Raw genomic sequence first — 53,452 nt, 5'->3', positions numbered from 1 at the left:
CGGTACCCAGAACGAGTTCATTGAACCTTGAGACGTCAATTCAAAGCGAACTGGACGATCTTCTGGAATGTTTACATAGTTAACTGTTTCAATGTTTTCTTCCGGATAACTGAAAATCCATTTCCAGTTTGCTGAAGTAACATGAATTGTTAACGGTTCTTCAATTTTTGTTTGCTCATTTTTCGGTGGTTCTTCAAGAGCATAAATTGATTTTACAGTTGGGATTGCTAAAAGAATTAAGATAATAATCGGGAACGCAGTCCAGATAATCTCCATCTTTAAGTTACCCTCTTGTTCTGGTGGCTCATAGTCCATGTTGTCAGGTCTTTCACGAAATTTAATAAGTACGTAAGCAAAGATTGCAAATACTACTACGACCACAATCGCCATCATCCAAAGCGACCAAACAATAAGGTCAGCTTGTTCTTTAGCGACAGGACCTTGAGGATTCAAAACGGCTAATTCTGAACAGCCGCTCAAGAAAAATACTGAAAGTGCAGAGAATAAACCTGCTAGCTTCCAAAATCCTTTTTTTGGTTTCACTAAAAACTCTCCTTTCTAACAACTCATGATGCGAAGCCTCTAAATTAGATCATCTCTAAAACTTTCTATCTAGTTAACTATAGAAAGCTTTAATACAAAATCTCTTTAAACTCATGTTATACATCAACCATTACTATTGTAATACAAAGTGACAATTTTTTCGTCACTTTTTGTCGATTTTCTTATTTTGAAAATATTCTAAGATAGTGTAAAAACATGAGGTCAAAGAACACTTCAATCCTTGCGATATTTTAGCATATATTCGACAAGGAATAAATGTAAATAAAAGGATGAATGTTGCATTTTCTTACCGAAACTTACCTTTTTAAAGGTAATTCATGTAATGTAACCGCAATCACCCTTGATACAAAAGGGGTTTCATCTATTATTGAATATTTTGTGACAAAATCTATACAGAATTGTGTCAATCAATATTCAAGTTTGGTAGGTTCGATTACCGCCCATTTACAGTATATTACACATTAAATGCTTTTGTTATATACTTCACAAAAAGTTCAAAAATTGACATGTATGTTGTCTACATACTAAAAGAAGCTGCGTGTTATTCACGCAGCTCTTGATCCATATATTCCTTAACAGTGATGTCATCTCCTGAATTATTCAATAAAATAAGATCCGCTGGAAATGGCTTTTCAACATATTTTGGCACAGGTTGATATGAAATAAAATATTCTCCTTTGGGAACTTTAATATCAAACGTATAATTGTCATTTACAAGTGAGGCCTTCACTCGATGTATTTGTTTACTTGGGTTCTTTCCTAAAAACAGCGCATACGTCCCTTTATTAGTATGTATATCATCATACTCAACAAGATTGTTCATCTTTGTCATTACTTCAATCCGTAACCTTTTGCTCCATCCTTCTTTTAAAATCGCCATTCCTTCTCCACTACCAGGAATAGTGAATAACGCAACATATGTGTCCGAACTGCTAATTTTTTGGATTTCTCGAATGTCAAGCTTTTTGGAACCGTTAATGTCCCCCATCCCTTTCCATTTTCTTATATGCTCTTCAACATCCTTAGCGTTGCTGTGAATTGGATATCGAAGAAATTCAATACCTCCCACAATAGCACCTATAAGAATGATTAGAACTAAGAGTCGCTTAAACTTTCGAATTGGTATTCACGCTCCTTTCCATTTAGTGAGTGACGTTAAAAAATAATATGTACGAATTATGCATGAAAATCAAAAAAAAAGCTATCAGACTTTCGTCAGATAACTTTTCTACTCATCGACTCTTTACTAATAAGGCAATTGCTTCTTCTACGACTTTTGCAGTCTCTTCTCCAGCTTGTTGTCTTTCAACAATACATTGTTCTAAGTTTAGCGCAACAATCTGAGCAATGGTTCGGTCGACTGCGCTTCGAACAGCTGATAATTGCGTTACAACGTCTTTACAGTCTTTATCTTCTTCCATCATACGCAGTACGCCTCGCACTTGACCTTCTACTCGCTTTAACCGATTTTTTGTCTGATCAGTATAATTCACGCAGTATCCCTCCTATATTTTGTGCGTTACTAATGACTTATCCTTCACATGCACAGCAATATCCCTTTACTTGATAGCCATACTTTTGCAGCTTACGAATGCTTAAGTTTCTTGCAATTGTATCCGGTGCAATAACTACTACTTGTTTTGACGGAATTTCAACATGTTGTCTTTCCAAGTACGGCAGCGGAATGTGTATAGCTTTTTGACAAGGTTTATGTTTCATTTCATGAAAATGTCGAACATCTACGACTGCAATTTCCGTAGTCTCACAGTCAAGCGTAGAAAGCTTCTTAATTCCATGAACGGGCACATGGCGATTATATAAACTAAACATAATGGCACAACAAAATAAGATTACACCAATATAAAGTAGTATCATTGTATCCTCCCTGACGTAACTTCATACCCATATTAGTATCATCATAGCTGTCATCTAGAACGTACGTCAACAAAAAAGTTTCTTCATAATATAGTTTCAAATGGAAAAAAGCGTGCAGAAAAAATAAATTGGCTTTTCTTTAAATAGCCCTTTGTTACAATCAAGATTTTTTAGAGAGCACCGGCTAACATTCCTATAAAAGCTAACACAATACCTCCAATATAACTAAACGCCAAATAAGGAAATAGAACCGTATGCATTTTCTTTTCATGAAGGTGGATATTTTCCAGCTTAAACGTCGAAAATGTCGTAAATGCCCCCATAAAACCCACTCCTAAAAAAGAATACACCCCAGATGTCATTCCATTCCCAACCAGGATTCCTAGTAGAAATGAGCCTACTAAATTGACGCATAAAGTGCCAATTGGAAACCCTGTAGTTGATTTTTGATTCATCCACGTACTTAGCACATACCTGGCTATGGCACCTAAAAACCCACCCAGTGCAATGAGTAAAGCTGTCATAATAGCTGTTCTCCTTTCTTTTTCAGCTTATTGGCTGAACGATCCCCTACTCGGTAACCAGACCAAGACATCAGTAAACCACCAAATAAACTAAGTGCTACATAAAGAAAAGCTAACAGACTGGTATCGTTTTTGATTAAAGTAACGGTTTCGACACTAAAGGTAGAAAACGTCGTGAAAGAACCTACGAACCCTGTACCGATGCCAGCTAAAACAGCAGAAGGAAACACATTCATTTTAATCATTCGATATGTAAACCAACCTAAAATAAAGCAGCCCATCAAGTTCGTTATTAACGTTCCTAATGGAAAGCTGTATGCCCACCATGAATGTGTAAACACACCGAGATAGTAGCGAAGCAAGCTTCCAAGAATACCTCCTATACCTACTAGTAAATACGTCATCTTCTTCACCTCTTTCTTAATTATGAACAAAAAAATAGACTCCTACCCTGTATATGGGTAGGAGTCATTAGCTCTGCAGCAGTTTTGGCGAACTCCATCGCCGTATATTTTGTTTCCTACATTCATTTTACATAATCCATTCCATTTATCAAGAGCTAATCGTGGAAAATCCAGGAAAATAATGAAGTGAAAGATATTATTATTCTTTTGGTTACTCTCTCTTTTTTACATCTCTCGTACCCAAAAATTAATTTTTCTCGTTAGTTGCTCCGCTACCTCTTCACTGACTTTAGAAGCTAACGATGTCCGTAGTCGATCTTTACACTCTTGAATTTCTTCTTCGTAAGGGATAATGGTTGACCATTCCAAATCTGGAATTGCAATTAGCGTTTGTTCATCCTTTTTATTTTCATGAACAAATACATTTTCAATGACTTTTTCGTCTATGCGAATATATGCTTTACGAATTTTCATCTACTTATCACCTCTATATAAGCTTTATGTGTATCATCATATGATACACATAAAGAAATATCAATGCGCATTAGCTTCTTTTGCCATGTTAAAGGGTTTAAAAATAGGGTATAGAATACTAGTTAAAAAGAAAGTAATGCTTCATTTTTTAAATCTTTGTGAATATCTTGCAATGTTTATTGTATATATGCAATTTTTTGGTATGATGAGTATATTAAGATGTACCTAACTAAATGGAGGTTGAGGTAAACAATGGATCATTCCCCAAAAGAAAAACGTCAAAAGCGCAAACAGTTTGTTGAGCGTTTAAAACTAAAAGGGATAAAAATTGAGCTTACAAAGCCTCGTTCTCATTTTTCAACCCTTTCGCTATTAAAGCCTTAAACCGTAACGGTAACGAATATCACTACATACGCTCTTTGTCTTCCCTTTTTTAGTTACCTTAACATAGAGAGCGGTAACATTTATGAATAAAGACAGCTCATTTCTTTTCTGTTAAATAAGAAGTGAGCTGTCTTTTTTGATATATTAACACTCAATCTAAAAGTTATAATTTACCATATAAAAACTTTAATATCTAGTATTGTAAAAATATTACTCATAACTTATAATCTTCTAGACTACATAAAAAGGAGAATGAGAGATGAAAAAAGGGGTTTCAATTTTACTTGCTTTACTACTGATGATTAGTTGCTTTCCTGCTGTGTCATTTGCTGCTCAGTCCAAAACATTTGAAGCAGACTTGACGAAGTATTTAACAACTGTCAGTACTACTCGTGGGTTTGATGTTTCAAAAGATGATATTGAGTTTTCACTTTCACTTTACGATGAGGAATTATCAAACTTTGATACTGTGGAAGAATTAAAAGAATTTTTGGGTGACGTCATCAAAAGCGACTTAAGCAATTTAAGCTCTATCTATGAAGGCTATGACTTAAATCAAAAATCTCTTCAATCATTATTAGAAGAAAATGGTGAAGATTTAAATGATTATGTATTTGTTGATGATTTAGACCAAACAGTTTTTTTCTATTTAGAAGATGAGTTTGACTATGCCGATGATGAAGAGTATGCGGACGAGATTAGTACTGATGATTTTGAATCTGCTTTAAAAATGTTGGAAGATGAGTTTGGACTAACGCGTGAAGAGTTAGAGCGCATTAACGATCACTTAATGTCAATTGAAGATGAGCTTGCGGATGAAGAAACGTTAAATCGCTTAACGGCACTTGCCGAGCGTCTAGCAGCTTTTGAAGACTTTGATACAACAACTGAACTAACTTCTGATCAAATTGCGGAACTAATGTCAATTTATAACGAAATGCTTTCTATCTTTAAAATGAAAGCAACATATACGTTGATTCAAGCCGGAACCGAAAAGACATTATCTTTATTTGATTTAATGAATATGAAAGAATTAAAAAATGCTAGCTTAAAAATTAACCTATATACAGCTGACGGCAAATTTTTAGCTGATATGATTATCACAGGTGAAATGGTTAATTCGGATACGGTTGCAAACACAGGAACGAGCATTGAAAAATCTGCTCAAAACGTAAATAACATTGTAAAACAAGCACCTGTTAAAGAAAAAGTTCAAAAAATAGAAGTAAAAAAAGCTGAAGTAAAGAAGACTGTTAAAGGAGCTCGCTTACCAAATACGGCTTCAGACTATTTATTAAACACTTTAATTGGATCAGCCCTTGTTTTGTTAGCATTTGCTGCATATCGTAAAGTGAGACGAGCATGATATGGAACCAAGAAGTTCAAAAGGAAAAATCAGTCGCAAAAAGCGATTGATTTTTCTTTCGATTATTGTAGGGGTTCTTTGTTTCGGCCTATGGTTTACCACTACTAATGCTTATAAGTTTGCTAAAGGATATTTTGCTTATAAAACAGGTGCTGTTGAACCACAGGTAACAGCACCTGCTGAAGCAAAAGCAGGACAGCCTATAGAGAAAGAAAACAGCAGTTCTTTAAAGGAAATCAAAAAGAAAGATGCATCTTATCCTTCACAGCCTAAAATAGGAGACTTAATGGGTGAACTAGAAATTCCAAAGCTGAAGGCTACGCTTCCAATTTATCATGGTACTAACGAAGATGAGCTTGAAAAAGGCGTTGGTCATTTTGCAGACAGCGTGTTGCCTGGAGAAAGCGACAATTCTGTGCTATCCGGTCATCGTGATACAGTCTTTCGAAAACTAGGGGAAGTTGGAGAAGGAGACTTGTTATTAGTTCATACAGAAGCGGGATCATTTACGTATCGAGTTAATAAAGTGCGAATTGTCGATGCCGATGATCGAACCGTAATTGTTCCTAAACCAAGAGCTACTCTAACAGTCAGTACTTGTTACCCTTTTAACTTTATAGGTTCTGCGCCAGAACGCTACATCCTAGTGGCACATCTTGTTTCTTCAAAAACAACATAAAAAAGATAGCGTTTAAATCACGCTATCTTTTTTATTTAATGGAAAGAGATTGACTTTTTTAGTAAATCAAACCAGATTTTTAACGAAGTCGCGGTAATAACAACAGCTAAAACAACTTGAAGGGAACTCACTTTTGTCTTTTGACCAACAAATGCTCCAATTGGCGCTGCTAGTAAGCTTGCACCGATAATCATCAGCGCAGGTAGCACTAACACTTGTCCAGTAGCCACTTTTCCGAAGGTTGTTCCAATTGAAGATAAAAAGGTCACTGCTAGTGAGCTAGCAATTGTCACTCTTACCGGTATTTTTAATATGGTAATCATAATTGGAACAAGCAAAAAAGCACCACCTGCTCCCACAATCCCTCCACATATACCTACGGCTAAAGAAAGCGGAACAGCTAGCTTTTTTGAAAACCAGACCTCCATTTTGTTCTCATCTTGTGTAGGCTTCTTAGGTGTAAACATAAGAATTGCAGCAATTGTAGCCATTACTCCATAGATTAAATTAATGGTATCTTCTGAAAACGAATTAGACAGAGTTGAACCAACGAGACTTCCAAGCAACACGCTCGTTCCCATATAAATGATAAGTGATTTATGTAAAAAGCCGCCTTTTTTATAGGCAAGCGTTCCAGAAATTGATGCAAATAAAGACTGTACCGCTCCGATTCCCGCTACTTCATGCGCTGTAAATGCCCCTACTCCAATAAGAGGTGGTACAAAAAGTAAAACTGGATATAAAATAACCGAGCCTCCAATACCAAGCATACCCGCTAAAAATGAGCCTAAAAATCCCAACGCAAATACTGTCAGTAATAACTGTACGTCCATCTTGTCACCTTCTAAATTACAACATGTAGCCTTAGTAGTAGTTCATCCTTTCTCATTATAGCACTGTCTTGTTTTCATGTAAGATAATTCTTACCATTTATTTGGCTTTTTATGATTCTAAAACCATTCTGAACTATAGAAAAATTCGAAAAAACAGTTTATAAATATGCTATGATAAAGGTATATTTAATGCTTATTCTTATTAATTTCGGAGGTTGTTTTATGTTTGAGTATAAAATTGATAAAGAGATTAGTTTACAGTTAATTGAGCCAAGTGATGCATTTCCACTTTTATCTCTTGTAAATGAATCACGACCTTATCTGCGGGAGTGGTTGCCGTGGGTTGACAGTATGAGAAGCATCTCCGATTACGATGATTTAATCCCCGAATGGCGAACTCAATATTATAACAATCAAGGTTTTCAAGCAATTATTCGCTACTATGATGAAATTGCTGGCATGGTTGGATTTCATACAATTAACTGGGGGAATAAAAGCACTAGCCTTGGCTATTGGATTGGGGAGCAGTTTCAAGGAAAAGGTATTATGACCAGAGCTGTACACGGTTGCCTTACTTACGCATTTGATACGCTGAAACTTCACCGAGTAGAAATTCGCTGTGGGGTTGATAACCACAAAAGCCGTGCCGTTCCCACACGATTAGGCTTTACTGAAGAAGGAATTTGTCGTGACGGAGAATATTTATATGACCATTACCATGACCTTGTGATTTATGGAATTCTCCAACATGAATGGAAGAAGCTAAATTCAAAAGAAACAGCATTATAAAAAGCCACGCTAGCGCTGTCATGCGCTAATGTGGCTTTTTCACGTAAATTAAACCATGCCTTATTCAGAATGTTTACTCTTGAAAATCGTATATATATTAGTAGGCTAACATCATAGGAGTGAGTTCAATGATTTCTTTACATGCATGGAGCTTATTAGTGGTTGTCTTATTTTTTGTCTATCTACTAATTAAAAACTTATGTCCTTTATATCCATTTAACGATCTTCAAAAGAAAACGTCTGTCCATCGCAAAAGTGAGCTGTTGTATCAATATATTCCCCTTTTAACTATTGGTTGCTGTATGTACATTAATTTACCTTTTACTACTAAGGTAGCTTTTGTTATCACTATTATCTTATTCATTTCTCACATCTTCACTTGGTGGTTTCCGTATTTTTTAGGTGCTCACCGAGTGACAAAACATGAATATGAACAGCTTTATAGCAGAACAAGTAAAATACTCCCCTCCATTAGAACAAACCTTGTTCCTGATAACCAACACCTCATTGTGACTCTCTTCTTTCTATTATTACTTATTCATGAATTTATCATCATTTTCTAAAAGAGGGTGGGACATAACAAAACAAATTTCCAAAAAGATGAACACTCCCTTTTCTCACCTCTTTACGTTACCTGAACACGTTCGTTCCATTGCGCTACGGCCACTCGCTTTCCGCGGAGAGGAATCCGAGCTTCCTCGCTGCGCTGCGGGATCTCATTTTTTCCTCTCTTTCTCGCAGGAGTCGAGTGTCCTACGCTCCATTCCACCCTGTTTCCAACATTGTTTTCACAATCATCAAAAAACCTGAACGATCAAAAAATGAGGAGCTCTCAATCGTTCAGGTTTATCATTGACTGAATTACTTATGTCCCAGCTTCTTTTTATCGTTTGTTACAAGCTTTAATAATTCATCGGGTAAAGGAAACTTCACGTGATTAATCTCAAACTCATTTGCTTCTTCTTGTTCATCGTCTACAAGCTTTAAGTAATTGATTTCTTCATGAAGCTTTTCCATTTTGCGATCTAATTCGGCTGCTGTAACCGCCGCTTCCTTTAATTCATCTATCAACTGCTTTGGAACCTTTTTATTATATTTATAGTAAATTTTATGTTCAAGGCTGGCCCAGAAGTCCATAGCAATGGATCGGATTTGAAGCTCGATAAACACATTTTCTTGCCTATCAGACATAAAGACCGGGATCTCAATAATAAGATGTAAGCTTTGATATCCATTTAAAGCAAACTTATAAGCCATCATAAATCTTGTTAATGTTTGCTTCATTGCCTTTAATTGTTTTACATCAACGGAATGATTCATCTTCATGCTGCCTCTTTTCTTTTTTTGGCTAATCTACTACGCTTTTATTTTACCAACTAAGAAACGCTCTTCACAAATTTCTGCTCGCCTTTTCCACTTTCTAAATATACATTTTATATTCATTTTAAAACTACAGAAATAAACAGAAAAATTAAACTAATTTAAATTATATTACTTTTTTTAATTGTGTTAGATTCTCTTACAATTATAGATACAAAGAATTTTTTTTGTAGTACAATAGGATTTGTGATATCAGAAAAAGAGAATTTATATACAAAAAAATTAATTCATATACAAAGGGGTATTAAAAATGAACAGGGTGAAACAATGGATATGGATTACAATTGGATGCCTTTTCGTAGCAACTGGCATTCAATTTTTAACTGCTTCAAGCCTGGTTATCGGCGGGACAGCAGGATTAGGGATTGTACTTGAACAATTAAGCAACATTTCATTTGGCATGCTTTTCTTTATTATTAACCTACCGTTTTATTTCATGGCTATTACTCAAATTGGCTTGCAGTTTACAATTCGAAGCTTCATAAGCGTTAGCTTAATGTCTATTATGTCAGATGTTCTTGTAGGAATGCTTACCTTGCAACTGCCTCATCCACTGCTTTCTGCAATTACAGCAGGCATCATCATTGGGATTGGGCTTATTATCTTATTTCGAAACGGCTCTTCACTCGGTGGCATTAATATGCTTTGCGTTTTTTTAGACAAAAGGTTTGGAGTGAATCCTGGAAAAACGATGCTTATTACAGATCTTTTCATTGTTGGGTCAGCAACTGCCGTATTTGGGGTCATTCAAGTGCTTTATTCTCTGTTAGCAATTTTTATTATGACAGGATTACTTGGTCGTTACCATAAACGCTCGGCTATTGAGCGTAACCACAAGCAAGAAAATACAGAGGAACAGCAAACCGCATCTGTCCTTTAAAGAAAACCCAGCTTTTATACAAAGTTGGGTTTTTTAATATAAGCTTTTACTCGGCTACTTTTACAAGCTGCTTTCCTAGGTTTGCGCCACTGAATAAGCCTAAAAATGCTTCAGGAACATTTTCAAATCCTTCTACAACATTTTCACGGTATTTAATCTTTCCTTGCTGCACCCATTCACCTAATTGTTTAATCTCCTCTTGAAAGCGTTCTGCATAATCAGCCACAATGAATCCTTTCATTCGACAAATAAAGGGATTTGAACAACTACCTCTCCTTCTTTTGCTTCTGGCATTGCAATTTTTTCAAATCGAAATGTGTCTGTCTCTGGCATTCCAACTGGTCTTTTAGCAAAGATAATTTGTTCATTCATTTGTCTCGGTCCTTTTCACTCTAATTCTTTTTTAAAATATGCTAAAATAACCTTGCTCCTCTTAATTGTAAAGAGGGTGCAAGCTATACCGCAAAGAATATGCTATACATATGCACAAAGGAGAAACAATTTCATGGAACTTATTCGTTGTAAACAAGACGTGGTTAAAAAACTAAATGATTATGTAGAAGTACACCCTCCGGTTATTTTGTTTAAAGAAGGCCATTTTTACTCTATTAAAATGGACATTAATTATAACTGGTTAGCACTAGATGAGGAAGGAAAAGAGCATATCCTTGCTTCTAATACGCGTAACATCCAAGACGATTATTGGTTTAGTTATCACTTTGAGCTTTGCTAAGCTACGAGATAACGTTTAGGCTTCTTGTCTTAGTTTGGATGCTCACGCCGCTTGTTGACCGAGTAAAGAACCGAAGCGTCACCGTATACGTATTGGTTTCTTGCACAGCATTTTGATCTACCCACAAAAAAGGGATGGTATTATTTTGGATAAACCCTAGCGTTAGTACCGCAGCTGCTCCTTGACGTAAGTTTTTGCTCATTAGCTGTTGACTATTCCGATACAAGCGCATCGTCACACCATATTCATAGCTTGTTAGTCCAAGTGGGATATTTGCTTCCCCCCTACAATTCCATCAATCTTTTTTTGCTGCTGAGCAATGTTTGTAGGTAAATCTAGCGTTAAAATTGTTGTTTCACTGTTAAATGGAATTGATAAAGAGCTCGTAGTTTGAGTAGAAGACATTTGAATTCGGCTTTTAAATAAACCTATCATGGCGGTCACCCCTTTACATTCAATTCGTCAATGAAGAAGAGATATTATTGAATATATAAGAGAGGTCATTATGTCCTATACGTAATTCTTACATTTTATGTAAAAATAAAGGATTGCATCTTTTTTTAGCTATTTTCCATTGTCTCATTGTATGTTAAAATCACGATAAGCTTCACTTTATCCCATTACATACGAGGTGGATTATGCAAGGTCAAATCGTTTATAAAGAAGGATTTTCAGTAGTTGGTGTTGCTCAAAAAAGGTCTAAGCTCAATAAAAGAGACGAGGACATAGTAAAGGCTCTTTGGGAGCAAATGGAACAGAATTATAGTACCATTCCTCATCGAAAGCATGATCATATCATGACAGGGATTTGTCTCCCTCCATTTGAAAATGACTACTTTTATATCACTGGTGTAGAAGTAAACGATCCAACCACCATCCCCAAAGGAATGAATGTTCACACGTTTCCCGCTTATACATATATACAATATGAGCACAAAGGTACGTTTGAAAGTCTTCATAAAACTTACGAGATGATTCAAAAAAATTGGCTTTCCAAATCTGGACATCAAGCAATTCCTGGCCCTACATTGGAAATTGTTGATACCTCTACACACTTTAACGTAGATAACGATATTGTAATAAAGATTCACATTCCGATAAAGATTGGTCAGTAAAAAGCGAGGAGCAAGTCCTCGCTTTTAATATAACCACTCAATAAATTCAGTTAGCTTGCTTCGATCTGTTAGATGATCATTACACCATTCACTATCTTGGCAAATATAGTTTCCACGCTTTATAAACGTACCGTCTGAACTTGCTTTTTTCTGGTTCATAAATAGCCCTACGTCCGAAATACGATGACAAATTGTACATACTCCTTTATCTTGAATACGGTTAAATTCACCTGCAACGCCAATTAACTTTCCGTGATGCTCTACGATAAGATACTTTTTACTGGCACCGTAATCATTCCACCCAATATACGAGCAGTGAAGCGTTTCTTCTTTAATGTTAGCCGGTACCTTTAATTTTTTCACCTTTTTAAATAACTTTTTAATTCCGGCTTCGCTTATTTGTGGAAAAGGAATGATAACCGATTCTAAGCTATTCAAAAACACCTCGGCTTCCTTGCTGTCTGACAGCATTGAAATAGGTGACAAAATATCTTTTTGCAACGGTGTTAGCTCTTCAAATTGATTAAATACTCGTTCAGCAGCCAAGGCTTTAATAGCACTTGTTACATCGTGGCTATTAGATTTCGCATAACTGTCAGAGATTAACTTCACTTGCTCTCGTATAAGATTGTATTGATGATGATTAATAAATGCTTCCATATTAAATCAAGCCTTTCTTTTATTCTACTTCTTATTATATGCTCAGGACATTTTGCTAACATGGCAAAAACAGTTCTAAAAAAAGATATACATTAAGGCACCCATCTTTTGATGAGTGCCTTAATAATTACTTTTTATAAACAATTTTTTTAATTGTTTCAACAGCTAAAAAGTATTGTTCTGCTAGTTCATATATTGTTCGGCCTTCTTGAAAAGCTTTTTTAATGTCACAGTTTCGCTTTTTCGTCCATTCTCGGGTACCCGAGCACGCGCCCCATTCTTTTCGGGTTGTACTTGGCACGTAAATAGTTTCTCCTTGGACATATTTCTGAAGTTCTTTAACTAGCTCAGTAGGTAAAACAGTCGTTGCGTTCACATATTTCATTTCTGCTCGCTCCTTATTCTTTACTATAAATAAGGTGGCAAAGCCTATTAAATGAAGTGAACTAAGCAATGGGCGACTTAATCAAGCGTTTATCCCCATGCAAAGTATCGCCTTTCCATTTGTAGGCTTTGCATGAGTACGAACAGAAGCAGGTAAACAGCTGTTTACCATTCTCGATCACCTCCCAAAACGAGATATTCACCTAATTATACCATTTTTCATCCATACTCATGAAAAAAACCGAGAAAATATTCTCAGCTTTCCTTCATCTCTCTGTCTTTAATATATAATTAATTAATTATTTTATGTTCAACTACAAGCTATTTTTCAAGCTTAGTTACGGTTCTTAAATTGTAAAAAGTCTCGATAAAGAGTGAATCGAAAGTGCGGATAGCGTTCTTTATGCTCACGATATCCATAAGGAAGCATTAACGCAAACTTCCCTTTTTCAATTCCCATTAAAAATTTGCTAGAGTCGAGGGAATATTCACGAACAACCCAGCGAGCTTTTTCAATATTTCTAACTACGACTTCTCCTAAATAAATGCCTAGACAACGTTCAAATTCTTCTTTAGTCAGATTAAAAAATGAAAAAGACTGCTGATCTTCTACATCATAATATAGAAGTTCAATTATCTTTAAACTGTCTGGTGAAAAGTCAAATTCAAATTCATCAACTAACTTGCTAATTTCTTTTAACTTTTGTAAGCATTGCCCTCTCATTTCATGGTAATAATAGCTTGCTTCAAATTGATTTTCACATACTATTAAATCTGCTCCATAGCTTGTTGCGATGTCAGGGTACATGTTCATTACTTGAATCCCTCCACTTTTTATCTTAACAGCTAGAACAAGTATAACATGCTCATAAATGCAAAAAGCTCTTTTCCTTTATTTTACTAACACATCGATATTTCTCCACTTTTCAAGTTGATTCATTTTCCCGTTGTTCTAACTCGTAAGGTAATTTTTGAATCGACGTTACAACCATATCAAGCTTCGCTTCAATCCGATGCAGCAAATATAAAGTCACTACAATTGGAAAGCCAACATCTGAAACGAAAGAAAGCCAATCCGTCATTTTTCTTCTCCTCCTTTAATGCTCTATCGCTTTATATATAGGCTTTTTACTTTTCAAAAGGGACGAAAAACAAAAAAAGTTCACATAATGTTCACTTACGAAGCGTTTTTTAAATCTCTATACTTAACAAAGAATTCAAAAGGAGGATTACGATACGCCAACAACAAAAAAACAGGAATTTTATTTTGGAATGATAATGTGCTTAGGCATGGTATTCGTTATGACAACGTATAACTTCATGCTTAATGGAATGTTCAACGTACTAACACCGCTGCAAATGGTAAAAGAAATGATAATGGTCTTCATTATTGCTCTTGCACTTGAATTAGTAATAGTAGGGCCTATAGCTCACAAAGTTGTCTTTTTACTACCTTTTAAGAAAGAGAAGAAGTTTTATATGATCTTAACTTTATCTACGTGTATGGTGATAGGAATGGTGTTTTTCATGTCAATCTATGGACTTATTCATGCATCTATAGCTGGATCTTTGACAAACCAACATGTACTAATTAGTTTCTTTACAATTTTTGCAAAAAACATAATTGTCGCCTACCCAACACAGATTCTTATTATAGGGCCAGCTGTTCGATTTCTCTTTTCAAAATTTATTTCAATAAAACAAGCTCCTTCTTTATAAGAACATCATTTTTAGTTGATGTAATATGTATTTATTTAGAACATAGTTTATTCAAAAATAACAGAAGGACTCCAAGTTTTTAGCTTAGAGTCCTTCTGTTATTTTTGTCTTTTTAACATTACCATTAAGAATGTAATCATTGTAAACGCAATGAATGCTAAAAATGGAATTGTGATAAAGCCAAGCCAGTTAATGTACTGACCTGAGCAAGGTATACCGCTTGTACATGTTTCAAACGCTTGTAATGCAGGTATTTTTTGTAGTGCATAGTGATAGCCCGATACAAGCATACCTACGACTGAGAACGGCAGTACGTATTTATAAATTCTGTCATTCTGTTCATACACAGCTATGCCTAAAATGATCACGAGCGGATACATTAGAATTCGCTGATACCAACAAAATGTGCATGGAATAAAATTAAACAATTCACTAAAAGATAAGCTGCCCAGAGTTGCAACAATTGTAACAATCCAGCTCCCTACTAATGTTTTCTTCATTCTTGTCCCTTCTTCTCAGCTGCTTCTTTAACCATCTTATCAAAGTCTTCAGCAGTTGATCCTTCAAATGGCTTTCCATCTACAAAAAGAGCCGGTGTTCCAGAAACATTTAGTTTCTTGGCATAAGACATGTCTTGGCGGAACGCTTCTTTAAACTCTTCGTTTTCATAAGCTTTCACTACTTTTTGCACATCTTCCTCATTGGCTATTTCGCCGAGGGTATCTTGTAAAAATTGGTCTGTAAAAATATCCTGTGTTTCAGCACCGGCTGAATCAGGTTGTTTCTCATAAAGCAGCTTATGGAACTTCCAAAATGTATCATTTCCTAGCTCTTTGTAAACCGTTTCAGCAAACTGAGCCGAGCGAGTTGAATCTACGTTAATAAAAGCATAGTTCATAAAGTAAAACTTCACTTTGCCTGTTTGAATGTATTCTTGGTCAATCAATTGAAAAAATGTATTGTTGAACTCTTTACAATGAGGACATTTATAATCACCAAATTCAATCACTTCAACTGGTGCATCCTCTTCACCCAAGAACGGTTGATTTTCATAGCTGATATCAGCTTGTTCGCTACCTTTATTGATATTACCAAAGATAATAAACGCTAAAACAACCACGCTCACAATTCCAATTGTCCAAAACAGCCATTTAGAATTTGTAGACTGCTTTTTTTGAACTCCTGTTTTTCCTTTTTTCTTTGACTTTGCCATTTTGTTTGCTGCAACTTAAATAGAAGCAGCTTTCACCTCTCCCTCAATATGTTTTATTCGTTCCTTAATAAGCAAATACTGACCAAAGCAGCACAAACACAGCCACTGACTTTACCATCATAAGTTTTGGAATATTCCATGTGATGGTCATCTTTGGATTTACCAAACACTTTATGCGATAATTGACTGCTGTCTCGGCAAAAGGCGCATATGCATAAGAAGTTTGCTGCTTTTGGTACTTAATCAGTTTTAAAAGCGCACTTCCAATTGGAAGTGTCGAGTCTAGCGAATCAATCGCAGCACGGTCAGCTAACAGTTCACTTATTAATTTGTAACGTTCATTGCTCCACTTCAGCACAGGAAGATACCACAGTGCAGATGCACACAATGATAACAGAAAAATTTTCAGTGGGTCTTTATTACGCCCATGAAATTGCTCATGATATAACACTGCTTCAAGTTCTTTTTTATTTAACAGATTAACTAAATTTGTTGAAACAACAATTTGAGGCTTCACAAATCCTTTCGTTAAAGCAAATGGACGGGTAGAATTAACAACAACGACCCCTTGATAAATATCTTCATCCTTGCCTATGTAACGAGTTAAGCTTGATACTTTACTGACTTTAATTTGATGATAAAATTGGTACAAAAGCCAAAACTGTCTAATTAGCTTCCAGAAAACAAGCAAGAGGGTATAAACCACAAACCCATATAAAACATACTGTGCCCACTTCCAACCAATATGTTCTACAGCGTGATAGCATAGAGTAAACACATTTAAATGATGATGTGGGTCTATGAGATAAACCGTCATTTGTACAAGCAGGCTAATGGCTACTAGTATGGATGCGTAAAAAAGAACAACAGATTGCTTTTTATTCATATTTCTTCGCTCGCTTTTAACTTTTTAATTTTCTGTTCTAAAAGCAGCAGCAGCTCTTCATCTGCTTCTTCTACTGCATCTAACATATGACTCACAGCCAAGAGTCCAAATTCATCAATTAATTCAGACGTTAATTCCTTAGATTGCCCTTCTAAAAATTCCTGCTGTGACAGCACAGGTTGATAAACAGAAACTCTCCCTTTTACATACTTGTCCAACAGCCCTTTTTCTACAAGACGATTCATAACGGTCATAACCGTATTGAAGTTGACTATCTTATCTTTTTCAAGAGCAATTTGAACATCTTTAATTGTCATTTGTTTTCCATGCCATATACATTCCATTACCTTTGCTTCTAGAGGTCCAAAAAAACGATTCAAGCCACTTTCTTTAAACTTAAACTGTTGAATCTTCATAAAAAAACCACCTCACACTACTCATTGTAGTGCGGAGGTGGTTTTTGGTCAAGGCAAACCATGTTTAGATTTCAAATTCCGTTACGTTACGCTCAATGATCTGTGCACCCTTTTTTGATGTAAGTGTTCCACCATTTGATGTGAACACATTGCTTGCTAAAATCTGATCCATAGCTGCGCTGATTTCAGAAGCTTCAAGCCCTTCTTTCGGCTGCTCAATTGAAATACCCACTGTTTTTTGTTCTAAGTTCAAAAACTGCATTGTTAATGTTTTCATTTAGCTCCCCCCTTTATTATTCACTTACAAGCGTATATGTTACGACTTCTGCGACTTCAACAAGTGGAAGTAACTGTAGACTCGCAATGGCTTCACTTGCTGTTAGCAACGCATCAGGTGAAGAAGCTATTGCAATATTTGGGTATAGTTTGGATTTTAAAATCATCGTTCCATCCTCCTTATCACCGTTGTGAAATGTCATGCGAAGCTGGCTTTTTTCCTGAATTTTTTCTGCCATCCTTCATTCCCCCTTTCGCCTTATATATAGAAATCTAAATAGGACGGAGGGATGATAGATACAAAAAAAAATCTCCTTTATAATAAAAGAAGATTGTGATAGAGAAAGAGGATTTTAACTATGAAAAGATGGATTTCACTGCTTATTTTTTTACTCGCCTTTCCCATTGCTTCACACGTCTCAGCAAGTAACCATCACGTTGATGAACAAAAACTCGGGCCGTTTTATTACACAGTATACAATGATACATCCTCTCAAAAGTGGGACATCGGCGTATTAAACCATGAAGAAAAAACAAATATTTCTGAAACAAAGCTTAACAACGAAGGGCTACTTTTATTTAAAGAAACCATTGATGAATTAGCAAAGCTCTCTATCCAACTTGGTATTGCTTGTATTGTGTTAATTGGGATCATGCTTTTCTTTATTTATCGGCTGTTAAAGAGAAAGCGTTTATTTTTGCGTATTTCCCTTTTAGCCTCTAGTGTTGCTTTTATCTTTTTGCTTGTTACAACCATAGAAATTTTCAAAAAGACGGAGCAGGCAAAAACCTTATTTTATTTAGTATGAGTTATGTATGTACGACAAGCTATCGTTAAAAAGCACGCTTTTCAGAAAAGCGTGCTTTTTTAGTGCTGTATTTTTTGAGAACGTATTTCAGAAATTGCTGTTTGAATAATGTTTGCTGAATATTCCAGCTTACGATGTTCTTCTAGTGATAAATGAAGAGGAATTCGTTTCTCAATTCCTCCTTTTCCAATAACAGATGGAATACTGATAGCTACGTCATGTAAGCCATACTCTCCCTGCAATATCGTAGAAACTGGAAAAACAGCTCGTTCGTTACTGACAATGGCTTTGGTTAGCTGTGCAATCGCGTTTCCAATACCAAATTCCGTATTTCCTTTCAGCCAATAGATTTCAAAACCTAGTTTGATCACTTCTTTTTCAATTTTTTCTTTATCTAAAATAGACTGCTCATGTTGGTAGTAATCTTCTAGTTTTTGTCCAAAAATTGTTGAATGTGACCATAGTGCAAACTGCGAATCGCCATGTTCACCAAGCATATACGCATGAACGTCATGTGGCTTTACCTTGAGTTCATTTGCAACAACTCGCCGAAGACGTGAACTATCTAATAAAGTTCCTGTTCCAATTACACGCTCTCTTGGCAATCCAGACAAACTCCATACATGGTATGTAATAACATCACATGGATTTGTGGCTACAACGTAACAGCCTGAGAAACCAAGCTCTTTTAGAGTTGTAACTACTTCCATAATAATAGGTGCAGTTGCTTTTAGTTCATCAAGCCGCGTTTCACCTTTTTGAGGTCTTGGACCGGCAACGCTTATAATAATCACATCTGCATCTTTAATATCGACCAATCCACCTGCATATACGTTTGTAAACCCAGACGCTGTGACAGTTGCATCCTGTAAATCAAGCGCGTCACCTTCCGCTTTTTCCTTTAAACAATCCACAAGTACCAATTCTTCTATTGCTTGCTGATTAACTAATGAAAAAGCTGTCGCTGAGCCAACATTGCCACATCCAATAATTCCAACTTTCCTTCCCATGAGCAACCTACCTCTCTTACCCTTCTCTTTTTAATCTCTTAGCTAGCTGGCTACCAAACGATTGAATCAACTGTACCATAATAATTAATACGAGAATAGTTGTGTACATCACTGTTGGTTCAAAGCGTAAATGCCCATATTGAAAGGCGATATCTCCAAGCCCACCAGCACCAACAAGGCCTGCCATTGCAGTAGCACCGATGAGACCAATTGTTGCAATAGTTAATCCTAAGATAATACCAGAACGCGCTTCTCTTACAACAACGTACCAAATAATTTTTGACGTTGAAATCCCCATTGATTGATATGCTTCCACTATTCCTTTATCAACTTCTAACAGCGCAGACTCCATTAATCTTGCAATATAAGGTGCGGTATAAACCACAAGGGGAACAATTACGCCTTGTACACCAATGGTTGTTCCAGCAATAAGCTTAGTAAATGGTAGAATGAAGAATAATAGAATAATAAATGGAATCGAACGAATAATGTTGATGATCCAGTTCAGAACTTGGTATAACCATCTGTTTTCTGACTGTCCACCCTGTCTAGTTACAACAAGTAAAATCCCAAGCGGTAAACCAATCAAGATGGCAATAACTAATGAGATACTTGTCATGGTTAACGTTTGAAGGAAGCCTTCCCAAATAACGTCTCCCCACTCTACAAAAAATTCAGCCATCTTATTTCCACTCCTCTACAATAACGCCTTCACTTTCTAAATATCCGATTGCTTCTTCATAAGCTTCCTTATCTCCTCTTAAATGAACAAGCAGCTTTCCAAGCGTTTCATTTTTTAACTGTTCAATTCCACCGGCTAAAATACTTGGTAATACATCAAATTTGCGTGAAACCATCGCAAGCGCCGGTTCATTGGACTTTTCACTTCCTTTAAAATAAAGTGATACAAGCTTACCAGTTTTACGATATTCTGTTTTTAAAGCTTCTGGAAGATTAAATGCAGATTCTGAACCAATAAAACGCTTAGTTGTTGGATGCTGTGGATGAGTAAATATATCCACTACTTTTCCTTCTTCTACGACTCTTCCATTTTCCATCACTGCTACGCGATCACAAATACGTTGAACAACGTTTAATTCGTGCGTAATTAGAAAAATTGTTAAGCCTAATTCTCGGTTAATTTTTAATAGTAACTCCAAGATAGCTTCCGTTGTTTCTGGATCTAAGGCACTTGTGGCCTCATCGCTTAATAAAATTTCAGGCTCATGCGCTAACGCTCGTGCAATGGCAACACGCTGCTTTTGACCGCCAGATAGCTGAGACGGGTAGTGATTAACTTTATCAGACAACCCGACAATTTCTAAATACTTCTCTGCGCGCTTTTGAATGGTTTCTTTATCAATGCCTTCTAGTTTTAGAGGAATTGCAATGTTTTCATATACAGTTGCTGTTTTTAATAAATTATACCCCTGGAAAATCATCCCGATTTTCCGGCGTGTCTTTTGAAAATCCTGCTTTGAAAGAGTCGTTAGGCTTACACCATTAATGAATACTTCTCCAGACGTTGGTTTTTCAAGTAGATTAACACAGCGAATCAGCGTACTTTTCCCCGCACCGCTATATCCAATTACTCCGAACACCTCTCCTTTTTCAATAGTCAAGGACACGTCTTTCACAGCCTCCACTTTCTTGCCGTTGACTTCATATGTTTTGGAAGTCTGCTTTAATTCAATCACGTTCACCACTCCTTAAAATGCTGGGACAACTGAGCCGTTAAACTCTTCTTCAATAAATTGACGAATTTCATCTGAATGGAAGTATTTCTCTAGCTGTTTTACAACTTCATCATCTTTATTTTCCGTACGTACAACAACGTAGTTTGGATATGGATTGTTTTCAATTTCTTCATGGAAAATGGCATCATCATTAATTGTTAAACCTGCACCCATCGCAAAGTTTGTGTTAATTGCAGCAGCTGCTACTTCACCTAATTGAGATGGAATTTGTGAAGCTTCTAGCTCAACGATTTCAAGATCCAGTTTATTTTCAGCTACGTCTTTTTTCGTTGCTTTTTCTTCAACGCCTTCTTTTAATTTAATAACTCCAGCCGCTTCAAATAGCTTTAACGCACGATATTCATTACTTGGATCATTTGGCACAGCAATTTTGTCACCTTTTTTCAGTTCTTTTATATCTTTAATGCCGTCTGCATAAATACCCATTGGAAACGCAACCGTTTTAAACGCATCCTCAATTTTATAGCCTTTATCTTTTACCTGTTGTTCTAAAAACGGTAATGTTTGATAATTATTTAAATCTAAATCACGTTCATCAAGCGCTGTGTTCGGTGTATTATAGTCGTTAAACGTTTTAATGGTAATCTCTAATCCATCTTTTTCTGCTAACTTCTTCACTTCTTCGTTAATTTGTTGATGAGGACCACCAGTTACTCCGATTGTAATTTTTTCTGTGCTCAAAGTCTTTGCTTCTTCTTTTCCGCACGCAGCCGTTACAATTAGTAGTGCTGACGCCAGTGTTAAACCTAGTACTTTTGTTGTTTTTTTCATTATGTCAATCGCTCCCTTTTCTTTTTTTCCATAAAAAAAACGCCTCTTGCAGATAAAGAGAAGCGATTTTAACCAATCCGCTTCTCTTATCTTTCAGTGTATAAAGATACACCGCAGGATTTAGCACCGTTACAGCACGATTGCTGATAGGTTGCCGGGTTTCATAGGGCCAGTCCCTCCACCACTCTCGATAAGAGTTGCTTTTTTATTCACTTTGTTATGATGGCTATTCTACGGGTAGTTTGTATATAGTGTCAATATTTTTTTAATTTTATTTTATAAAATTTTTTAGATTAGTTTTAATTTAAAGAAAAGAAGCATACAAAAGTCTCCTTTTGTATGCTTCTTTTCTTTATTAATTCCAACAAACGCATCCTACAATAACAAGAAGAATAAACAGAACTAAGATTAAGGCAAACCCACTGCCGCCTTTATTATAGCCGTATCCTCCACAATAACCGCCGTAAAAACACATAACATACACCATCCTTTCTGTCTCAGTGTATGCACGCATCATCCTTTTGCTTGTCTAAACGCCCATTTTCTAAAAATATGTACCCTTAACTCAATATTTGTCGCAGTCGAATCATATCACGACATTGAATACCATTTTCATAGATTTCTTCTTCATAATTATGAACAAAGTGATCCATTTCAATTCCTGTAATACGAAATCCACATTTTTGATACAACGCCAACTGCTCAATACTTGAATTACCTGTTGCAATTTCTACGCTTTTATATCCATAGTGCTTTGAAAGCTTTAAAGCTTCTTCCACCAATTGCTTTCCGTATCCTTGATTTCGCATGTTTTTCTTTACTACAATATTGACAATTTCCACCGTATTCGGCCTTGTTGGTAGCAGTACAACAAGCCCCACTAACTCACCATCTGCTCTTCCTGCAATGCATGTTCCTCTCTCAATATAGCCTGAAATAACCTCTTCTGATGGATCAGCTTCCTTTAACAACTCAATATGGTTCTTTGTTACTTGCAATATTTTTTCAAAACGTAAACTAGACATGGTATCGCCCTTTCTTCTTACTATTTTCGTTAAGCAAACTACACCGTATTTGACTGTTTCCCTGTTATAATTAAAAGATATTACTAGAAAAGAAACAAGTCTAAAGGAGGAATTATTTATGAATTTATTGTTATTACATCATTTAGAAACCGTTCGAAGTATTACGCTAAAAGTTTTATCAAGCGTAACTGAACAGGAATCGTTAGTAACTCCCGATGGCTTTTCAAACAACATTTTTTGGAATTTAGGGCACATTGCATATATTCAAGAAAAGCTTGTTTTTGAGCTTGCTGGAAAGAAAAATCAATTGCCTGCCTCATATGAGCGATTATTCGCGGCTGAAACAAAACCTTCTCAATGGAAGGAAACACCTCCTACCTTAATTCAACTAAAAGAAGAGCTGATGACTTAAACTGAGCGTATTAAAGAATTCATACCCGCTCATTATGATTTGAAGCTAGCCAAGCGGTTCACTAATAAAGCTGGCATTTCGTTTGATCACGTTGGCAGCACGTTCTTGTTTAACTTTTACCATGAGGGAATGCATGTTGAAACAATTAAACAAATTAAAAAAGCTATTCAAGAAAAAAATCCTAACAATTATTAGGATTTTTTTCTTGAATAGCTTACCCGTATATCTGGTTAAAATCTCTATATTTGTGTTACCCCTACTGTTAATATGTATGTTTCATTTACCACAAACTTATCTACTGCTTCTTTTTGCTGCTCGAAATGATAATAAGCAGCGCACACCCCTCCCAATCCTGCTAGCGCTAACACAATTAACAGAATGGACCCAACCTTTTTCATGTTTCATTCTCTCCCCTATGTCTCACAAAGTCTGATATAAACCTTTGTAACATCCCCTTTTGTTTGAAAGGTTTATTCAAGCGAGTTTGAGGAATAACCACTATTCCCCTCACTCTATTTGATGGTACCATACCTTTTTCAGAAAATGTATAAATGTTCTCAATTGTTAAAAAATAGTCATTTTTTTACTTTGATTGATAAAAAGATTGCATAAGAAAATGAAGAGCTTTGTTTTTTGAGAGACCAAACGCGTTAATAATATAATCAACATATTGAAATAAAGATTCGCCGTTTTTTTCTTTTAGCTTCATAGCTCGAAAAGATTTATTAAATCGATAATGCTTTTTATCAGAAAAAACTAGGCCTTCTTCTCTTAAAAAACCTTTATATGCCTCATGGTTAAAATACAAAACATCATTTCGCACGTTTTCAAGATCAATTACAACAATCATATCTTCTAATTCAGCGTTGAGCTGCGTCATACATTCAATGTACTCACCAAGACAGCTTAGTAACAATGTTAAAAATTGATGGCCATCAACGTATTGAAATTGATCAAAAATAGCAGCATTTCTGTAGCTTGGTACGCACTCTTGCAAAACAGATTTTACTTCATCAAGCTCTTCTACATATGGAATTGGAATATGAAATTTTGCCGCTCCATTAACAAACTGTTCCCAAGCAACGGTTTTATCATAGGAGTCAATAACATCAGTGTTTCGAAAAATAATTGACTCTGCAGAATATGATGCTTTAACAAACGGTAAATGAACGTTCATTTCAATTTCTTCATACATTGGATAAGCTTTCGGTTCATTTGATTTTGATAAGATATACTGCTTTAATTTATCTTCATCCATATGTTCCAATAAGTACAAGTCATAAATTGGAATGACGTACATATTGCACATTCCATAGTGAACATAGCCTTCGCCGTGCGTAAGCCCCTTTCGGTTATAGATAGATAATTCTTTTGTGCAAAATGCTTCTAAACGCATCATTCGGTCTTTTGACTTTTGATATAGACGGTCCAAGTGATAGCGGTCATCAATTTCTGAAATTGGAGAAGTTCCGCTCCCAATACGGCGATAAACTTTCCCGTATGACATATAAGGAGGGTACAAGCCTTCTGGAATCCAAATAACAAAGACGCCGTACTCTGTGGTATGTTCAGGTGATAGAAACCGAGTAAAAATACGAGGAATTGGATTCGTTACATCCTTCAGCATGTTGTGAATAAAGAGCTCATACTCTTTTTTTTCAAGTAAATTGATTGAGTAATCATCTTCATCAACTCCAAATATTAGCCACCCGCCCATTTCATTGGCAAACGATGCAATAATATTTGGAATCTTCCTCTTCACAGTAGAACTAACTTCTCGCTTAAATTCAAGCTGATACCCTTCTTCTAACTGCTTCGCAACCATCACTTCTACATCAGAGAAACAAATTTCAGCAATCGTTAGCTTTCTTCCCTCTTTATTTATGAACGGCGAATAAAACGAATCACTCACAGTTTCCCCTCCTCATCATATGCATATAACTTATCCATATGATGAAAAGTGGCTAAACAGTCGTATTTCTTCTAAATTAACCAAAGAACAAATCGAGAATATTAGACGCCTTAGACGCTTCTTTATTATAAAACTCTGAGTAACCGCATGACTTACAATAAACCACAACAAAGCGGTTATGCTGAACGTCTAAAAGCTTTGAAAGACCTGTGCCTGTCATTGCCACTTCCTTTTGCCCAACGCTCTGTCCACCACATTTTATACATCCCGCCTCTTTCATTTCTGTCATCTCCTTTGTTAAAATAAAAAATCTAATTTATATTAAGTAATACGAAATAGTGTTTAAAAAGTTTCATATTTTTCCGTTCTTACAATACTCGTTGTTTACCTTCTTTGGACAGAACAATATGAAATCCAAACGAACTACCTCCATTTTTATACTTTTTATTCCTTTTTCCTCCAAATCATAAGCTTTACTATGAAAGTGCTCAAATTTTGTTGGTGGCTTTTTCTTACGAATAACTTTCCATAGTTTTATACATGTTCCCAAAACTAACATAATTATGATCCAATAATAATTTTGCAAAACGAGCTCCCTTCTAGCTATCAATTCCAAGCTCAAGCACATATAGCATCTCTTTTGTATCAAATACAAACGTACAGACATGATTTGTATAATGATTTACGTGTTCCATTGCAAGCAAATAGCCATTGAGTTCATTCATTGATACCCCTCCCTAGTGTTCTACTATTTCTTTATCACTTGTTTTGTGTAATCGTCGGCCATTGATTTTGTATAGAATTCAATAATATTTGATTCCGTGTCTTTAAAATACACTCTTGTTTCATTTGCTTCTTTTATTATCTTCACATCGATACCTTCCTGCTTCAACAATATAAGCGTTCCCTCAAGATTTTGCTTCTGCACGTGGAGAGCTAAGTGAACGTGAACGCCACCCTCATCGTAAAGGTTTGGCCAGCTTGAAATATTCAGCTGCTTCATCTTTTGCTCAGCTTTGGAAAACATACGAGGAAGCCATAGTCCTAGCCTTGTTGGCCCTCCAACATAGAGCCATGTTGCCCAAACTCCATTTGATTCCTCGGTAAACTGTCCGTTATCATACCCTCATTGTTCCACGATTGGAAAGCCAAGCTGATTAGACCAAAACTGTACGGCTCGTTCCATTGACTGTACTTCAAGGACAACTTCTGATATTTCTTCTGTTTTAATTTTCATCTTATCTCCTCACTTTATAAACCAACCATTAAAGGTGCAACACTTTCTTTTTCTATATTTTAGCATATCTTCCATATGGAGATGCGCTTTTCAACTATCCTGCAATAAAAATACAGCGCCTATTTTTTCCGGCGCTGTATACATGCTATTCACTTTCTTTAATCGCTTTTACTAACGATTCAATAAAAGACTGTTTTTTTTCTACGTTAGTTAACAGCTCATCATATTGAGGTACTGTCAATTCTAACTGCAGTCCCTGATGGCGGGTATTATCATTTGCAATATTATCTGGCGAAACTCCTCTTAAATGAGGGGGCGGCTCAACTACAATAAACCCGGGTTTTAATAATTCTTTCACGCGAGATGCAAGAGGTTCATCGCGCCCTCCTATATAAATCTCTCGTTCCGCACCGCGTGCACCGTGAAATGAAATAGTTATATTTGACTGATGGACTAATGACCTTGCCAACTCTTCATCGTAATGAGTAGATGTTACATGCAGTTCAAAGGGATCTTCTTTTTTTAAGCATTTAAATGCATAAAAAGTCCCGTTAACCTCCTGCGCCAATTCCCTTGCCATTTCAAGTGTACCCTCTTCCATTGTACCGCCATGAATCGCCAACACAACAATGTCTTTCTTACGAATGATGCACTCAATTTCATAGTCAATTCCAGCTCGCTCACACTGAGATAGCTCTTGAAACGTTTGATATATATCTCGCACAACGATCACTTCCCTTCTATTGTTTCTTAATATGACTTGATTTTCATAGAGTATACATTAAACGTACAAGCACTTTTTTAGATTTTTCATAAGATGGAATGAATGCTTTTTACTATATAGAAAGTGGTGTTAAACAATTGATTGAAAACTACACGCGAATTGCAATCAAAAAGCATCAGCTACATGATGTTGATTTATTAAATGACATGCCGTATGTCCTTGCTGTTGAGTGGGACGGCGTATTATATGAATTTTTAATCAAACTAAAAGAAAACTCTTCAAAGATGATTCTGTTAGGCTCTGGAGCTGGTGCTAAGCAAGAGCACCCGCAAGGTCCTCCTTATTTTCAGCGCCATTCATGGATGGACCTATTCGATGCATCCGTCATTTATTATAACGATCCTACCTTATATTTAGGTCCGCTTTCGTTAGGATGGGGACAAGGAACAAAAGAAAGGTTTTATCTTCAAGAAATTTCTGTTTTGTTAAGTGAAATTCTAGCGAATTTACAAGTCCCCCTATCACACGTAACCTGTTACGGGTCGTCAGGCGGAGGCTTCATGTCGCTCATTTTAGCGGGTTATTTAAAAGGTGCTACAGCAGTTGTAAATAATCCACAAACATGCTTAACGAAGTGGCTTAAAACACCCGTTCGTAACGTTTTTTCTTTATCTTATCCCAACATGTCACAAGAAGAAGTGGTTCAAATGTTTTATGAGCGAATTAACATCTTAGCGTTTTATCAGAAAATGGGTTACGTCCCACCAATTGATTATCTCCAAAACGCAGCCTCAGAATTTGATATGACTAACCATCTTACTCCTTTTCTATCAGGACTTCACACATTAAGTGATGAATGTGAAGTCAATGAAATTAAAGTGATATTAAACTATAACAAAAAACAAGGACATGCCGCTTTAGGAAAGCAAGAAACTGTGGATTACCTATCGAAGAAAAAATAGTAGCGAGTTTTTTCATCCTATGATAAGATGTCGAAGTTAAATTTAGCATATCTTACAGTATACGTCGTAAAAAATATTTTTTTACGTAGCGAGGGGTGAATTCAGATGCAAGCCTATTTATTTCTAGCACTTGCTATTACAGCGGAACTTTTTGGAACATCCATGTTAAAAGCATCTCAGGGATTTACAAAACTCTGGCCAAGCATTGGTGTAATCGTTGGATTTGGAGTTGCGTTTTATTCACTCTCTGCTTCTCTTCAACAAATTCCACTGAGCATTGCCTACGCAATTTGGTCAGGAGTAGGAACTGCCCTTACAGCTATTATCGGTGTTGTGATTTGGAAGGAAAGCGGCAGCATCTCAATGGTCATTGGCATTACGTTAATTATTGCAGGAGTTGTCATTTTAAATTTAAAGTCATTTGCGCATTAAAAGAAACGCTTGGCAACCGCCAAGCGTTTCTTTTATAAATTAAATGGATCTAAAAACTTCACGTCAGGATACTTATCTTGGAATAAGCGCCATACAAAATCATTTTCAAACATGAGTACAGCATGCCCATCCCGATCTTCAACAAGCATAACGCGAGAGTCAAACATGCTATCCTTAATCGTCTCTTTGTCCACCCATTTTGCAATGCTATGAGACATGCGAACAAACTCTAAATCTACGTTATACTCACCTTTCATACGGTGTTCAAACACTTGGAACTGAAGCTCACCAACAGCACCTAAAATATAATCTCCAAAGAACGGTGTACGATAGAGCTGAACCGCTCCTTCTTGTACAAGCTGATTAATTCCTTTTTCAAAATGCTTTGATTTCATGGCATTTTTAGCACGTACTTTCACAAATAGCTCGGGTGGAAACTTCGGAAGCGCATCAAATTGAAACACTTTACCATCGCCGACAATCGTATCTCCAATTTGATACGTACCAGAATCATACAAACCAATAATGTCACCTGGATATGCTGTATCCACCGTCTCACGACTTGATGCTAAAAATTGATGTGACTGAGCAAGCTTCATTTTACGATTTGTACGAGCAAGCGTTACGTTCATGCCACGCTCAAACTTCCCTGAGCACACGCGTACAAAGGCAATTCGATCGCGGTGAGCAGGGTTCATATTTGCTTGAATTTTAAAGATAAAGCCTGAGAAATTGTTATCCGTTGGTTGAATTGTTCCAACAGATGATTCACGCGGCTGTGGTGGTGATGTTAATTGCAAAAATGAATTGAAAAACGACTGTACTCCAAAGTTTGCAATCGCACTACCAAAGAATACAGGTGTTAAAAGGCCTTGCTTTACTTTTTCAATTGAAAAATCGTTACCTGCTTCATCAAGAAGAGATAATTCATCCACAAGCGTTGGCAAATACATTTCATCCACATGCTTTTTCACTTCATCATCAATGTTTTCACCGTCAAAGTCTGCAAAATATGATTCTTTATTTCCTTGGTACACTTCGATTTGCTTCGAAAAGCGATCGTACGTACCTTGGAATCTTTTCCCCATGCCAATCGGCCAAGTCACTGGGTAAGACTCAATTCCAAGTACTTCTTCAATTTCTTCCAATAGCTCTAGAGGATCTTTTCCTTCACGATCTAGCTTATTGATAAATGTTAAAATTGGAATCCCACGCATACGACACACTTTAAATAACTTTAACGTCTGCGCTTCGATTCCCTTTGTTCCATCAATAACCATGACAGCACTATCTACCGCTGTTAGTGTTCGATATGTATCTTCACTGAAGTCTTCGTGTCCAGGTGTATCTAGGATGTTGATAAAATGATTTTTATATTCAAACTGCATTACACTTGATGTAACGGAGATTCCACGCTGCTTTTCAATTTCCATCCAGTCAGATGTTGCAAACTTTCCTGACTTTTTACCTTTAACTGTTCCAGCAGAACGAATCATTCCACCTAGTAATAACATTTTTTCAGTTAATGTTGTTTTTCCAGCATCCGGGTGGGAAATGATGGCGAACGTACGACGTGAGTCGACCATCTGCTGTTGCTGTTGATTGCTCATAAGTTTAATTATCCTTTCTACTATACAATTCCTATTTTCATCATTTCATTATACGCTTTTTTTATACAAGATGACCAGCCTTTTTCGAAGGAAAAGAAAAAAGGCCCCCATTTGGGAGCCCCTGATAATCCTATAAAAAGAATTACTTTTGAACGTTAGCAGCTTGTGGTCCACGAGCACCTTCAACGATTTCAAATGTAACTTCTTGGCCTTCTTCTAAAGTTTTGAAGCCTTCGCCTTGGATAGCTGAGAAGTGTACGAATACATCGTCTTGTCCTTCAACTTCGATGAAACCGAAACCTTTTTCAGCGTTGAACCATTTTACTTTACCTTGTAACATAATCTCTTTTCCTCCTCGTGCAGCAAGCTACACCTTGTGTATTACTCCATTCTTGCTCTTACAATAAGTCAAGACGAAACCCATCGAACTATCCTTATGGAACAAAAATAAGCAACTTTATTGTACCAAATTATCAAAAAAATTTCAAAGGGATTTGTATAAACTTTTACTCATTTTTTTCAAAGAAATCGTACTTTTTTTGCTTTTTTTATTCATAATAACCTAGGCTAAATTTAGGGTAACTCATATTTATCTATCAGCTTATCTAATCTACGAAATTGGCTCTAATTCTCTGACAGCTAGTCCATAATAGACTTTCTCCAAGCGCTTGATTTCTGCTTCGTATCGCTTAAGTTTACCGCTCGTTAGCCCTCGAGAACTTTTTGTTTCGTCCAGCAATTCAATATGCTGATTAAGCTTCAACAGCGTGCTTGTTAAACGCTCCTGTAATTCTTCAATTTCATTTTGTATATCCACACAGATTGGAAGCCGGTTCGCTAAAATAAAATCCGTCATTTGCATCAGTATTTTTTTGCGCTCAACTTCCTTTACTTTACTTTTTACTATGCGCTCAGCTGAACGAAACGTAAGTCGAATTCGTTCCATGATATCGCCTTTTATTGAAAGCTTTCTTTTTAATTCATCTACATCTTCCTTTAAGGCTTCATGCTCCTGAACCATCCTTTTCATAACAAGGCCGCAGTTTAGCGTTTTTAAATCCATTTGATTAAGCTGATGGCGAATGGACTCTTTTAAGCTATCTATTTTTTTAGTAAGCTGTCTTTCTATACCTTTAAGCTCTTTAATATCTTGCTCTCCATTATAAATAAGGCCCTCAAGACGCTCGACGTCAAACTGAGCCTGCTCTTTTTTTATTTGAAAATCTTCATACCGATGATACACAGATGACCACTTAATTAACAAAGATTGGTAGTTAAGCAACTCATCTTGGTGCTCAAGCTTACACATCCACATTAAATGAACAACGGTCGCTAACAGCGGTAAAAAAGGTTCTGCTTCCTTACGCTTGGCTACAATTTCATGACTTTCCAAGCTCGCTAACGTCCATAGCGGTGCATTGAAACCAACTAGAAGTGACGGTGCATGCTGCATAGGCACAAACAAAGGCATTACTGCACAAAGTAAAGATGATAGTAGATCGTATGCACTTGGAGGAAGTTGCTTAAAAAAGCTGATAATTCCCTGTCTCTGTAAGACCTCTTCCATTGCTTTTTGAGTGACTTCTCTGCTGAATAGTTCTAGAATCCGATCTTGATATAAGCTTGGTAACTGCTCAATCCACGTTAAAAGAGCTGTTTGTAACAGCATCTGCTCACGCTTTGAAGCGATTAAGTACTGTGAATCTGCAAGGTGAATAAACAAACGAATTTGATGACGCAAAACATCGTCTAGGGAATGACAGCGAGCAATTGAAAACAATTCATTATACTTTGCGACAAACATATTGCCTATTTCTTCACTAAGTTCGTATAGTTCTCCATTTGTTGTAGTGTGAGAAACAGGCAGTCGAAAGTATTCAGCCATATGTAAAAACAGCTGAAGATGCAAATCGACCTCTGGCTGCTTAGCAATTTTTTTCATATCCTGCTGGAGATTTTGCTGAAACTGGATGTGTTCATCCTTTTCGTTTGGCAAAGTTGGTTGTAGCTTGGATATTTTATGTTTACTTATGACAAACGCACTTTGTAACCCTTGTCCATTCGCTGTTAGCAAACTATAAAGAAGCTGTTGACCATTCATTTCCCCATCTCCTTTTTTTGGCTTTTAAGATTCTTCTTGCTTTCGTAAAACAACAAGTGCAGTCCAACAAGACATTAACGCAGGTGGTATACTCCACGTTAAATATCGCCAGTCTTTTGTGATGATGGATACGATGACAAAAACGAGTGGTAGCCCTATCAATACAACACCAATCCGAACCTTGCTTATCTTTTTTCCCATTCCTCATCGCTCCCTTTTCGCTCCATATGCTTATATACAAAGTTCGCTTTCTATTAAAAAACACCTTTATAAACCGTTCGTTCAATTCTCTCTTTTCTAGACAGTCTATGACAAGAGTTTTAAAATTAGACATCCTTTTGTCAGACGGTGGGTACAAGCCTCGTTCCTTTTTCCTTCATCTTGCAAATCTCTTATTAAAACGCTAGTTTTCTGTTTTTTTCAGCAATTCTATACTTTTTGTGAGAAATTCACCGCGAAATATGCTATGTTACGTATAGAATATTTTTTATAAGAAGGATATGGGATAGTAATTCTACAGAAAAGGATGATGATCATGAAATTTGTTGTATTTGGAGCTAGCGGACGCACTGGACAAGCTTTCGTGAATCAGGCTTTAGAAGAAGGACATTTCGTCACAGCATTCGTTCGAACACCAGATAAGCTAACAATAACAAATAGCAATTTGCATATTATAGAAGGAAATGTAACGGATTCCTTTCAGGTGGCTCATGCTATTACAGGCCACGATGCTGTTGTTTCTTGCTTAGGAACTGATGGATTAGGCCCTTCTACATTTTTAGAAGAAGCAACATCTACTATTATTAAAGCAATGCAAGAGCAAGGCTTACACCGAATCTTATATACTGCTTCAGCTGGAATTGAAGGAGAAATTCCAGGTATGACAGGTTGGCTTGCTCAAAATATTTTAAAAAATCCACTACGCGACCATTTAAAAGCTGTTCAACTGCTAAAAACAAGCAATCTTAATTGGACAGTCGCTCGACCAATGGGGTTAACAAATGGCCCCGTAACCGCTCAGTATCGAAAAGCTGTGACGGGTGTACCTGAAGACAGCAAAAACATTAGCCGCGCAGACGTAGCCCACTTTTTATTACACGCAGCAAATGCAGAAATTCATTTAAAACAATCCGTGGCTCTTTCCTATTAAAAAGAGGCTGAGACATAGGTAATTCAGCCAATGATAAACCTGAACGATCGAGAGTTCCTCACTTTTAACCGTTCAGGTTTTTTGTTGATTGTGAAAACAATGTTGAAAACAGGGTGGAATGGAGCGTAGGACACTCGACTCCTGCGGGAAAGAGAGGGAAAACGGAGATCCCGCAGCGCAGCGAGGAAGCTCAATTTCCTCTCCGCGGAAAGCGAGTGGCCGTAGCGCAATGGAACGAACGGTTCTGACAACGTAAAGAGGTGAGAAAAGAGAGTGTTCGTCTTTTTGGAAATTTGTTTTGTTATGTCCCACCCTCTTTTTATAAAAATCCAAACATAACTAAATATAATAAAATATGGTATACGATTCTTATAAGAGGGAGGTCTAATTCATGACACCTAAACTAGTCATTCATCTATTAACAATCACAGCCTGCTTTTTACTCTTTTCTATTAGCATGCTGTATTCTGAAAGATACCTTTTCTTAATTCCACTTGGAATGTTAGGTTTATTTGGACAATGTTATTTCACTTATCGCTTTACCCAAATCTTATTAACGGAACCGAAATGAGATCCATGCACTTTTATTAATTTTACTCTTTACAAGTTGACTTTGTACGTATATAGTTTGATACTAGTATCAGGTATAAGTTTTTACATAAAGGAGAGACCATTATGCTAACAATTGAGCAAATTAAAGAAATTATCCCTCACCGCTATCCATTTCTACTAGTGGACCGTATTATTGAAGTAGAAGAAGGCAAAAGTGCCGTAGGTATTAAAAACGTGACGGCTAATGAAGAATTTTTCAACGGACACTTTCCTGAATATCCAGTTATGCCAGGTGTTCTAATTGTAGAAGCACTTGCTCAAGTCTGCGCCGTTGTTATGTTGAAAAAAGATGATAACAAAGGAAAACTTGGCTTATTTGCAGGTATCGACAACTGTCGCTTTAAAAAGCAAGTTGTTCCTGGCGATCAGCTTCGTTTAGAAGTAGAAATGACACGCGTGCGCGGTACGATTGCGAAAGCTCGTGCTGTTGCGTCGGTCGATGGCGAAGTGGCTTGTGAAGCGGACGTAACGTTTGCATTGTTTGACCCAAAACAAGCATAACTACTTTAGAGCATTTGGAAGCCATAAAAAAAGAACGCCATTGCTAGCGTTCTTTTTTGTGAATCTATTATCCTTGCCTCACTTTCATACGAACATGCTCTAAATGTTCACGAACTGCTTCTGCTGCACCTTGAGCATCTCTATTTTTAATTGCTTCAAAGATGCGATCATGATCTTCATGAACTTGCTTGCGACTCTCAGGCCTTTGCGTTAACGAATACGCTAACGCTTTGCGATATAGATGACCCAAGTTCTCTACTGTGTGAAGCAAAAATGAATTATGTGCCGCTTTTACAATATCATGGTGAAAGCGATAATCTGCTTCATAACCAATTTCAGCACTATTTTTAATCGTTCCTTTGAATGCTTCTAACGATTCTTTAATTTCTAGTAGTTCTTCTTCGGTATGACGAATAGCCGCTAGGCTTGCCGCTTCTGATTCAATGATAATTCGCATCTCAACTAATTCTAACACCTGGTCTGCTTCAACCATTTCAAACGTCATCGGATCAAGCATGCCTGCTAAGTTTACTCGCTTAACATAGCTTCCTCCACCTTGTCTGGATTCAATTAATCCACTAGCTGACAAAACGCTTAACGCTTCACGAATAGGTGCACGACTAACGCCAAACATTTTCGAAAGCTCATGCTCAGATGGTAAGCGAGATTCAGGCGGAAAAGTCTTTTCCTTTATCATCTTCTTTAACTGATCAAGAACTTGACTTGATACTTTCTTACGCTCAATTGGTACAAACATTATTATTCCCCTCTCTGTTTGCTTTTTGTCTTATTCGTCTACAACATTCTTCTCCCTGCACGAAAGAGGGATTTACGCGATGTAAGATCCCAACTAATCTGTACTGAGTCCCCTTGATGAAGTGTAAACCTCTCATATGTAACCGCTTTAAAATTTCTTTGTATTACAAGTATACATTAATTTTTAAAAAAATGTAAAAAAATTTCTATAATTATCACAATTTTCACATGAAAACAAATCATAAATGAATGGATGTTCATGTTTTTTTGACATAACATTCCACTATTTCCCTTTTCACTATATAGCAGCAAACTTCTTTGTAAATAGCGAGATACCAAGGATTAAAAAGGTTTTTTTCCATATTACCCCTTGTTTATCACTCTTATTTTAAGGGAAAAGAGTCAGAATTTGAAATTCTATTTAGATATTTTGTATGGTTCATATATGTTCTTGCGAATAGTTCAATTCAAACTGACAAATAGTAAGAACATTATAAACGGTAATTTCTGCAAGTTAACTTGTAAAATAAACTAAATGGTGAGGAAAATCATGATACTAAACTTTGAACAGTTACCTGACATTCAAATTAAGCAACTAGTCGGCCCAACTTCTCAGCGCGTCTTACATCTCGCTTATCACTCGAAACATGTCAAAAACTCGTCATTATTTTTTAGCATGAAAGGCGAAAACGCGGACGGATATCAATTTATAGAAGAAGCTATTCAAAAAGGAGCTGTAGGAGTCTTTGGATCCGTTCATCGTTGTTTTCAACAACTTCATGATAAGTATCCGCACTGTACGTTTATCGTTGTAGATGATGTTCGAAAAACAATGGCAAATATTTCTAAGTTCTATTTCCAACAAGCGGATGAAAAGCTCAAAACAATTGGCGTAACTGGTACAAACGGAAAAACAACAGTAGCAGCTTACGTACGTTCATTATTAACGCTACTCCGATTACCAACAGGTTCAATTGGCACGACGGGGATTTGGTCTTCACATAAAAAATTAACCTATCAAAAAAGCACCCCCACAACGCCTGAATCAATTGATTTGCACCAAATTTTTCATGACCTAGAAACATTCGGAGATGAGGCAGCTGTCATGGAGGTTTCATCCATTGCCATTGATCAAAAGCGCGTTGAAGGAATTTTATTCGATGTCGCTATTCATACAAATTTCTCAGAAGAACACCTTGAGTATCATAAAACGATGGAACACTATAAAAACTGTAAAATGAAGCTATTTGAACAAGCCAAAACGGCTGTTATAAACGTTGATGATTTGATGGGAAAAGATTTGCTTCAACTATTTAAAAATCCAATGGTTACTTATAGTCTCAACAAGAACTCCAACGCAACGCTGCGTGCTGATTCTATCAGCGTAGAAGAAAAAGGAACAACGTTTGAGCTTCATTATAACGACAACATTTATCCAGTAACCGTCCCTGTGTTTGGCGAATATAATATTGCTAATGTGCTATCAGCTATCGGTACAGCGCTACTGCTTAATTTTCACATTGAGGATATTCTTAACGTTCTACCACAGCTCGCTAGTCCTGAAGGGCGTTTCCAAGTAATTGAAGGGCCACAAAATCAAAAGATTATCCTTGACTATGCTCATACGCCTGTAGCTCTAACTCGACTTTTGCAAGAAGTAAAAAAATTAACATATAATCGTTTAATTGTGATGATTGCTGGAATTGGCATCCGAGACTTTAACAAAATGCCCAAAATGGCCAGCATCATTGAGGGACAAGTGGATGAAGTTGTTGTTACCGTTGACCATCCTGGCTTTCATAACCCTAACGATATCATTGACCAAGTATTTACAGGATTTGCTCATCCCAATGCTTCGAACCTTCACCGAGCTCCAACGAGAAGAGAAGGAGTCTTAAAATCCTTAGAGCTTGGAGGAGCAAATGATGTTATTTTATTAACCAGCGGCTGTATCAACGGGTCGCAAATTGTAAAAGGAGAGTATATTCCTCACTCCGATGAAGCTATTATTGAATCTTATTATGTAGCATTATAAAAACTCCTTAAAGCCAGTTTTCCCTTTTCATAGTACTCTTTTTTTATTGCTAGTGGTACCATGCTTCCACCTGTTGCCCATACAATATGAGTCGCATGTTCAAGTGTTTGTCGAGACAGCTGTCTGTTTGTCATTACTGGTCCCATCATACCGGCTAGTGCTGATGGCTCTAATTCAATTCCTTCGCTATCAGCCAACTCTGCTAACAATCGATGCATTTCATCATCACTGATTGTGTAGCTCCCCTCTAGAACTGGACCAATTACTTGACCAACAAACCCTGATGGCCTTCCTACGGCTAATCCATCTGCTTCAGTTATATTATCAAGACCAATATCTTGCACAGAAATTTTATCATGAAGATTTGTTGCTAAACCTAACAACATACAAGGTGCGTGGGTTGGCTCAGCAAAAAAGCAGCGAACATCATCGCCATACATAAGCTTTAAGCCAAAAGCCACTCCGCCTGGACCACCTCCAACTCCACACGGTAAATACACGAATAAAGGATGGTTTTTGTCTACTTTGACCTTCATTGCAGCAAGCTGCTTTTTCAAACGAATGGCGCTTACAGCATAACCTAAAAATAAATGCTTTGAATTTTCATCATCTACAAAATAACACATTGGATCAAGTGATGACTGCTTACGCCCTTCTTCTACAGCTTTACTGTAGTCATCTGTGTACTCGATAACCGTTACCCCTTTACTTCTTAACAAATCTTTTTTCCATTGCTTGGCATCAGCTGACATGTGAACGGTTACTTGAAAGCCAAGCTTAGCACTAATTATTCCAATATTTAATCCTAAATTCCCAGTCGACCCTACCGCGATTGTATACTGCTGAAAAAACAAACGAAATTTTTCACTATCAAACTTTCGGTAATCATCTTCAAACGAAAGCATGTTATGTTTAATAGCTAAGTCTTCAGCATACTTTAAAATTTCATAAATGCCACCTCGCGCTTTAATTGACCCCGAAATGGGCAAGTCATGGTCACACTTAAGCAGAAGTTCTCCCTCGATTTGTTGGCTAAAACGGCTTTCTAAACGCGATTTCATTGTAGGAATGGCAATCAAAGGTGACTCAATTATTCCCTTTGTTTCTTTCGTTTCGGGAAAAACATTCTGTAAATAAGGTGCAAACCGGTCAAGCCTTGATTCTGCATCCTTAACGTCCTGCTCAGTTAGTGGCATCTTTTGTTTATGTAGTTGAAAAGACTGCTTGTTTGGGTTCATCCAGCAGGTTTCTGTGAGTTGGATAAGTTCTTTTATAACCGGAAATGTTTCTGTTAACCTTACTACGTCGTATTTTTCTATTTCCATCCTTATTCCCCCCTCTTTTGTCTATGCTTTATTATCATTTTATCATGAACTATTCTTTTATTAATGCTAATCCAAAAGATAAATTAAGTGACATTTTTTGATTTCCCTATTATGATTAAAGCGATTTCATTAAACAAAAGGGGGGACATGTGTGATGGCTTACAGCGCAAATGAACAGCGGTACAAAGAAATGATTTATAACAGGTGTGGAAACTCTGGCTTACTGCTTCCCGCACTGTCACTGGGACTTTGGCATAATTTCGGGGGGTAGATTCGTTTGAAAATGGAAAAGCCATGCTAAGACGAGCTTTTGACTTAGGAATTACTCATTTCGATTTAGCAAACAACTATGGACCACCACCAGGCTCTGCTGAAGAGATGTTTGGAAAAATGTTAAATGAAGACTTTTCCTCTTATCGAGATGAATTAATTATCTCTACAAAAGCGGGCTATCGAATGTGGGAAGGTCCATATGGAGAATGGGGATCAAAAAAATACCTTGTTGCTAGTTTAGATCAAAGTTTCAAGCGCATGGGCCTTGAATATGTTGATATTTTCTATTCTCATCGCCCTGACCCTAATACCCCTCTTGAAGAAACCATGCGAGCGCTTGATTTAATTGTAAAACAAGGAAAAGCGCTATATATAGGTGTTTCAAGCTATAGCGCGGAGCAAACAAAAGAAGCTGTGCATATTTTAAATGAACTCGGCACACCCCTTCTCATTCATCAGCCAAGCTACTCAATGTTTAATCGTTGGATAGAGGACGGACTCCAAGATGTGCTAACAGATCATCAGGTTGGCTCCATTGCATTTTGTCCGCTTGAGCAAGGGGTGCTTACGAATAAATACATATACGGCATTCCACAAGACTCGAGAGCAGCAAAAGAAACCGGCTTTTTAGATGCGAAGCGCGTAACTGCAAAGGTGGTTAATCAAGTGCAAAGACTTCATCAAATTGCACAGAAACGAGAACAAAGCTTAGCTCAAATGGCTCTTTCTTGGGTGTTAAGAGATGGAAATATTACCTCTGCCCTCATAGGAGCAAGTCGCGTAAGTCAAATTGAAGAGAACGTTGCAGCCCTTCATAAACGTTCATTTACGCAAGATGAACTTCGCCAGATTGATGCCATCTTAAATAGCTAAAAAAAACCTTCTGCTCTCCAGATAAGAGTAGAAGGTTTTTTTGTGAGAGCGCATTTAGATTTTCCCATCGTATTTGCGACCATCATTATGCTTTTGATTGCGCTCATCTGTCATACGCATTTGCTCAGCTTTCTCCTGAGCATTTACATGATTGGCATCAGTCGGTAAATTTTTCTTTGAACGTCCTTTTGCATTGCTCATGTTATCACCTCCAGCTTGATACCCCGTTAGCTTCTCCACTTTTTGGGGCATCATACGCTAGAAAATCAGCCTGTATTACGCAAGCCGGCTGCAATTCCATTAATAGTTAATAACACTTCTTGTAGAAGTCTATCAGCCTGCTCTTCATCTGCTTGACGAAGTTTGGAAATAAGTTCGACTTGGAAGAAGCTTAGCGGATCAACGTATGGATTTCGCAATCGAATAGACGATTGAATATTCGGTAGGTGCTCCATTAATTCTTCTTGATCCGTAATTTGTAGAATTGCTTCTTTCGTTTCGGTATACTCTTTCTCAATCGCTCCGAAAATTCGATCAGCAATCGCTTTGTCTTCAACCATTGAAGTATAGTTTTTCGCAGTCATTAAGTCTGCTTTCGTTAAAGCCATCTGCAAATTATCAATTGTTGAGCGGAAAAATGGCCACTCTTTATACATTTGCTGCAGTAGAGAAAGACTTCCTTCTTTTTTGATAAGATGTACAAGACCCGTTCCAGCTGCATACCAAGCAGGCAAAAGCTGTCGACTTTGTGTCCAAGCAAATACCCATGGAATAGCTCGCAGGTCTTCAAAACGGTCACTGCCTTTTCGACTCATTGGACGAGATCCAATGTTAAGAGCACCTAACTCTGGTAACGGTGTTGCTTGTTTAAAGTATGTTAAAAAGTCTGGATCTTCAAACACAAGATGCTGATAATGAGCAAGCGCTTCTTTTGATGCAATGTTCATCGCTTCTTCCCACTGAGATGTACGAATATCCGTTTGTTCAGCTTCAGACGACACTTTGGCAGCTGCTGTTAGCAAGGTTGAAACCGCTTGTTCTAGGCTTCGGTGCGCAATGTCGTATAGCGAATAGCGAGAGGATAATACTTCTCCTTGCTCTGTAATTTTAACGCCGTCTCCTAGCGTTTCAGCAGGTTGCGATAAAATACTTCGGTTTAATGGACCACCGCCTCGACCAAGAGATCCACCTCGACCATGGAAAAATTTAAGGCGTACGTTATAGCGCTTCGCCATATCATGAATTTCCTGCTGAGCTTTGTAGAGCTTCCAGTTTGCTGTTAACGTTCCGCCATCCTTGCTTCCATCAGAATACCCCAGCATAATCTCTTGTAAATCATTTTGTTCTGCCAAATGTTTTCGATAAAAATCAAGTTGGAATAGCTCTTCCATAATTTTTGGCCCAGCCGTTAAGTCATCAATCGTTTCTAATAAAGGGGCAACGTTTAAATAACTTTCAATTTCTCCGTTGGCATGCAAACGATAGATTCCTGCTTCTTTTGCCAAAACCATTACTTCTAATAAATCGCTAGCTGATTGGGTCATGCTAATTAAGTAGACTTCAATCGAACGCTTTCCGAATTCTTCATGTGCACGCTTAATCATTTGAAACGCTTCAATTATTTGCTTTGTTTCTGGCGAATAGTCTTCAGTGAACGAAATAAGCGGACGAGGATCTTGTAAGATTCCGCTTAGCAGCTCCAACTTTTCTTTTTCTGTCAAGGAAGAATAGTCTTCTACAATGCCAACTGAATATAAAATCTCTTTAATTGCTGCTTCATGTTCACCGCTATGATTTCGAATATCAAGCGTTGCTAAATGGAAGCCAAACAATTCTACTTGACGAATTAATTGACGAACGCTTTTCAATTCATATTGCATCGGATGATGTAAACGTAAGCTTTTTTGAATAAGCTTAATATCATTAAGTAGCTCGTCAGCCTGCTTATACCCACCTTCTTGTCCAACATGTTCTAACTTATGAAGCATAATCGTTAATTTACAGCGATATACCTCATGAGGCACGCGCCATCTTTTCTTTTGAGGCAAAAGCTGTTTTTCTTGTTCAACCGATTGCACTAAATCTTCTAAAATTAAAACTCGCTTTGTTGATTGACTTAGGCGCTCCCTTAAATTCAATAAAGCTGCTCTATACTTACGAACCGCTACGCTACGATGCTTTGTTAAGGTTTGCCACGTTACCTTTGGCGTTACGTTTGGATTACCATCTCTGTCTCCACCAATCCAAGATCCAAAACGCAGAACGTTTGGCACTTGCCACTGCTGCTCAGGATAGTAGCGTTTCAATGAATCCTCCAGCTCTTGATGAATATGTGGTAATACTTCAAACAACGTTTCATCAAAATAGTATAATCCATTTGCCACTTCGTCCATTACGCGCGGCTTACGATCTCGTAGTTCAGCCGTTTGCCATAAAATCATGACTTCGTTAAAAAGCTGCTCTTCTAACTCTTCCCGTTCACGTTTTGTTACTGATTTTTGTTCAAACGCTTGTAAAATATCAGCAATTCGCTTATGGATGTCCAGCACGCTTCTTCTCGTTGCTTCTGTTGGATGCGCTGTAATAATTAACTCTAAAGACAGCGTTTCAAGAAGTTTTGTAATAACGTCCGCTGTTACGCCACTATTTTTCAAATCACTTACTGCTTTTTCAAGTGATCCAGGCTGTATGTTTGCTTCTTCTTGCTGCTGATACTCGCGCTTGCGGCGAATGCGGTGGTTTTGTTCCGCAATATTAACTAGATGAAAATAAACAGAAAATGCACGAATGACTTGCTGTCTCATTGGATCTTCAATGCTTGTTATTTCAGATTTTAACTGTTCATAGATATCCTGATTATTATGTTCACGAAGTGTTTTTGCTACTTCACGTATTTTTTCAACTTTATTAAGTAACTCTTGTCCACCCTCATAAATTAATACATTTCCTAGTAGTTGTCCAAGAAACTTGACGTCTCGACGCAATGCGACGCTGTTGTCTTGCTCAGTAGTTTGTAAAACCGTCATTTCTTCTTCCACCCCTTGACAAAAAATCTAACGTTTCATTTTTTAGAAAATTGAAACTAGTTACAGTATATCATAAATAAATTCAATTTTCATGTAAAAAAACCTAACATATTTTTTATTATATAAAAAAACAGGTACTCACTAAGGAATACCTGTCATTACAAAATTACATATTTGCACGTTTCATTCTATTTTCTTCCTCGCTTAAGAACTGGATAAAATGAGCCATCATTGCAAGCGGCTGTGCTTTAATTCGCTCAATGTATTCTTCTTTACGATATGAAGAGACCACTTCACTTTTTTGAATGCGCTCAATTGCGTATTCTGCTCCTACCTTCCGCATTTCTTTACGCTTTAATTTCGTTTCTCTTGATAACGCCATACCAATTGCTCCAATCAGAGCATATATACCTAACATCGGTAGCGCTTCACGAGTAACAGGATCTGTAAAAAGCATAAACCCTAAATTGAAGACAGAAACTGCGATGAGAGGCAGTGACCAAAACATATAGCGTGATACTTTCTTCGTAAAAGGTGAAAGTTTTTCTTGAAGCTGTTCCACCTCTTTTTGAATATACGCTGACATTTGTAATGATAATAGTTTCACAAAATCCCCAACCTTATGTTTAAATATGCAAATAGCCGTTACCAATTAGGTAGCGGCATGTTCATAACCTAAAAGACCTCTACCTGCTTATTGGTAAGGTCTTGCTAACAACGAACTCGTTTCCAACAAAGCCGAGAGCATATGCTCTGTACTGACGACCCTGGTGTAAAAGCTACTCCCCTTAGAGCAACATCCTATAATTACTATCATTTTAGAAAATGTAAGTTTCATTGTCAAATGTTTCGCTTTTTGACACTCTCATGCTATCATAGCCCTACAAAAACCTTTAGAAGGGAGTCTACACTATGCTAATTTCCAGCATTATGTATTCATATGTGGTTAGAAAAGTTGATCGCTTTCAGCAATATTATATAAAACAAGAGTACGAACTCCAGCTTTTCACTACTCAAGTAAAGTGTAACGCGCGGTCTTTCACGCTAGAACAAGTTTTGGACATTTCATATAAACCCTTTTCTTCAGAAAAAGGATTACTGTATTTACATACTCATCAAGGTGTTTTCAAATATGAAATTCAAGCAGATCCCTCAACGTTTATTAGTGAATATAAACGTCTAAAAACAACGTAAGGCATGAAAAATTGTTCTCTTTTAAGAGACATTTTTTCATACCTTTCATTCATTGCCTTTATAGACGTGTGCTTAATGTGAAGTCCTCTACTTGGTCCATTGCATTTATTACTTCTTCTTTTGTAAAATCCCCAATAAAGCGAAGAGCTTCTTCTTCCTTAATTGCATGAGTTGCTACTAGCTGTTTAGCTTCTTCTTTTTCTTTAATCCCTAAGTCTGAGAGCGTGAGCGGAAACCCTAACGCTTCGTAAAACGGTATAAGTTCTTTGACCACTTCTAATTGGTTTTCTAACATGAGCTGAACCAAAATACCATATGTCACTTTTTGACCATGAAGAACATGATGAGCTTCTTCAACAAAGCTAAGTCCATTATGAACTGCGTGAGCACCTGATACCCGCCCGTACTGAACCGCAAATCCTCCAACGGTTCCAGCAATCATAATAATGGATTCTACTACCCTCGTAAATGCCGGGGTAACCTTCTGTTCTTGTAAATTTTTAATAGCAGCTTCGCTATCTGCCATCAATATATCTCTAATATATTTTGCTTGATTAAGACCTGAATATACCATTGCTGAAAGTTCATGTGCGTTTTTCGTGTTTCGAATAATCGCATCTGCTTCGTACCATTTTGCTAGAGTATCTCCAATGCCGCTTTTAACATAGTTAACAGGAGATGAAAGTAAAAGCTTTGGGTCTACAACTGTTAAAAAGCTCGCTCTCTTATGGTAATCAACGCGAACGTACTGCCCGTCTCCATCATACATCACGCTAAGAGGCGTTGTTGCTGCACATGTTCCAGGAATCGTTGGCACAAGAATAACTTCAACGTCTAAATAATCCGCTAATGATTTTGCACTATCTAGTACAATACCTCCACCAATTCCAATTACCAAATCAACGTTATAAAGTTCTTTTGCATAGGTATGAATATCTTCATCATAACAATACCCTTTATGCTGGATAACTGGAATATGTTCAGGCAATGCACCGTATTGATTAAAAGCATCAAATGATTTGAATCCTGTAAAAACTACTGGTCTAGAAAAACTTGCTATATACTCGTCAATTTTCTTCGCAGCACCTATTTCACAAATATAATGATTAGGGCCACTTCTTACAATATTGGGTTCACTCATGTTGTCCTCCTTAACCGTTTCATAATTTTTAATTTTTCGTTAATTAACTCAGTATACGATAGAAGAATTTGGCATGCAAACCCTAAAAAGTCTTTCACTTATGTAAAAGCTCTTAATGTCTTATTTCAACAACTTTTTAATGATGACTCTCTCCCAAACGCTCCACGGAAGCATACGCTTTACCGATATGGATAACTTGACCCCTTTACCAACAGGATATCTAAGTTTTTTTATCTGAGATTGGTTACACAAAGAAAGAAGTAAAGAAACAACTTGATCAGGGTCACCAAGGTTTTTCTCACCAGCCTGTAGCTCATTCTCAATTGCGCGCATATAAGCGTAGTAAGGAGATCCTTCATTCAACGAATGCTTCGATACCTTCTTACCTGTTGTCCAAATATTCGTCGCATAAGAACCTGGTTCAATTAAAGCAACATCAATTCCAAACGGCTTTAACTCAAGCCGTAAACTTTCACTATATCCTTCGAGTGCGTGTTTAGAAGATACGTACGGCGATAATCCCGGAAAGCCGATTAACCCACTGATGCTGCTAATATTAATAATTTTACCCCTGCGCTTTTCTCGCATAAACGGAAGCACCGCTTGAGTCACCCTCATGACACCGAATACGTTCGTTTCAAACTGCTCTTTGTATTCATCTATATGAATTTCTTCGCTAAAACCACCAAACGCAAATCCTGCGTTATTAATTAACACATCAACCCCGTTACCCTTATCTAAAAATGCAGTTAACTGGTCAACTGAACGCTGAGACGTAACGTCTAGTTCAACAAACGTTACCCTCTCCTTTAACTTGTCTTTTTCTAACATCCTTAGCAGAGCACTTTTCTTTTCTAAATTGCGCATTGAAGCGATGATATTATATCCAGCTTTGGCAAGGTGATACGCGCTAAGTAAACCAAACCCGCTTGAGGTACCTGTAATTAATACTGTTTGTTCTTTAAACTCAGGAAATTGACTCATGTTATCACTCTCTCTATTTTAGTGGTTGTTTAACACAGGTTCATTCAACCATATACACCCATTATAGATTAATTATCTGTAGAGAAACCACTTTGGTAAACGTATGATCACATGCATCGCTTTAACAGGAGGACTACTTCTATCTACCTTACCAACCTCAGCTGCAGCAGCTAACTATACGCTCTATACAAAGGGCAGTTCAGTTGATAAAGCGACAACCACGACTTTCGGACAAGTCTACACGGGAGGCAGTACGGATGTAGACGAAGCATTTAAATGGATGATTAATGGTCGTTACGCAGCCAGGATCTGTAAACGCTGCAGTTTATATGGCGAAAACAAACCAAGCACCAACTACTTGTTTAAGTGGGGTACCGCTAACATTCAACAACGTTTCTATTTATAAACTCTTTAACGGAAACACGTTTAACCTTTCAACATGGTCTGGTTCTGGCGGGCTATCCTATACGTTGAATGTCAACAATGGCACTATTACTTCTTCTGCAGGTAATATTTATGGTGGTAGTCGCTAAATCTAACTTCATGATTGAGAGGCTGAGATATAAGGATTTCAGCCAATGATAAACCTAAACGATTGAGAGTTTCTCACTTTTAATCGTTCAGGTTTTTTGTTGATTGTGAAAACAATGTTGGAAACAGGGTGGAATGGAGCGTAGGAGTCGCGTGTCCTAAGCTCCATTTCACTAGCTTTTTAAACTTGTCTTGGAACCAACAAAAAATACCCAAACTATCAAAAGCAGTTAACTCGCGATAGTTTGGATATATCATTAACTGAAATACTTATGGTTCATCCTTTTTTATTTTTGCTCATCAATATACTGAACTAGCTCAAACAATACGTGATAAATTAATTCAAACGTATCATGTAGAGAAAGGTTTTCATCAAATCCTTTCATTGATTCGATATCAATATTAATGTCCCACATACCGTCTTTGTCGTTAAATAGTGCTTGAAAGCTGTTTTGTCCCTCTGACAATTGATTTGTTAAAAATGCTTTGATATGAGAACCTACTTTTTTCGGCTGACGCAGTCCTAAAAGCACTTTGTACGTACGAAAAACATCATCAAGCTCTACAGAAACCCCTTCAACACGAATTACATCAAATGATTGACATTCAATATAAATAAACTCATTCGGATGGTTTTTAACATATTGAATTGGCTCTTTTAAAAATGTACCAGCAGCTTCTTCAGATAATAAATTTTCGGACTCTTTATCTACTCTCTCCACATATGCATCCGCAAATCTAGTGTAATCAGCTTTGGAAGAAATTGTGACGCCTTCTGGAATTAATTCGTTTTTCATTGCAAAATCCTTCTCCTCTTCATAAAGCTCTACTTTTTGTCCCGAACTTCCTCTTAGTTCTACTTCAATATACTCTTTTACCGTTTCTTTTAACATCGCTTTCCCCTACCCTATTACGGTTAGCCACCTGATTGTCTAACAACTCATTTTTCTTTTATAATAACTGAAATGAAGGGTAATTTCTACCATGTACAAACGGTTGTCTTGCACTTTTTTTACTTTTTTTATTTTGTTAAATCTATTCGATCCTCCATCTGCGGTGGTTCTTCCATCCAGCCGTTCCTTGCCATAATTTTCCTACCCTCTTGACCATAGGTTAAGATATCTTTAGCCGTATCAATTAAAAGTAGCGGAAGGTCATTTCGTAAGCTAAAGGCTGTTCCAAGCGCGTTGCTTCCCAATCCGAAGCTACAGAAGATACTTGTGCAGTACATCATGAGTTTATCTGAAAATGGTGCTATTTGAGAATTTGTTGCTTTACCAGCCCACGTCGATGAAGCTTGAATGTCGCTGGCGAGAAGCAGCTGCGTATAGTTAGCGATAATTTTCTTTGATAACTCTTTCCCTTTTATAAAATACTTACGTACTTCTGGCTCATTAGCAGCTTGTGCAAATCCTGTTATCATTTGCATGCCTAAAATATTTGTTTCCACTGCATAATGAATATGCGCTACTTCGACCGTATTAAGCGCTCGCTTTTCAGAAAATAGCTTCATACCATTCATATACCCTGTACCTTTAGCAAACTTTACTTCTTTTGGCATGGATACCACAGGTGGTCTCACTAGAACACCTTTTTTCTGTAAATAATCTACGCATTTGCTATATACGCCTTGCGTAAATTCTGTTAGCTCTTGAAATAGAGACACGATATCATCACGATGTGCCATGCTTAAATGAAGAGTGTGTAACCCCATGCTCATTTGCTTTAATAAGCGTAAAAACATAATGTCAAATAGGTGGTCGTAAAGTTTTGGTACCTCTGTATTTACGTCTTGTTCTGTAAATCCAACGGGCACAACGGCTCCTTCTTGTTCAAAAATTTGTTTTATTCTTTCTATATAATGAACAATTTTATTATGCGTAGATGTTAAAATTTCTTTAGCTTCTTCATCTTCTGCATGCTCAATGAAATGTTCCAGTAACCGCTGAGACATTGTTTTTTGTTGATACGTCATCCATAGCGTTGCTAGTTCACTTGAGCTAAGTGGTATATGACTTGTCATTTATGGTGCCTCCTATACTTTATCAAGATAAATAAAATACCTTTGATTAATCTCTTATGTAAATTCTGAGTAAGTCCCTTAAAAGCAATACTACATAGCACGGCTTCTAATTTAGGCGTTCTCATCTCTATATCTTTACTTTTTTTGATACTACTACTATTTACATTTTTAATCATAATATGTAGCCATGAAAAAAAGCTCTCTGGTATGAGAGCTTTCTCCGTTATCTTTTAAGCTGAACAAATTTTCTTTTGCCAACTTGAACAATTAAGTCATTTTCTATGGCTACTTGTAAGTTTTCATCTGTTACTTTTTCTTGATTTAGTTTTACCCCACCATTTTTAATCATCCGACGGGCTTCACTTTTAGAGGTTTGAAGTCCTAGCTCAACCAATAGCTCAATAATTGGAAGTTGTTCTGAACCTTCCCATTTCACCACCGGAATATCATCTGGCAAAGCTCCTTTTTGGAAGACCGTTTTGAAATGATTCTCAGCTTCTTGTGCAGCTTTTTCACCATGGTACATTCGTACAATTGTTTTACCAAGCTGCATCTTTAGATCTCGAGGATGTTTCGTGTTCATTGTTAAACCTCGTTCCATCTCTTCAATTTCTTCTAAAGGTACATCCGTAGCAAGCTTGTAGTACTTTATCATGAGTTCATCTGGAATTGACATTGCTTTTCCATACATGTTCCAAGGCTCTTCATCAATACCGATGTAGTTTTTTTTGGACTTAGACATCTTTTCTACTCCATCTAACCCTTCTAATAAAGGCATAAGCATGGCTACTTGCTTTTCTTTTCCATACTTCTCTTGAAAGTGACGTCCCATTAAAATATTAAAGTGCTGATCTGTTCCACCAAGTTCAATATCACATTCTAATTCTACAGAATCATACCCTTGCATAAGTGGATAGAAAAATTCGTGAAGAGAAACTGGCTTTCCTTCTCCTAAACGCTTTTCAAAGTCATCTCGTTCTAGTAAGCGTGATACGGTAATTTTCCCTGCTAAATTAATGACGTCTTCAAAATTAAGCTTTGATAACCAAAAGGAATTATAGTGAAGTTCTACTTTGTTCATATCTAGCACTTTTCCGAATTGTTCAAAGTACGTTTTGGCATTATGCTTGACTTCCTCATCCGTTAATTGTTTTCTCGCAATAGACTTACCCGTTGGATCACCAATTTTACCTGTGAAATCACCGATTAAAAGCTGAATAACATGCCCATTTTCTTGAAATTGACGAAGCTTATTTAATACGACTGTATGCCCTAAATGAACATCAGGAGCTGAAGGGTCCAATCCTAGCTTAATTTTCAGCGGTGCACCTGTTATAACGGCCTTTGCTACTTTTTGCTTCAGTTCATCCGCAGGAATGATTTCCTGAGTTCCAAAACTATATAATTTGTATTGCCTCTCAATCTCTGCTTTTTGATTTTCTGTTGCTTGTGCTAAAAAGTTTTCCATTTTACTTCCTCCTTAAAAATAATAAAAACCACGCCCCTAAATAAGGGACGTGGTTCTTACACGCGTTACCACCCTTGTTGAAGAGAGCTGTTCTCTTCCACTTCATTTTTTAACGGCTACTCACCGCTCTTTGCTGCTACACAAAGAAAGCTCAAGGAATGTAATTCACTTTTATCTATATACCAGTTCACACCGTCCACTGGCTCTCTGAAAAATAGGGAGATAAAAACTACTAAGATCCTCTCAATGCCTATACGTTATTAATATTTTGAATCATATAGCGAAGCTGCTCAGCTAACCGTTCTTGCTCACTTACTTCCATTGAATGAACAAGCTTCTTTTCACCTTGATGAAATTTTGGATACAGCTCTTTAATTACTTGTTCACCTTTTTCTGTTAGGCTAATGCTAACACGACGTCTATCTCTTGGGTCAGTACTGCGCTTACATAGGCCTTTGCGCTCTAATGTATTCGTTATGGTACTAATTGTTGCCGTCGTAACGCCTGAAGAAACAGCTAACTCTTTTGTTTCCCTTTGCCCCCATACCCACACATCATATAGTAATGAAAATGCAGTCCACGATAGTTTATGAGCTGATAGTACGTCGCGTTCCATCACAATGCGCAAAGATTGAGCTGCTCTGTAGAGATTGGTAGCAACTGCTACTGCGTGTAAATCAACGTCTTCTCCTAGGCTTTCAGATAAAACCTTTAAACGATCTACCTCTTCTATTTGATGTTTATTTTTCTTATCCATTCGCACCTTACCTTGAATTTTCAGAATCATTAGCTACCTAATGATTAATTTATATAAGTGTAATTAAACTATACTTTAACCTAAAAAGCAAGCTCTATATAAAAAAAGCATGAAGCCTAAACGCGACTTCATGCTATTTCTGTAATTTTAAAAGTATCTCTTGAAACGCAGGGTGACTTTTATGATCCGATTTATAAGCAGCATAAATTGTATTGGAGACGTGCAGTGTTGAAAACAATACTTTAGAGCGATTTTGTGCGATTGAATCTTGAACTAAATACGTTGGTAAGACGCTTATCCCCATGTCTTGTTCAATTGCTTCTAATATGGCTCTTAAATCTGGAACAACGTGGGCTGCTTGAATATCAGGACGCTTTTTAAAATGCTCGCGCCAATACCTTCTAATAATCAGTAGCTCCAACCCATACGTGAACCACTTCAAAGCCCTCTTATGTATGGTCTAAAAAAAATTAGAAGTTACAGTATAAGAACTAGAAAGTAATAAAAAAACGTATCTTAGCTTGCATTAACTAACTATATTAGTTAATGTATAAATAACAATAGTTTTAAAGCTAATATGAGAAGGAGATGTTCCTATGAGGATCATTCGCGAAGGACATTTATATCAATTGACTTTTTTACCCCGTTTTTTCCCGGTTAATTGTTACCTAGTTGAAGAGGATGATAGTCTAACCTTAATTGATGCTGCACTTCCTTACAGTGCTAAGAAAATATTAAAAGCTGCTAAAAAAATTAATAAACCAATTACACGTATTCTTCTGACACATGCGCACGACGATCACGTAGGAGCACTTGATAAGATAAAACAACTACTTCCCGATGTTCCTGTACATATTTCAAGTAGAGATGCTCGATTAATGAGTGGGGACATTACACTGGATCCTAATGAACCAGATACTCCTATACGTGGTGGAGTACCTAAAAATTTGAAAACCCGAGCAGATATTTTATTACAAAATGGAGATCAAATTGGTTCACTTATCGCGATAGCTTCTCCTGGACATACGCCAGGCTCAATGGCATATTTTGATACGCGTAGTAGAACCTTAATCGCTGGTGATGCTTTCCAAACAAGAGGTGGTATGGCAGTAACTGGCCAACTTAGACCTTTATTTCCTTTTCCAGCAATGGCTACGTGGAATAAGGAAACTGCACTTCAGAGTGCACATAAATTACTAGAATATAACCCTTCATTACTTGCTGTAGGGCATGGAAAAATGTTAAAACAACCAGAAAAAGCTATAACCCACGCTATTACAAAAGCTAAGTTAAATATTGAACACATTTAGTATATTTTAAGAAAGGAATAGTTAAATATGACCCCAAGACCAGGACTTGATTTAGATACTATTTTACAAGCCACTACAAAAATGGCAGATACACAAGGGATAGATGAAGTAACATTAGCTTCTCTTGCAAAAACGTTGAATATTCGTCCACCTTCTCTATATAACCATATAAACGGATTACCAGCGTTAAGAAAAAAGCTTGCTGTTTATGGTTACGAACAACTTCATAAAGTATTACTACGTGCAACTGTAGGGCGTTCAAAAGATAATGCAGTTCGTGCATTAGGAGAAGCTTACATGTTTTTTGTTCGTAATCACCCTGGTTTGTACGAAGCAATGCTTCGTTCTCCTGACCCTGAAGATCTGGAGCTTAGGAGCATACAAAACGAAACAGTTGATACTGTTATTCAAGTACTTAATGAATACGACTTAGGAGAAGATCAAACAATACACGCGACACGGGGATTACGAAGTATCTTACATGGTTTTGCTTCGCTTGAACAGAAGAGAGGGTTCGGCCTTCCTCTTGATCTTGATATAAGCTTTCATACATTAATAGATATTTTTTTAACAGGGATAGATGCAATTAAACAAGAGAGTAAAAAAAGTGAATATTTAAGAGATTAATTTAAAATGAATATTCTTTCACTCATAAAGGTTTTAAATTTGGCGTTGCGATTTTCTTAGAATTATTTGCACTTGGCTCACTAGCTTACTGGGAGCACAAACTGGAAAAGGGGTAATGAGAGTACTGTTAGCAATAGGTGCTCCATTAATAATTGCAATTGTTTGGGGAGTTTTCGGTTCTCCACGTTCCCAAGTTCAACTATCTATGTCTATGCATATAATGCTCGAACTGCTTGTATTTGGCCTTCCTTCTGTTGCCCTATATGCTACTGGTAAACATTGGATCGGCTACACTTAGTTAGACAGAAATTTTAAGGTCAAGTAGAATTAACTATACTAATCAGTTATGAGGAGAATCTACATGACAAAAAAAGTACGTCGAACGTTTACCGAAGAATTTAAGCAACAGATCGTGCAGCTATATCAGAATGGAAAGCCTCGTAAAGACATCATTCGAGAATATGAGTTAACACCATCTTCGCTTGATAAGTGGATTAATCAAAGTAAGTCCTCTGGTTCCTTCAAAGAAAAGGATAACCTCAGCCCCGAA

Annotated in this window: 75 protein-coding genes, 2 pseudogenes, 2 riboswitches and 1 other annotated feature (1 of these 80 cut by a window edge); of the genes and pseudogenes, 25 read left to right on the top strand and 52 right to left on the bottom strand. The window is 37.0% G+C overall.

What is annotated here, in order from left to right; translation table 11 throughout:
• The 7 genes from qoxA to AS180_RS08210 form a co-directional block, all read right to left on the bottom strand.
• Positions 1–543: the 5' portion of a cytochrome aa3 quinol oxidase subunit II gene (gene qoxA / locus AS180_RS08240; RefSeq protein ID WP_025909955.1), read on the bottom strand. Its footprint begins 438 nt before the window's first position; 543 of the gene's 981 nt are visible here — the first part of the coding sequence; it begins with the start codon at positions 541–543; its stop codon lies off the left edge, out of view.
• Between the two features lie 562 nt (positions 544–1,105).
• Positions 1,106–1,633 carry a hypothetical protein gene (locus tag AS180_RS08235; RefSeq protein WP_224840290.1) on the bottom strand — a complete coding sequence of 176 codons (528 nt, stop codon included), beginning with the start codon at positions 1,631–1,633 and terminating at the stop codon, positions 1,106–1,108.
• A gap of 163 nt (positions 1,634–1,796) precedes the next feature.
• Positions 1,797–2,057, bottom strand: a complete 261-nt coding sequence (locus AS180_RS08230; protein ID WP_025909953.1) for a metal-sensitive transcriptional regulator — start codon at positions 2,055–2,057, stop codon at positions 1,797–1,799.
• A gap of 37 nt (positions 2,058–2,094) precedes the next feature.
• Positions 2,095–2,439 carry a hypothetical protein gene (locus AS180_RS08225; protein WP_062686662.1) on the bottom strand — a complete coding sequence of 115 codons (345 nt, stop codon included), beginning with the start codon at positions 2,437–2,439 and terminating at the stop codon, positions 2,095–2,097.
• A 170-nt stretch (positions 2,440–2,609) separates the two neighbouring features.
• Positions 2,610–2,966 carry a fluoride efflux transporter CrcB gene (gene crcB, locus AS180_RS08220; protein ID WP_025909951.1) on the bottom strand — a complete coding sequence of 119 codons (357 nt, stop codon included), beginning with the start codon at positions 2,964–2,966 and terminating at the stop codon, positions 2,610–2,612.
• Entirely contained in the window at positions 2,960–3,367 is a 408-nt protein-coding gene (crcB, locus tag AS180_RS08215; RefSeq protein WP_025909950.1) for a fluoride efflux transporter CrcB, read from the bottom strand. The genes crcB (AS180_RS08220) and crcB (AS180_RS08215) overlap by 7 nt, the downstream gene beginning before the upstream one ends.
• Before the next feature lie 51 nt (positions 3,368–3,418).
• A riboswitch (Fluoride riboswitch) is annotated at positions 3,419–3,478 on the bottom strand.
• 114 nt (positions 3,479–3,592) lie between these two features.
• Positions 3,593–3,841 carry a YueH family protein gene (locus AS180_RS08210; RefSeq protein WP_062686661.1) on the bottom strand — a complete coding sequence of 83 codons (249 nt, stop codon included), beginning with the start codon at positions 3,839–3,841 and terminating at the stop codon, positions 3,593–3,595.
• Positions 3,842–4,093: 252 nt separating this feature from the next.
• Between AS180_RS08210 and AS180_RS23845 the strand changes: the two genes are divergently transcribed.
• The 3 genes from AS180_RS23845 to AS180_RS08200 all read left to right on the top strand — a co-directional run bounded on the left by AS180_RS23845 (position 4,094) and on the right by AS180_RS08200 (position 6,270).
• Complete coding sequence (locus tag AS180_RS23845; RefSeq protein WP_258954116.1) at positions 4,094–4,225, top strand: hypothetical protein; 132 nt, start codon at positions 4,094–4,096, stop codon at positions 4,223–4,225.
• A gap of 259 nt (positions 4,226–4,484) precedes the next feature.
• On the top strand, positions 4,485–5,591 hold the full coding sequence (locus AS180_RS08205) for a processed acidic surface protein (protein WP_062686660.1): 1,107 nt from the start codon (positions 4,485–4,487) through the stop codon (positions 5,589–5,591).
• A gap of 1 nt (position 5,592) precedes the next feature.
• Positions 5,593–6,270: a class D sortase gene (locus AS180_RS08200; RefSeq protein ID WP_061785277.1), complete on the top strand. Its 678-nt coding sequence runs from the start codon at positions 5,593–5,595 to the stop codon at positions 6,268–6,270.
• A gap of 35 nt (positions 6,271–6,305) precedes the next feature.
• On the opposite strand, the gene AS180_RS08195 is transcribed toward AS180_RS08200, so the two are convergent.
• Positions 6,306–7,103 carry a sulfite exporter TauE/SafE family protein gene (locus AS180_RS08195; protein WP_062686659.1) on the bottom strand — a complete coding sequence of 266 codons (798 nt, stop codon included), beginning with the start codon at positions 7,101–7,103 and terminating at the stop codon, positions 6,306–6,308.
• 222 nt (positions 7,104–7,325) lie between these two features.
• Here AS180_RS08195 and AS180_RS08190 point away from each other — a divergent pair, with 222 nt between their 5' ends.
• Positions 7,326–7,892 carry a GNAT family N-acetyltransferase gene (locus AS180_RS08190; protein ID WP_025909943.1) on the top strand — a complete coding sequence of 189 codons (567 nt, stop codon included), beginning with the start codon at positions 7,326–7,328 and terminating at the stop codon, positions 7,890–7,892.
• Between the two features lie 128 nt (positions 7,893–8,020).
• Entirely contained in the window at positions 8,021–8,455 is a 435-nt protein-coding gene (locus tag AS180_RS08185; protein WP_025909942.1) for a hypothetical protein, read from the top strand.
• A gap of 62 nt (positions 8,456–8,517) precedes the next feature.
• Here AS180_RS08185 and AS180_RS22420 read toward each other — a convergent pair whose 3' ends face one another.
• Positions 8,518–8,661 carry a hypothetical protein gene (locus AS180_RS22420; RefSeq protein WP_156413462.1) on the bottom strand — a complete coding sequence of 48 codons (144 nt, stop codon included), beginning with the start codon at positions 8,659–8,661 and terminating at the stop codon, positions 8,518–8,520.
• 92 nt (positions 8,662–8,753) lie between these two features.
• Positions 8,754–9,212, bottom strand: a complete 459-nt coding sequence (locus AS180_RS21600; protein ID WP_309599124.1) for a GTP pyrophosphokinase — start codon at positions 9,210–9,212, stop codon at positions 8,754–8,756.
• 310 nt (positions 9,213–9,522) lie between these two features.
• Here AS180_RS21600 and AS180_RS08175 point away from each other — a divergent pair, with 310 nt between their 5' ends.
• Positions 9,523–10,152 (top strand): YitT family protein, encoded by a 630-nt coding sequence (locus AS180_RS08175; RefSeq protein ID WP_062686658.1) that lies wholly within the window; start codon positions 9,523–9,525, stop codon positions 10,150–10,152.
• A 46-nt stretch (positions 10,153–10,198) separates the two neighbouring features.
• Here AS180_RS08175 and AS180_RS08170 read toward each other — a convergent pair.
• Together AS180_RS08170 and AS180_RS23840 are read right to left on the bottom strand one after the other, a co-directional pair.
• Positions 10,199–10,393 (bottom strand): annotated as a pseudogene (locus AS180_RS08170) (NADP-dependent oxidoreductase); the annotation flags it as partial.
• Complete coding sequence (locus AS180_RS23840; protein WP_257788899.1) at positions 10,390–10,524, bottom strand: hypothetical protein; 135 nt, start codon at positions 10,522–10,524, stop codon at positions 10,390–10,392. The pseudogene AS180_RS08170 and the gene AS180_RS23840, both read right to left, overlap by 4 nt.
• Before the next feature lie 133 nt (positions 10,525–10,657).
• Here AS180_RS23840 and AS180_RS08165 point away from each other — a divergent pair, with 133 nt between their 5' ends.
• Positions 10,658–10,885: a hypothetical protein gene (locus AS180_RS08165; protein ID WP_062686657.1), complete on the top strand. Its 228-nt coding sequence runs from the start codon at positions 10,658–10,660 to the stop codon at positions 10,883–10,885.
• A 1-nt stretch (position 10,886) separates the two neighbouring features.
• Here AS180_RS08165 and AS180_RS23510 read toward each other — a convergent pair whose 3' ends face one another.
• A complete protein-coding gene (locus tag AS180_RS23510) occupies positions 10,887–11,117 on the bottom strand; it encodes a hypothetical protein (RefSeq protein WP_062686656.1) in 231 nt (76 codons plus the stop codon).
• Positions 11,118–11,140: 23 nt separating this feature from the next.
• Positions 11,141–11,320 carry a hypothetical protein gene (locus tag AS180_RS23505; protein WP_062686655.1) on the bottom strand — a complete coding sequence of 60 codons (180 nt, stop codon included), beginning with the start codon at positions 11,318–11,320 and terminating at the stop codon, positions 11,141–11,143.
• 203 nt (positions 11,321–11,523) lie between these two features.
• On the opposite strand from AS180_RS23505, the gene AS180_RS08150 reads away from it, so the two are divergent.
• On the top strand, positions 11,524–12,000 hold the full coding sequence (locus AS180_RS08150; RefSeq protein WP_025909936.1) for a GyrI-like domain-containing protein: 477 nt from the start codon (positions 11,524–11,526) through the stop codon (positions 11,998–12,000).
• A 24-nt stretch (positions 12,001–12,024) separates the two neighbouring features.
• On the opposite strand, the gene AS180_RS08145 is transcribed toward AS180_RS08150, so the two are convergent.
• From AS180_RS08145 to AS180_RS08130, 4 genes are all read right to left on the bottom strand, one after another.
• Complete coding sequence (locus AS180_RS08145) at positions 12,025–12,660, bottom strand: FusB/FusC family EF-G-binding protein (protein ID WP_062686654.1); 636 nt, start codon at positions 12,658–12,660, stop codon at positions 12,025–12,027.
• A gap of 127 nt (positions 12,661–12,787) precedes the next feature.
• Complete coding sequence (locus AS180_RS08140) at positions 12,788–13,045, bottom strand: CD3324 family protein (RefSeq protein WP_025909934.1); 258 nt, start codon at positions 13,043–13,045, stop codon at positions 12,788–12,790.
• Positions 13,046–13,378: 333 nt separating this feature from the next.
• On the bottom strand, positions 13,379–13,858 hold the full coding sequence (locus AS180_RS08135) for a hypothetical protein (RefSeq protein ID WP_062686653.1): 480 nt from the start codon (positions 13,856–13,858) through the stop codon (positions 13,379–13,381).
• Positions 13,859–13,970: 112 nt separating this feature from the next.
• A complete protein-coding gene (locus AS180_RS08130; protein WP_025909932.1) occupies positions 13,971–14,126 on the bottom strand; it encodes a YvrJ family protein in 156 nt (51 codons plus the stop codon).
• Positions 14,127–14,316: 190 nt separating this feature from the next.
• Between AS180_RS08130 and AS180_RS08125 the strand changes: the two genes are divergently transcribed.
• Positions 14,317–14,763: a hypothetical protein gene (locus tag AS180_RS08125; RefSeq protein ID WP_062686652.1), complete on the top strand. Its 447-nt coding sequence runs from the start codon at positions 14,317–14,319 to the stop codon at positions 14,761–14,763.
• Between the two features lie 98 nt (positions 14,764–14,861).
• On the opposite strand, the gene AS180_RS08120 is transcribed toward AS180_RS08125, so the two are convergent.
• The 6 genes from AS180_RS08120 to AS180_RS08095 all read right to left on the bottom strand — a co-directional run bounded on the left by AS180_RS08120 (position 14,862) and on the right by AS180_RS08095 (position 17,793).
• Entirely contained in the window at positions 14,862–15,263 is a 402-nt protein-coding gene (locus AS180_RS08120) for a disulfide oxidoreductase (protein WP_061785581.1), read from the bottom strand.
• The gene (locus tag AS180_RS08115; protein WP_025909929.1) at positions 15,260–15,976 is read right to left on the bottom strand and encodes a DsbA family protein; all 717 of its coding nucleotides are present in this window, start codon (positions 15,974–15,976) and stop codon (positions 15,260–15,262) included. Before AS180_RS08115 ends, AS180_RS08120 begins: the two co-directional genes overlap by 4 nt.
• Before the next feature lie 64 nt (positions 15,977–16,040).
• Positions 16,041–16,862 (bottom strand): M56 family metallopeptidase, encoded by an 822-nt coding sequence (locus AS180_RS08110; RefSeq protein WP_062686651.1) that lies wholly within the window; start codon positions 16,860–16,862, stop codon positions 16,041–16,043.
• Entirely contained in the window at positions 16,859–17,278 is a 420-nt protein-coding gene (locus AS180_RS08105; RefSeq protein ID WP_025909927.1) for a BlaI/MecI/CopY family transcriptional regulator, read from the bottom strand. Before AS180_RS08105 ends, AS180_RS08110 begins: the two co-directional genes overlap by 4 nt.
• Before the next feature lie 64 nt (positions 17,279–17,342).
• A complete protein-coding gene (locus tag AS180_RS08100; RefSeq protein ID WP_025909926.1) occupies positions 17,343–17,555 on the bottom strand; it encodes a DUF2922 domain-containing protein in 213 nt (70 codons plus the stop codon).
• 16 nt (positions 17,556–17,571) lie between these two features.
• On the bottom strand, positions 17,572–17,793 hold the full coding sequence (locus AS180_RS08095) for a DUF1659 domain-containing protein (RefSeq protein ID WP_025909925.1): 222 nt from the start codon (positions 17,791–17,793) through the stop codon (positions 17,572–17,574).
• A gap of 120 nt (positions 17,794–17,913) precedes the next feature.
• Here AS180_RS08095 and AS180_RS08090 point away from each other — a divergent pair, with 120 nt between their 5' ends.
• Entirely contained in the window at positions 17,914–18,363 is a 450-nt protein-coding gene (locus tag AS180_RS08090) for a hypothetical protein (protein WP_025909924.1), read from the top strand.
• 59 nt (positions 18,364–18,422) lie between these two features.
• Here AS180_RS08090 and AS180_RS08085 read toward each other — a convergent pair whose 3' ends face one another.
• The 6 genes from AS180_RS08085 to AS180_RS08065 form a co-directional block, all read right to left on the bottom strand.
• A complete protein-coding gene (locus AS180_RS08085) occupies positions 18,423–19,373 on the bottom strand; it encodes an L-lactate dehydrogenase (RefSeq protein WP_061785583.1) in 951 nt (316 codons plus the stop codon).
• Positions 19,374–19,389: 16 nt separating this feature from the next.
• Complete coding sequence (locus AS180_RS08080) at positions 19,390–20,055, bottom strand: methionine ABC transporter permease (protein ID WP_025909921.1); 666 nt, start codon at positions 20,053–20,055, stop codon at positions 19,390–19,392.
• 1 nt (position 20,056) lies between these two features.
• Complete coding sequence (locus AS180_RS08075; protein ID WP_062686650.1) at positions 20,057–21,070, bottom strand: methionine ABC transporter ATP-binding protein; 1,014 nt, start codon at positions 21,068–21,070, stop codon at positions 20,057–20,059.
• A gap of 12 nt (positions 21,071–21,082) precedes the next feature.
• Positions 21,083–21,901, bottom strand: a complete 819-nt coding sequence (locus tag AS180_RS08070) for a MetQ/NlpA family ABC transporter substrate-binding protein (RefSeq protein ID WP_025909920.1) — start codon at positions 21,899–21,901, stop codon at positions 21,083–21,085.
• A gap of 83 nt (positions 21,902–21,984) precedes the next feature.
• A riboswitch (SAM riboswitch) is annotated at positions 21,985–22,098 on the bottom strand.
• Between the two features lie 158 nt (positions 22,099–22,256).
• Complete coding sequence (locus tag AS180_RS21595) at positions 22,257–22,376, bottom strand: YjcZ family sporulation protein (protein WP_076512449.1); 120 nt, start codon at positions 22,374–22,376, stop codon at positions 22,257–22,259.
• 85 nt (positions 22,377–22,461) lie between these two features.
• Complete coding sequence (locus AS180_RS08065) at positions 22,462–22,926, bottom strand: GNAT family N-acetyltransferase (protein WP_025909919.1); 465 nt, start codon at positions 22,924–22,926, stop codon at positions 22,462–22,464.
• Between the two features lie 118 nt (positions 22,927–23,044).
• Here AS180_RS08065 and AS180_RS23500 point away from each other — a divergent pair, with 118 nt between their 5' ends.
• Positions 23,045–23,338, top strand: a complete 294-nt coding sequence (locus AS180_RS23500; protein ID WP_225002213.1) for a DinB family protein — start codon at positions 23,045–23,047, stop codon at positions 23,336–23,338.
• Between the two features lie 239 nt (positions 23,339–23,577).
• On the opposite strand, the gene AS180_RS22410 is transcribed toward AS180_RS23500, so the two are convergent.
• From AS180_RS22410 to AS180_RS08035, 6 genes are all read right to left on the bottom strand, one after another.
• The gene (locus AS180_RS22410) at positions 23,578–23,736 is read right to left on the bottom strand and encodes a flagellar basal body-associated FliL family protein (RefSeq protein ID WP_153301146.1); all 159 of its coding nucleotides are present in this window, start codon (positions 23,734–23,736) and stop codon (positions 23,578–23,580) included.
• 185 nt (positions 23,737–23,921) lie between these two features.
• Positions 23,922–25,250: an AlbA family DNA-binding domain-containing protein gene (locus tag AS180_RS08055; RefSeq protein WP_062686649.1), complete on the bottom strand. Its 1,329-nt coding sequence runs from the start codon at positions 25,248–25,250 to the stop codon at positions 23,922–23,924.
• 76 nt (positions 25,251–25,326) lie between these two features.
• Positions 25,327–25,530 carry a zinc ribbon domain-containing protein gene (locus AS180_RS08050; RefSeq protein WP_025909917.1) on the bottom strand — a complete coding sequence of 68 codons (204 nt, stop codon included), beginning with the start codon at positions 25,528–25,530 and terminating at the stop codon, positions 25,327–25,329.
• A gap of 319 nt (positions 25,531–25,849) precedes the next feature.
• Positions 25,850–25,975 (bottom strand): hypothetical protein, encoded by a 126-nt coding sequence (locus AS180_RS23835; RefSeq protein WP_258954115.1) that lies wholly within the window; start codon positions 25,973–25,975, stop codon positions 25,850–25,852.
• Between the two features lie 23 nt (positions 25,976–25,998).
• A complete protein-coding gene (locus tag AS180_RS23495) occupies positions 25,999–26,253 on the bottom strand; it encodes a hypothetical protein (RefSeq protein WP_226372945.1) in 255 nt (84 codons plus the stop codon).
• Positions 26,254–26,632: 379 nt separating this feature from the next.
• Positions 26,633–27,211, bottom strand: a complete 579-nt coding sequence (locus AS180_RS08035) for a poly-gamma-glutamate hydrolase family protein (protein WP_062686646.1) — start codon at positions 27,209–27,211, stop codon at positions 26,633–26,635.
• A 98-nt stretch (positions 27,212–27,309) separates the two neighbouring features.
• Between AS180_RS08035 and AS180_RS08030 the strand changes: the two genes are divergently transcribed.
• Entirely contained in the window at positions 27,310–28,173 is an 864-nt protein-coding gene (locus tag AS180_RS08030; RefSeq protein ID WP_226372944.1) for a glycosyl transferase family 2, read from the top strand.
• 105 nt (positions 28,174–28,278) lie between these two features.
• A complete protein-coding gene (locus AS180_RS08025; RefSeq protein WP_025909911.1) occupies positions 28,279–28,605 on the top strand; it encodes a DMT family transporter in 327 nt (108 codons plus the stop codon).
• A 32-nt stretch (positions 28,606–28,637) separates the two neighbouring features.
• On the opposite strand, the gene AS180_RS08020 is transcribed toward AS180_RS08025, so the two are convergent.
• From AS180_RS08020 to AS180_RS23180, 4 genes are all read right to left on the bottom strand, one after another.
• On the bottom strand, positions 28,638–30,215 hold the full coding sequence (locus AS180_RS08020) for a peptide chain release factor 3 (RefSeq protein ID WP_025909910.1): 1,578 nt from the start codon (positions 30,213–30,215) through the stop codon (positions 28,638–28,640).
• Between the two features lie 142 nt (positions 30,216–30,357).
• The gene (cspD, locus tag AS180_RS08015) at positions 30,358–30,555 is read right to left on the bottom strand and encodes a cold-shock protein CspD (protein WP_025909909.1); all 198 of its coding nucleotides are present in this window, start codon (positions 30,553–30,555) and stop codon (positions 30,358–30,360) included.
• Positions 30,556–30,825: 270 nt separating this feature from the next.
• Positions 30,826–32,316, bottom strand: a complete 1,491-nt coding sequence (locus AS180_RS08010; protein WP_025909908.1) for a hypothetical protein — start codon at positions 32,314–32,316, stop codon at positions 30,826–30,828.
• Between the two features lie 24 nt (positions 32,317–32,340).
• Entirely contained in the window at positions 32,341–32,517 is a 177-nt protein-coding gene (locus tag AS180_RS23180; RefSeq protein ID WP_167556121.1) for a hypothetical protein, read from the bottom strand.
• Positions 32,518–32,851: 334 nt separating this feature from the next.
• Here AS180_RS23180 and AS180_RS08005 point away from each other — a divergent pair, with 334 nt between their 5' ends.
• The 4 genes from AS180_RS08005 (at position 32,852) to fabZ (ending at position 34,579) form a co-directional block, all read left to right on the top strand.
• Positions 32,852–33,466 carry an NAD(P)-dependent oxidoreductase gene (locus AS180_RS08005; protein ID WP_062686644.1) on the top strand — a complete coding sequence of 205 codons (615 nt, stop codon included), beginning with the start codon at positions 32,852–32,854 and terminating at the stop codon, positions 33,464–33,466.
• A gap of 113 nt (positions 33,467–33,579) precedes the next feature.
• On the top strand, positions 33,580–33,714 hold the full coding sequence (locus AS180_RS23830) for a hypothetical protein (RefSeq protein ID WP_258954114.1): 135 nt from the start codon (positions 33,580–33,582) through the stop codon (positions 33,712–33,714).
• Positions 33,715–33,857: 143 nt separating this feature from the next.
• Complete coding sequence (locus AS180_RS08000; protein ID WP_062686643.1) at positions 33,858–34,037, top strand: hypothetical protein; 180 nt, start codon at positions 33,858–33,860, stop codon at positions 34,035–34,037.
• A 104-nt stretch (positions 34,038–34,141) separates the two neighbouring features.
• Positions 34,142–34,579 carry a 3-hydroxyacyl-ACP dehydratase FabZ gene (fabZ, locus tag AS180_RS07995; RefSeq protein WP_025909904.1) on the top strand — a complete coding sequence of 146 codons (438 nt, stop codon included), beginning with the start codon at positions 34,142–34,144 and terminating at the stop codon, positions 34,577–34,579.
• A gap of 67 nt (positions 34,580–34,646) precedes the next feature.
• Here the strand turns inward: fabZ and AS180_RS07990 are convergent, their stop codons facing one another.
• Positions 34,647–35,336 (bottom strand): FadR/GntR family transcriptional regulator, encoded by a 690-nt coding sequence (locus AS180_RS07990; protein WP_061786206.1) that lies wholly within the window; start codon positions 35,334–35,336, stop codon positions 34,647–34,649.
• Positions 35,337–35,885: 549 nt separating this feature from the next.
• Between AS180_RS07990 and AS180_RS07985 the strand changes: the two genes are divergently transcribed.
• Positions 35,886–37,370: a UDP-N-acetylmuramoyl-L-alanyl-D-glutamate--2,6-diaminopimelate ligase gene (locus tag AS180_RS07985; RefSeq protein ID WP_062686642.1), complete on the top strand. Its 1,485-nt coding sequence runs from the start codon at positions 35,886–35,888 to the stop codon at positions 37,368–37,370.
• Here the strand turns inward: AS180_RS07985 and AS180_RS07980 are convergent.
• Positions 37,355–38,695 (bottom strand): D-serine ammonia-lyase, encoded by a 1,341-nt coding sequence (locus tag AS180_RS07980; RefSeq protein WP_062686641.1) that lies wholly within the window; start codon positions 38,693–38,695, stop codon positions 37,355–37,357. The genes AS180_RS07985 and AS180_RS07980 overlap by 16 nt on opposite strands.
• Before the next feature lie 154 nt (positions 38,696–38,849).
• On the opposite strand from AS180_RS07980, the pseudogene mgrA reads away from it, so the two are divergent.
• A pseudogene (gene mgrA, locus AS180_RS07975) lies at positions 38,850–39,841 on the top strand (L-glyceraldehyde 3-phosphate reductase).
• 54 nt (positions 39,842–39,895) lie between these two features.
• Here the strand turns inward: mgrA and AS180_RS23175 are convergent.
• The 3 genes from AS180_RS23175 to AS180_RS07965 form a co-directional block, all read right to left on the bottom strand.
• Positions 39,896–40,042, bottom strand: a complete 147-nt coding sequence (locus AS180_RS23175) for a hypothetical protein (protein ID WP_025909900.1) — start codon at positions 40,040–40,042, stop codon at positions 39,896–39,898.
• A 65-nt stretch (positions 40,043–40,107) separates the two neighbouring features.
• A complete protein-coding gene (gene ppc / locus AS180_RS07970; RefSeq protein WP_062686640.1) occupies positions 40,108–42,867 on the bottom strand; it encodes a phosphoenolpyruvate carboxylase in 2,760 nt (919 codons plus the stop codon).
• A gap of 166 nt (positions 42,868–43,033) precedes the next feature.
• Positions 43,034–43,474, bottom strand: a complete 441-nt coding sequence (locus AS180_RS07965) for a DUF5392 family protein (protein ID WP_025909898.1) — start codon at positions 43,472–43,474, stop codon at positions 43,034–43,036.
• A 305-nt stretch (positions 43,475–43,779) separates the two neighbouring features.
• Here AS180_RS07965 and AS180_RS07960 point away from each other — a divergent pair, with 305 nt between their 5' ends.
• Complete coding sequence (locus AS180_RS07960; protein WP_061786202.1) at positions 43,780–44,061, top strand: hypothetical protein; 282 nt, start codon at positions 43,780–43,782, stop codon at positions 44,059–44,061.
• A 58-nt stretch (positions 44,062–44,119) separates the two neighbouring features.
• Here AS180_RS07960 and AS180_RS07955 read toward each other — a convergent pair whose 3' ends face one another.
• Both AS180_RS07955 and AS180_RS07950 read right to left on the bottom strand, forming a co-directional pair.
• A complete protein-coding gene (locus AS180_RS07955; RefSeq protein ID WP_062686639.1) occupies positions 44,120–45,202 on the bottom strand; it encodes an iron-containing alcohol dehydrogenase family protein in 1,083 nt (360 codons plus the stop codon).
• Between the two features lie 120 nt (positions 45,203–45,322).
• A complete protein-coding gene (locus tag AS180_RS07950) occupies positions 45,323–46,186 on the bottom strand; it encodes an SDR family oxidoreductase (protein ID WP_062686638.1) in 864 nt (287 codons plus the stop codon).
• A 287-nt stretch (positions 46,187–46,473) separates the two neighbouring features.
• Here AS180_RS07950 and AS180_RS23490 point away from each other — a divergent pair, with 287 nt between their 5' ends.
• Positions 46,474–46,719 (top strand): hypothetical protein, encoded by a 246-nt coding sequence (locus tag AS180_RS23490; protein WP_062686637.1) that lies wholly within the window; start codon positions 46,474–46,476, stop codon positions 46,717–46,719.
• A gap of 285 nt (positions 46,720–47,004) precedes the next feature.
• On the opposite strand, the gene AS180_RS07940 is transcribed toward AS180_RS23490, so the two are convergent.
• From AS180_RS07940 to AS180_RS07920, 5 genes are all read right to left on the bottom strand, one after another.
• Positions 47,005–47,610: a hypothetical protein gene (locus AS180_RS07940; RefSeq protein ID WP_025909893.1), complete on the bottom strand. Its 606-nt coding sequence runs from the start codon at positions 47,608–47,610 to the stop codon at positions 47,005–47,007.
• 128 nt (positions 47,611–47,738) lie between these two features.
• On the bottom strand, positions 47,739–48,740 hold the full coding sequence (locus AS180_RS07935) for a DUF3231 family protein (protein ID WP_062686636.1): 1,002 nt from the start codon (positions 48,738–48,740) through the stop codon (positions 47,739–47,741).
• Positions 48,741–48,963: 223 nt separating this feature from the next.
• A complete protein-coding gene (gene tyrS / locus AS180_RS07930; RefSeq protein ID WP_025909553.1) occupies positions 48,964–50,208 on the bottom strand; it encodes a tyrosine--tRNA ligase in 1,245 nt (414 codons plus the stop codon).
• Between the two features lie 40 nt (positions 50,209–50,248).
• Positions 50,249–50,464, bottom strand: a binding site (T-box leader).
• Entirely contained in the window at positions 50,459–50,965 is a 507-nt protein-coding gene (locus AS180_RS07925) for a MarR family transcriptional regulator (protein WP_062686669.1), read from the bottom strand. It overlaps the preceding feature by 6 nt.
• Before the next feature lie 133 nt (positions 50,966–51,098).
• Positions 51,099–51,407, bottom strand: a complete 309-nt coding sequence (locus AS180_RS07920) for a LysR substrate-binding domain-containing protein (RefSeq protein ID WP_062686635.1) — start codon at positions 51,405–51,407, stop codon at positions 51,099–51,101.
• Positions 51,408–51,561: 154 nt separating this feature from the next.
• Here AS180_RS07920 and AS180_RS07915 point away from each other — a divergent pair, with 154 nt between their 5' ends.
• The 4 genes from AS180_RS07915 to AS180_RS07900 all read left to right on the top strand — a co-directional run.
• Complete coding sequence (locus AS180_RS07915; RefSeq protein WP_062686634.1) at positions 51,562–52,275, top strand: MBL fold metallo-hydrolase; 714 nt, start codon at positions 51,562–51,564, stop codon at positions 52,273–52,275.
• Positions 52,276–52,302: 27 nt separating this feature from the next.
• Positions 52,303–52,902: a TetR/AcrR family transcriptional regulator gene (locus tag AS180_RS07910; RefSeq protein ID WP_061786596.1), complete on the top strand. Its 600-nt coding sequence runs from the start codon at positions 52,303–52,305 to the stop codon at positions 52,900–52,902.
• A 37-nt stretch (positions 52,903–52,939) separates the two neighbouring features.
• On the top strand, positions 52,940–53,200 hold the full coding sequence (locus AS180_RS07905; protein WP_309599125.1) for a YrdB family protein: 261 nt from the start codon (positions 52,940–52,942) through the stop codon (positions 53,198–53,200).
• A gap of 63 nt (positions 53,201–53,263) precedes the next feature.
• Positions 53,264–53,452 (top strand): transposase (locus AS180_RS07900; RefSeq protein ID WP_062686632.1); only part of this gene is annotated, 189 nt, incomplete at its 3' end.

The sequence above is a fragment of the Priestia veravalensis genome (assembly GCF_001457055.1).
GTDB classification, from domain to species: Bacteria; Bacillota; Bacilli; order Bacillales; family Bacillaceae_H; genus Priestia; species Priestia flexa.
Note: the sequence above shows the minus strand (reverse complement) of the source record. Positions and strands in the feature narration are given on the sequence as shown.

What these genes read in the sequence shown, in the direction of transcription:
- AS180_RS08225 (WP_062686662.1), bottom strand. Translation starts at nt 2,439, where the DNA reads ATGATACTACTTTATATTGGTGTAATCTTATTTTGTTGTGCCATTATG.
- crcB (WP_025909950.1), bottom strand. Translation starts at nt 3,367, where the DNA reads ATGACGTATTTACTAGTAGGTATAGGAGGTATTCTTGGAAGCTTGCTT.
- AS180_RS08210 (WP_062686661.1), bottom strand. Translation starts at nt 3,841, where the DNA reads ATGAAAATTCGTAAAGCATATATTCGCATAGACGAAAAAGTCATTGAA.
- AS180_RS23845 (WP_258954116.1), top strand. Translation starts at nt 4,094, where the DNA reads ATGGATCATTCCCCAAAAGAAAAACGTCAAAAGCGCAAACAGTTTGTT.
- AS180_RS08205 (WP_062686660.1), top strand. Translation starts at nt 4,485, where the DNA reads ATGAAAAAAGGGGTTTCAATTTTACTTGCTTTACTACTGATGATTAGT.
- AS180_RS08200 (WP_061785277.1), top strand. Translation starts at nt 5,593, where the DNA reads ATGGAACCAAGAAGTTCAAAAGGAAAAATCAGTCGCAAAAAGCGATTG.
- AS180_RS08195 (WP_062686659.1), bottom strand. Translation starts at nt 7,103, where the DNA reads ATGGACGTACAGTTATTACTGACAGTATTTGCGTTGGGATTTTTAGGC.
- AS180_RS08190 (WP_025909943.1), top strand. Translation starts at nt 7,326, where the DNA reads ATGTTTGAGTATAAAATTGATAAAGAGATTAGTTTACAGTTAATTGAG.
- AS180_RS08185 (WP_025909942.1), top strand. Translation starts at nt 8,021, where the DNA reads ATGATTTCTTTACATGCATGGAGCTTATTAGTGGTTGTCTTATTTTTT.
- AS180_RS21600 (WP_309599124.1), bottom strand. Translation starts at nt 9,212, where the DNA reads ATGAATCATTCCGTTGATGTAAAACAATTAAAGGCAATGAAGCAAACA.
- AS180_RS08175 (WP_062686658.1), top strand. Translation starts at nt 9,523, where the DNA reads ATGAACAGGGTGAAACAATGGATATGGATTACAATTGGATGCCTTTTC.
- AS180_RS23840 (WP_257788899.1), bottom strand. Translation starts at nt 10,524, where the DNA reads ATGAATGAACAAATTATCTTTGCTAAAAGACCAGTTGGAATGCCAGAG.
- AS180_RS08165 (WP_062686657.1), top strand. Translation starts at nt 10,658, where the DNA reads ATGGAACTTATTCGTTGTAAACAAGACGTGGTTAAAAAACTAAATGAT.
- AS180_RS23510 (WP_062686656.1), bottom strand. Translation starts at nt 11,117, where the DNA reads ATGCGCTTGTATCGGAATAGTCAACAGCTAATGAGCAAAAACTTACGT.
- AS180_RS23505 (WP_062686655.1), bottom strand. Translation starts at nt 11,320, where the DNA reads ATGATAGGTTTATTTAAAAGCCGAATTCAAATGTCTTCTACTCAAACT.
- AS180_RS08150 (WP_025909936.1), top strand. Translation starts at nt 11,524, where the DNA reads ATGCAAGGTCAAATCGTTTATAAAGAAGGATTTTCAGTAGTTGGTGTT.
- AS180_RS08145 (WP_062686654.1), bottom strand. Translation starts at nt 12,660, where the DNA reads ATGGAAGCATTTATTAATCATCATCAATACAATCTTATACGAGAGCAA.
- AS180_RS08140 (WP_025909934.1), bottom strand. Translation starts at nt 13,045, where the DNA reads ATGAAATATGTGAACGCAACGACTGTTTTACCTACTGAGCTAGTTAAA.
- AS180_RS08135 (WP_062686653.1), bottom strand. Translation starts at nt 13,858, where the DNA reads ATGAACATGTACCCTGACATCGCAACAAGCTATGGAGCAGATTTAATA.
- AS180_RS08130 (WP_025909932.1), bottom strand. Translation starts at nt 14,126, where the DNA reads ATGACGGATTGGCTTTCTTTCGTTTCAGATGTTGGCTTTCCAATTGTA.
- AS180_RS08125 (WP_062686652.1), top strand. Translation starts at nt 14,317, where the DNA reads ATGATAATGTGCTTAGGCATGGTATTCGTTATGACAACGTATAACTTC.
- AS180_RS08120 (WP_061785581.1), bottom strand. Translation starts at nt 15,263, where the DNA reads ATGAAGAAAACATTAGTAGGGAGCTGGATTGTTACAATTGTTGCAACT.
- AS180_RS08115 (WP_025909929.1), bottom strand. Translation starts at nt 15,976, where the DNA reads ATGGCAAAGTCAAAGAAAAAAGGAAAAACAGGAGTTCAAAAAAAGCAG.
- AS180_RS08110 (WP_062686651.1), bottom strand. Translation starts at nt 16,862, where the DNA reads ATGAATAAAAAGCAATCTGTTGTTCTTTTTTACGCATCCATACTAGTA.
- AS180_RS08105 (WP_025909927.1), bottom strand. Translation starts at nt 17,278, where the DNA reads ATGAAGATTCAACAGTTTAAGTTTAAAGAAAGTGGCTTGAATCGTTTT.
- AS180_RS08100 (WP_025909926.1), bottom strand. Translation starts at nt 17,555, where the DNA reads ATGAAAACATTAACAATGCAGTTTTTGAACTTAGAACAAAAAACAGTG.
- AS180_RS08095 (WP_025909925.1), bottom strand. Translation starts at nt 17,793, where the DNA reads ATGGCAGAAAAAATTCAGGAAAAAAGCCAGCTTCGCATGACATTTCAC.
- AS180_RS08090 (WP_025909924.1), top strand. Translation starts at nt 17,914, where the DNA reads ATGAAAAGATGGATTTCACTGCTTATTTTTTTACTCGCCTTTCCCATT.
- AS180_RS08085 (WP_061785583.1), bottom strand. Translation starts at nt 19,373, where the DNA reads ATGGGAAGGAAAGTTGGAATTATTGGATGTGGCAATGTTGGCTCAGCG.
- AS180_RS08080 (WP_025909921.1), bottom strand. Translation starts at nt 20,055, where the DNA reads ATGGCTGAATTTTTTGTAGAGTGGGGAGACGTTATTTGGGAAGGCTTC.
- AS180_RS08070 (WP_025909920.1), bottom strand. Translation starts at nt 21,901, where the DNA reads ATGAAAAAAACAACAAAAGTACTAGGTTTAACACTGGCGTCAGCACTA.
- AS180_RS21595 (WP_076512449.1), bottom strand. Translation starts at nt 22,376, where the DNA reads ATGTGTTTTTACGGCGGTTATTGTGGAGGATACGGCTATAATAAAGGC.
- AS180_RS08065 (WP_025909919.1), bottom strand. Translation starts at nt 22,926, where the DNA reads ATGTCTAGTTTACGTTTTGAAAAAATATTGCAAGTAACAAAGAACCAT.
- AS180_RS23500 (WP_225002213.1), top strand. Translation starts at nt 23,045, where the DNA reads ATGAATTTATTGTTATTACATCATTTAGAAACCGTTCGAAGTATTACG.
- AS180_RS22410 (WP_153301146.1), bottom strand. Translation starts at nt 23,736, where the DNA reads ATGAAAAAGGTTGGGTCCATTCTGTTAATTGTGTTAGCGCTAGCAGGA.
- AS180_RS08050 (WP_025909917.1), bottom strand. Translation starts at nt 25,530, where the DNA reads ATGAAAGAGGCGGGATGTATAAAATGTGGTGGACAGAGCGTTGGGCAA.
- AS180_RS23835 (WP_258954115.1), bottom strand. Translation starts at nt 25,975, where the DNA reads ATGAATGAACTCAATGGCTATTTGCTTGCAATGGAACACGTAAATCAT.
- AS180_RS23495 (WP_226372945.1), bottom strand. Translation starts at nt 26,253, where the DNA reads ATGAAGCAGCTGAATATTTCAAGCTGGCCAAACCTTTACGATGAGGGT.
- AS180_RS08030 (WP_226372944.1), top strand. Translation starts at nt 27,310, where the DNA reads ATGAATGCTTTTTACTATATAGAAAGTGGTGTTAAACAATTGATTGAA.
- AS180_RS08025 (WP_025909911.1), top strand. Translation starts at nt 28,279, where the DNA reads ATGCAAGCCTATTTATTTCTAGCACTTGCTATTACAGCGGAACTTTTT.
- AS180_RS08020 (WP_025909910.1), bottom strand. Translation starts at nt 30,215, where the DNA reads ATGAGCAATCAACAGCAACAGCAGATGGTCGACTCACGTCGTACGTTC.
- cspD (WP_025909909.1), bottom strand. Translation starts at nt 30,555, where the DNA reads ATGTTACAAGGTAAAGTAAAATGGTTCAACGCTGAAAAAGGTTTCGGT.
- AS180_RS08010 (WP_025909908.1), bottom strand. Translation starts at nt 32,316, where the DNA reads ATGAATGGTCAACAGCTTCTTTATAGTTTGCTAACAGCGAATGGACAA.
- AS180_RS23180 (WP_167556121.1), bottom strand. Translation starts at nt 32,517, where the DNA reads ATGGGAAAAAAGATAAGCAAGGTTCGGATTGGTGTTGTATTGATAGGG.
- AS180_RS08005 (WP_062686644.1), top strand. Translation starts at nt 32,852, where the DNA reads ATGAAATTTGTTGTATTTGGAGCTAGCGGACGCACTGGACAAGCTTTC.
- AS180_RS08000 (WP_062686643.1), top strand. Translation starts at nt 33,858, where the DNA reads ATGACACCTAAACTAGTCATTCATCTATTAACAATCACAGCCTGCTTT.
- fabZ (WP_025909904.1), top strand. Translation starts at nt 34,142, where the DNA reads ATGCTAACAATTGAGCAAATTAAAGAAATTATCCCTCACCGCTATCCA.
- AS180_RS07990 (WP_061786206.1), bottom strand. Translation starts at nt 35,336, where the DNA reads ATGTTTGTACCAATTGAGCGTAAGAAAGTATCAAGTCAAGTTCTTGAT.
- AS180_RS07985 (WP_062686642.1), top strand. Translation starts at nt 35,886, where the DNA reads ATGATACTAAACTTTGAACAGTTACCTGACATTCAAATTAAGCAACTA.
- AS180_RS07980 (WP_062686641.1), bottom strand. Translation starts at nt 38,695, where the DNA reads ATGGAAATAGAAAAATACGACGTAGTAAGGTTAACAGAAACATTTCCG.
- AS180_RS23175 (WP_025909900.1), bottom strand. Translation starts at nt 40,042, where the DNA reads ATGAGCAATGCAAAAGGACGTTCAAAGAAAAATTTACCGACTGATGCC.
- ppc (WP_062686640.1), bottom strand. Translation starts at nt 42,867, where the DNA reads ATGACGGTTTTACAAACTACTGAGCAAGACAACAGCGTCGCATTGCGT.
- AS180_RS07960 (WP_061786202.1), top strand. Translation starts at nt 43,780, where the DNA reads ATGCTAATTTCCAGCATTATGTATTCATATGTGGTTAGAAAAGTTGAT.
- AS180_RS07955 (WP_062686639.1), bottom strand. Translation starts at nt 45,202, where the DNA reads ATGAGTGAACCCAATATTGTAAGAAGTGGCCCTAATCATTATATTTGT.
- AS180_RS07950 (WP_062686638.1), bottom strand. Translation starts at nt 46,186, where the DNA reads ATGAGTCAATTTCCTGAGTTTAAAGAACAAACAGTATTAATTACAGGT.
- AS180_RS23490 (WP_062686637.1), top strand. Translation starts at nt 46,474, where the DNA reads ATGGTCGTTACGCAGCCAGGATCTGTAAACGCTGCAGTTTATATGGCG.
- AS180_RS07940 (WP_025909893.1), bottom strand. Translation starts at nt 47,610, where the DNA reads ATGTTAAAAGAAACGGTAAAAGAGTATATTGAAGTAGAACTAAGAGGA.
- AS180_RS07935 (WP_062686636.1), bottom strand. Translation starts at nt 48,740, where the DNA reads ATGACAAGTCATATACCACTTAGCTCAAGTGAACTAGCAACGCTATGG.
- tyrS (WP_025909553.1), bottom strand. Translation starts at nt 50,208, where the DNA reads ATGGAAAACTTTTTAGCACAAGCAACAGAAAATCAAAAAGCAGAGATT.
- AS180_RS07925 (WP_062686669.1), bottom strand. Translation starts at nt 50,965, where the DNA reads ATGGATAAGAAAAATAAACATCAAATAGAAGAGGTAGATCGTTTAAAG.
- AS180_RS07915 (WP_062686634.1), top strand. Translation starts at nt 51,562, where the DNA reads ATGAGGATCATTCGCGAAGGACATTTATATCAATTGACTTTTTTACCC.
- AS180_RS07910 (WP_061786596.1), top strand. Translation starts at nt 52,303, where the DNA reads ATGACCCCAAGACCAGGACTTGATTTAGATACTATTTTACAAGCCACT.